Here is a 55,636-nt window from a genome sequence, read left to right as displayed (position 1 = left end):
ATCTGGTCGTCGGGCTGCAATCGCAGACGCAGCAGCCGGAGCTGAACCGGCGTTATCGGTGGACGTATACGTTTGATGTTCGCTATGTTCCGGACACGACGGTGGGCGGCGATACGGCCGCCGATCGGCTGACGGAGGCTCTTAAGCGGATTGCGCCGGAGCCCGGCAGCCCGTTTCGGGGAGGCGGCATACGCCACGAATGGAAGGAAGGCGTCCTGCACGTGGCGGTCGACTATACGTTTCGCGTCGTGGCAGCAAGAACCGAGGAGACGTTCATGCAGCAGCTTGTGCAGGAAGGAGGGCTTAAGCTATGAACCCGGATAGGCAAGGAAAGGCGGAAGAGGCGGCTCGTTATTCGAAGCGGCAGTTTCTCCATTGCGCCCGTTTCCGTCCGCAGCAGAAGGACGTGCTGTCCGCTCTGCTGCTCGACGACGAGCGGTATACGCTCGAGCAAGCGGAGCGCATGTTGATCGATTTTTACCGGCAGCCGGTCCCTTGACGATTCCGTCAGCAAGAGGCGAGGCTGCTTTTTCAAACAAGAAGAGGAGATGATCTGGCATGAGCGGTGGCAATTGGGTGGCGCAAAATAAAGTGCGTCCGGGCGTGTATATCAATTTCGAAGGCAAATCGAACCTGGGAACGGTGAGCGAGCGGGGTATCGTGACGATGCCGCTGACTCTCGGCTGGGGCGCATCCCGTACGGTGCTGGTCATCGAAGCGGGCGACAATCTGAAGAGCGTGCTCGGCTACGATCTCGCGGCTCCGCAGCTTCTTCTTGTCCGGGAGGCGCTGAAGCGAGCGAAGACGCTGCTGCTGTACCGGCTGAACGCGGGCACGAAAGCGACGGGCACCCACGGCGGTTTGACCGTCACCGCCAAATACGGCGGCGTACGCGGGAACGATATCGGCATCGTCGTGCAGCAGAATATGGACGACGAGGAGCAATTCGACGTAATTACGCTGGTGGCCGGAACGGAGGCGGACCGGCAGACGGTATCGGCCATCGCGGGCCTGAGCGGCAACGATTGGGTCGATTTCTCCGGAACCGGAGCTTTGACGGCAACGGCCGGCGTGCCGCTTGCGGGCGGTGCGGACGGTACGGTGACGAATGCGGACCATACCGACTATTTGGCAGCGATCGAGCTCCGCGATTTCCAGACGATGGCGCTGCCGGTCAGCGATCCGACGCTGAAATCGGTCTACATCTCGTTTGCCAAACGTCTGCGCGACAGCGAAGGCCGCAAAATCCAGCTTGTGGTGGAAAATTACCCTACCGCCGACTACGAGGGCGTGATCAGCGTGAAGAACGGCGTCGTCCTGGCGGACGGCACGACACTGACGGCCGCGCAGGCGACCGTATGGGCCGCGGCGGCGACGGCCGGAGCGAATATGAACGAGTCTTTGACTTACCAGGCATACGACGATGCGGTCGACGCCTCTCCCCGCTATACCAACTCCCAGATCGAAGCGGCGCTTAAGGCGGGCGAGTTCGTATTCGTACCGAACAACGGCCGTGCTGTCGTCGAGCAGGATATTAACACGTTGACCGGATTTACGCCGGCCAAAGGCAAAGCGTTCGCCAAAAACCGAGTGATGCGGGTGCTGGACGGCATCAACAACGCGTTCAAGCAAACGTTCGAGTCGTATTATATCGGCAAAGTCGACAACAACGACGACGGCCGGGGGCTGTTCCAGAGCGAATGCAGCACGTATCTGAACGCGCTGCAGGGCATCCGCGCGATTCAAAATTTCAACCCGCAGACGGATATCGTCGTCACCGCCGGTCAGGATACGGACACCGTATACGCCGAGGTCAGCGTACAGCCGGTCGATGCGATCGAGAAAATTTACATGAAAGTGAGCGTGAAGTAATATGCCGTACTTCAAGGCGAGCGATACGATTTCCGGACAAGAGGGCCGGGCCTATGCGACGATTCAATCGCAGAACGTGGAAATGTTTTATCTGAAAAACATCGAGGCGACGGTCGAGAAGCAAAAGGCGGAAATGAAGGCGATCGGCCGCCGTGGCGTGCAGCATAAGGCGACCGGCTGGAAGGGCAGCGGCACGATGACGATCTATTACGCCACGTCGCGTTTCCGCGAGCTGATGCTCGATTATATGAGCACCGGCAGGGATACGTATTTCAGCATTACCATCGTGAACGAGGACCCGAATTCGCAGACCGGCAAGCAGGAAGTGACGCTGAAAAACGTCAACCTGGACAAGGTCATCATGGCCAAGCTCGATACGGAGAGCGATATGCTGGACGAAGAAGTCGGCTTCACCTTCGAGGACGTGGAGATCAAAAATTCGTTTAGGGACCCGAAATTGGGTTAACCATCGAAAAGGAGTGCGACGCACATGAGCGATTTGAGTATGTTTTTCGCGCAAAGCGCGGTGGCGGATACGACCGAGGAGGTCGTCGTTTCCGAACGATTCAAGGACAAGGACGGCCAGCCGGCGGCGTGGAAGCTGCGCAGCATGACGCAGGCCGAGAGCGAGGAGTGCCGCAAAGCCGCGACCAAGTACGGCAAAGGGAAAAACGGCGTGCGTCTGCCGGAAGTAGATCCGGATGAATATATGGCCAAGCTGGCCGTATCGAGCGTCATCTTCCCGGATCTGCGCAATGCGGAGCTTCAGAAATCGTACGGGACCTTGGGCGCCGAGAGTCTGCTGCGCCATATGCTGCTGCCCGGCGAATACGCGGTGCTGCTGGAGAAGGTGCAGGAGCTGAACGGCTTTGACAAAAGCCTCGACGAGCTTGTCGACGAAGCAAAAAACTGATCAAGGAGGGCGACGGGGAGGCGAACTATGCCTACTACGCCCTCCACGAGCTTCACATTTTACCGCACGAGCTGATGGCGATGTCGCGACGCGAGAAGGCGGTCATCTACGCGATGATCGCCGTTCGCATCGAGCAGGAGAAGCGACGAGCGGACAAAAGGGGGTGAACGTATGGCAACGATCCTTGACAGCCTGCGTCTCATCGAACAGTTGTACAGGCCTCTCCAGCAGGTACGGAACGCGGCAAGGCAAACGGAGCAGACGATGGGCCAACTGCGCAAAGAGCTGAATCGACCGATGGCGCTGAATCTGGATACGTCCAGAGTGGCCGCTCAGACGAGCAAGATGCGTGAGCGAATCGAGGCTCAGCTGAAGGGGATGGTTGTTCGAGTCGACATCCGCCTTCCGACGCAGTTGCACAGCCATTTCCGTCAGGCGCGGGACATGGTGCTTGCCTTAAACGCGGAGATTGCGCGTCTCCGGGTGCCCAGGACATTTATCGCCTCCCTGCTGGACGCGCTTCATCAGGTGCGCAAGCTTAGGGAAGAGCTGAATAAGCCCATGGAGCCAACAATTAAGGTGAACCGTTTGAATGAACAAGTGCAATCGATACGCCAGAGGCTGGAAAATCAGTTGAAGGACATTCCGGTCCATCTGGATGTGCAGATTCCGAAGCAGCTCCAAAGCCTGCTGCAGAGTCTGTATATGCTGGTGGATCGCCTGCTGCGCGCCATCGGCCACCTGAACGGTTCGCTGAAGGCTGCAGGGGCTTTGCGCGGCGGGGCCGCAGGCGGCGACCCGGCATCCGGAGCGGGGGGTAAGAAAGGAGCCGGTTGGCTATCCGGCTTGGCCAACGGTTTGCGCCGAATCTGGGGTCTTGGAGCCCGCAACGCCCAAGTCATGAACCAGTTGAAGCTGCCCGATTCGCTGTTGACCGATGTAAGCCAGCTTGTCCAGCTTCAGCAGCAAAGCATCGGCGAGCAGCAGCAGATGGTGAAGCTGCTGAAGGAGATGGGCGATGGAGCCGGAAAGGCCGAAAAAGCGTCCGGAGGCTGGCTGGACAAGATGCGGGGCGTCGTCGGCCAGTATGCGACGTTGCAAAACGCGATGAAGCTGATCAATGCGACGATTGTCGGGGCGGCCAAGGATGACGGGATGAAGGCCCAGTTTGTCGCCCGTACGGGCAATAAAGACGTCGGTGGCGCGATGTACGACAAGTTCCGCAGCGAGGCGGTCAAAGCCGGGGCGGATGTGGAGCAGACGCTGAAGGGCTCGCTGTCCTTCTTCTCGGTTACGCAAAATTCGCGGCAAATCTCCGAGTTGAACCGGATGGCCCGTCAAATGGCGGCCTTCGATCTTAAAGGCGGAGGTATCGAGGAAGCAGCGGAAGCGCTCAGGGGAGCCATGACCGGGGATATGGACGGACTTACCGAGAAATATGCGATTCCCCCGTCCTCCGTGAATGGGGACGAACTGGAGAACTTGGGACGCTCCGGCAATATGGACGGATTTCTGCAGGCGTTCGACAAACTGCTGGAAGCGAGCCAGATGGGCAAGCAGGCGTTCGCTACGGTGCAGGAGACGGCCGGGAGGCAGTTCGACAAGCTATCCGGCCATTTGAAGAGCTCCTTCTCGAATGCGGGGCAAGCGGCTCTGCAGGCGCTGCTGCCGCTGTTAACGATGCTTAACGACGCTTTTGAATCGGGAAAATTCCAGCCGTTTTTCAATGCGCTGTCCTTGGGGCTAAGTTGGGTGGCTGAAGGGTTGAAGTTTGTATGGGAGGCGGCCAATGCCGCATTTACGGCAGTGGCGCAAGGATGGTCTTCTTTTCAGCCTTTCCTCATAGCTGCTGCTACCGTTCTAGTACCGTTTCTGATAGCCGGACTGTGGGCAATGGTCTCGCCCATATTGGCTCAGGCGGCGGCATGGCTTGCTGCGGCTTGGCCTGTTCTGCTGCTGATCGCCATATTCGGCGCGTTCTTGTTTGTGCTGCAATCTTGGGGAGTCACGACCGAGCAAATTGTCGGAACGATAATCGGCATCTTTTTCATGCTGGGCGCAAGAATCAACAATATCATTGCCTCGGCATGGAACGAATTCGCCATGTTCGCCGAGTTCCTTGTCAATCTGTTTATCGATCCGGTCTATGCGGTGCAAAAGCTGTTTTTCGATCTGAAGATGATGTTCCTGGACAGCCTGTACAACATGGCCAAAGGGGTTGAAGGATTTGCCGGCAGCTTCATCTCTAATATTGTAGGTGCGGTCAATATGGCTTTGGATGGACTAAATAACCTGTTGGAAATAATAGGTAAAGTTACGGGCAAGGATTTTGGAAAGATTGAGTTGCTGGATACAAGCAATCCCCGTGCCATGAGCGAGGGCCTTAAAAAGGCAATGGATCTTCTAGAGCAGCAGAAGCCGACCAGTACCAAGCAGACGCTCTCGATACCCCGGATGGAGCTGATCGATGCCAGCACGGCCTACAATTCCGGCTACAGCGCCGGCGGGAAGTTGCTCGGGGCGCTGGATAAGCTGAAGCTGCCGGCCATGCCGGGCAACGGCGACGCCCTTGCAGGCTGGGACGCGACGCACAACGGCATTCCGAATCTGAAGCAGATCGATAAGGTGGGGGAAATCGGCAAAATCGGCGATACGGTGGACATTTCCAGCGAAGACCTGAAGCTAATGCGGGATTTGGCGGACTTGAGCAGCATCCAGAATTTCGTGACGCTGACGCCAACGGTACAGGTAACGACCGGGGATATTCACCAGCCGACGGATGTCGATGCGGTCATCCGCGGGATCGAGATGGCGATGGTGCGGGAAATCTCCAATTCGGCGCAAGGGGTGTATGGATAATGGCAGGCATACCGGGACCGTATACCATCGAGCTGAGCTTTAACAATTTTGCCGAATCGTTCCGCATTCCGGTCAATCCGGAGACGATCGAATTCAGCCAGAGCGGCCAGGGCAAGACGTACGATATCGTGGGCAAAGGCGGCAGCGCCGCCGAAACCCGCGCCGGCGAAATCCAGGTCATTCAGAACCCAAAGCTGCAGGAAATTAGCTTCAACAGCCTGTTTCCGGCGGTTCATTCCCCTTTCGCGGTGGTGAGTCCGGATCAGCTGCGCAAGCCGCTCGCCTATATCAACTTGATTCAGGCCTGGATGGCCAGTCTTCGGCCGATCCGGTTCATCTACAACGGCGCCAACGTCTACATCAGCATCCCCGCTTCGATCGAGAAGTTTCAGTGGAAGGAGGCGGCCGGCTCGCCGGGAGATATCGAGTATTCACTATCGCTGAAGGAGTACGTATTTTACGCTCCGCGGAAGGCGGTCGTCGTCAAGGACGAATCCGGTATGGATGTGCTGGTGCCAGAGCCTCCGGAACGGCCCGACGAACGCAAACGGCCGAGCACGTATATCGTGCAGCCGGGCGATGACCTGGTCAAGATCGCCATGAAATTTTACAATCTGGACAGCTCGCGGGCGGCGGACATCCAGCGCATCAATCAATTGACCGATGCCCAAACCCGTCCTTTGGAGACCGGGCTCGAGCTGGAGCTTCCGGAGTCGTAGGAGGGGACGCCATGCTCGAAATCATTATCGATAACCGCGACGGGACGATGTGGGATATTTCCGGCATCGTCTCCGAGCTTACTTATAAAACCAGCCGCACCGGCAAGGCGTCGAGTCTGGACTTGACGTTCGTGCAGGACGGCATTTACCAGAGTAAGGCGTTCAAGTACAATTCCGGCGACGTCATTCGGGTAAGACAGGGCGGCGTCGGTATTTTTTACGGCTATATTTTTGAAATCGAGAGCGGCAAAGGAGAAGAGGTCAGCCTGACGGCGTACGACCAGCTGCGGTATTTGATGGCCAATGATTCGTACGTGTTCCGCGATGTAACCGTGGCCGATATCATCCGGCGCATCGCCGACGATTTCGGGATGAAGATCGGGACGCTCGAGAATACCGGCCACATCATTCCGCAGATGATCGAGGACAACCGCAAGCTGATGGACATCATCTGCAAAGGGCTCGATCTGACGCTGATCGCCACTTTGCGCAATTACGTGTTCTACGACGATTACGGCGAGCTGGCGCTCCGGGACATTCGCAACCGGACGCTGGACTTTACGCTTGGCGAAGCCAGCCTCTTGTACGACTACAAGCAGAAGCGGTCGATCGACAATTCCTACAACCGGATCAAGATCGTTCAAGATAATAAACAGGAAGGCCATCGCGACGTCTACATTCACCAGGACAGCGCCAATATCGCCAAGTGGGGCCGGCTGCAGCTGTATCAGGTCGCCGACGAGAAGCAAAACCCCGCCCAGATCGTCCAGTCGCTGGAAAACCAGCTGCGCTGGTACAACCGCGAGAGCAAATCGTTGAAGATCGATGCGATCGGGGATATTCGGGCGAGAGCCGGCTGCTACCTTCCTTTGCATGTGGAGCGGCTTGGTTTGAACCAATATTTCCTGATCAACGAGTGCACGCATAAATATTCCGGGGCTGACCATACGATGTCGCTGGATTTGGTAGATATAAGGATCGGGGATGAACGGATATGAGTTTGTTGGATGTTTTGAAGCAAGCCGGGGTAGGCGCCGTCGAAGCGACCAACCCGGTGGCGGTCCAGTACGCTGTCGTCACCGGCATCGGACCGTTGACCGTCCGGGTGGACCAGCGATTTACGCTGGATGAGGACTTTCTGGTCGTGCCCGAGCATTTGACCGAGTACAAGGTGACGCTAGAGCAGGGCGAGGTGTTGATCCGCCGCGGTTTGCAGGCGGGAGACAAGCTTATGCTGATGCGCGTTCAGGGCGGACAGCAGTTTGTCGTGCTCGGCCGGGTGTCGTCATGATACCGGCGGGTGGACTGTCTGCAGACGCGGTAGTCGAGGCACGCAGGCAGACGAGCCGGACGTACGCCTTGTCGGGAAATCGCGTGACCGGTACGGTCGACGGACTGGAGGCGGTACGGCAGGCGGTCGGGAAGCTGCTGCAAACCGACCGCTTCGCCTATTTCATCTATAGCGGCAACTACGGACACGAATGCACGTTGGCGCTTGGCCGCGACGCCAGCTTGGCGGAACCGGAGGTCGGCCGGCTGATCCGCGAGGCGCTGCTGCAGGACGATCGAGTCATCGCCGTCGAGCAGTTGAGCGTGCAATCGGAGGGCGATCGGCTGGTAGCTTCGTTTACCGTCGTGTCCTCGTTCGGCCGGTTTACCGCTCAGCAGGAGGTGGGGTAACTAGATGTACGAGCACCAGACATTTCGGAATATATTGCAACGCATGCTGGACCGCGTGCCCGGCGACGTGGACAAGCGCGAAGGGAGCATCGTGTACGACGCGCTTGCTCCAGCCGCTTTGGAGCTGGCTTCGGCTTACGCCGAGCTGGATGTTTTGGTCAATCTGTCCTTTGCGGATACGGCGAGCGGGACGTTTCTGGAACGGCGCACCGCAGAGTACGGTATCTCGCGTTTGCCGGCTACGGCTGCGAAGCGTCGGGGGCTGTTTTTCAATAGCAATCAAGCTCCTATCGATGTGCCGCTCGGCAGCCGGTTTTCCATTGCTTCTCTCACGTATGCTGCCGTACGCAAGCTTGCAGCGGGCCAATACGAGCTTGCTTGCGAGACGCCGGGCACCAGCGGCAACGCAGGTTATGGCGCTTTGCTGCCTGTCGATTACGTCGCCGGTCTCGCTCGCGCCGAGGTGGCCGAGGTACTGGTTCCCGGGGAGGACGAGGAGGCGGACGAGTCGCTTCGCCAACGGTATTTGCTGGCGATCAACGAGCAGCCGTTTGGCGGAAACGTGGCGGACTACAAGCGCAAGTTCGACGGCATTGCTGGCGTAGGCGGGGTGAAAGTGTTTCCGGCTTGGCAGGGCGGAGGCACGGTCAAATGCACGATTATTGCCAGCGACTTTACCGTTCCTAGCGCGCCGTTGCTCGCCGAAGTGCAAAGCTGGATCGACCCGGTCGCCAGCAGCGGCATGGGCATGGGACAAGCGCCGATCGGTCATCGCGTTACGATCGCCGGCGTTCAGGCCGATGCGGTGCAGGTGGAGACGACCGTAGTCTTGGCGGCCGGGATGACGCTCGGGCAAGTGCAGGAGGACATCGCGGGCGTCATCGCCGGTTATTTGCTCTCCTTGCGGCAAGCGTGGCCGGAGGAAGCTCAGCTGACGGTGAGGCTCAGCCAGATCGAAGCCCGCGTGCTCGGCGTGGAGGGCGTGGAAGATGTAACCGGGACGCGGCTGAACGGAGCCGCCGCCAACCTGACATTGGGCGTGGAACATATTCCGGTAGCGGGGACGGTGACGATTCATGTCGCGTAAGCCGTTAATGGAGTATTTGCCGGAACTTTATCGCGAAGTGCGGGAGTTTGAGGGGCTGACCGCGGCGGAGGATGCGGAGCTGGCATCGCTCGGCGAAGCGATCGGCAAGTGGCAGGACGATCAGTTCGTATGGACGTCCGGCGAAGCCGCCGTCAAACGGCGGGAGAAGCAGCTCGCCATTATGGCCGACCCGCAGAGCGAGACGCTGGAGTTTCGTAAAATCCGCATCATTAACCGCTACTCCACGAAGCCCCCGTTCACCGAACGTTACCTGCAGGACCGGCTCGACTTTCTGTTCGGACCGGGCAAGGCTCAAGTACAGGTGGACGTGCACTCTTGCGTGCTGACGATTGCGGTCAGTATCCCGGATGCTTCCTTCTTCAAGGAGATGGAGTATACGATCAAGGCGGTCAAGCCGGCCCATCTCGTTTACAACCAGTCGACCGCGCTTGGCGCGCAGATCGGTCTGCGCGAGAGCGTCTACAAAATACCGCTCGCCCGCCGGACGACGCTCGGCACGAGCTGGAAGCTCGGGCAGACGCCGTTTGCGGAGCGCGGGCAGGAGGTGCAGGTGAAATGATCGAGCCGAACTACTTGGCGGAGCTGACCGCCTATACGAACGCCAAGATCGCCAAAGTGGTGCTGAACGGTGGCGCCTATACGATCGAGCAGTTCGACCTCAAGCAGGTGGCGGCCAACCTGCTCACGATGGAATACCGGGTTCCCGCCGGAGCCGTCACCGATATTACCCGTATCGAGCTGATGAGCGCGAACGGCCAGCTTATTAGCGCCAACAACGTCTACGTGCCGATTACGACCGAGACGATTCTGAAGCATACCGTCAAGGTGCTGGAGGTGTAGCCTAGCATGACCTATGATGCCAAAACCGACTGGCAGTACGGCCAGAAGGTCACTGAAACCGATGCCAACCGCTGGGAGCGGGGCATCGCTGACGCGCACAAGCAGCTTGATCCAGCCCCCTCCGTCCCCATCACCCTCACCCCTGGCGTCTCCATCGTCCATTCCGACCGCACGTCGCAACTCCGCGATATGCGGATCGAAGGGCGGACGCTGGTGAATTTGTTGGGGCGGGATGGGAATTTTGAGGATATAAGCAGGTGGCAGAAATCCCCGGACACTTCAGTGGCTGCGTCACCTAGCACGGCAAAATATGGGATGCAGGCTATAGGTGTACAGGCAAACACGACTTCTATGAACGCCTTTGTGTACCGAGCAATTACACTGGATACATCAAAAAAATATGTTCTTGTAGGTGAAGGCCGATCCAGTTTGAATCTGGTCTTTACGGTAGGAACGAGTGCGGCAAGCGGGGTTGGTGGAGGGGCGACACCTGTCTTTACCAGTCCTGTCGGCGACAACTCCAAATACGGAATGGCATATGTCAAATTTCAGCCGACAGCAGCAAACCTATATGTTTCGGCCTTTATTTATGGGACATCAACGACAGCAGCCGCAGCTGGGTTTGACGGCATTCGTCTCTATGAAATCACCCAAGCCGAATACAACGCCTTGGACACGATGACCACTGATCAAGTCGCGGCCAAGTACCCATACGTCGACGACATGAAGCATGTTAATGCTGTATATGTGCAGAATCCGGGGAAGAACCTGCTTCCGCCGTTATCTGAATGGGCGCTTTTCAGCAGTTCTACAATTATTGAGAACTATAAAATTGAACAGTCAAAGAATACAAGCGGATTTCACTTTAACTCTTGCATTATAAAAGCTGTTGCTGGGCAGACATACACACTCAGTACACTTGTAAGCAACATTGGGGGAAGTGGTACAGGTGCTTATATTGAGGCTTTCAGGGCAGATGCATCGGGTAATGTAGGTAATGTAATCGGTGGTTCACAAACAGCCCTCAGTGGGTTTTTGAAATATACCTTTACAGTACCTGCGGATTCATACGGTGTGCAAATAAGGTTGACCCTCAATGACGATGCAAGAGGCACCTTCACATTTTTGAATCCTATGCTCAACATAGGCCCCGCAGCCCTGCCATTCGAGCCGCCGCAGCCATCCTACATGTACATGCCGGACTGCAACCTGCGATCAAACGTTGACGGTAGCGTAAAGGACCAGCTTTACACGGACGGTGAAGGGAAGCCGCGAGCGGTGCGGCGTTTTCGGGAAATTCCTCTCGATGGTTCAAGGTCGTGGGGGGTCGACGCTCTTGCTACTGTCCCCGGCGGAAAGCAAGTCTACTTCCGGGATGGAACCATTAATTCCCCTGATTTTAATGGAACATGCATCAAATACGATGGCAGTATTCTTGTTACAAGGAAGTCCCTAAGTGACCCACTTCCATCCGATTCTTTTACGATGTACCTGAATGGTGGCGTGCACATTGCAATAGCCAATGCAAATTCCGGATGGGGTCCGAACTACTCGCCGACAACAGGCGAGATTCAGGCGTATTTCAATGGGTGGGTAATGGTCGATCAAACGACTTGGAATACCAACTTGCAGCCATATAACGGAACCGGAACAAGAGGGTGGGTTAAACGATGGGTTGGGGTTGGTACAAAAAGCACGCTACCATCGTCAATAGGCGTGCTCCAAGACGGAACGGGCATCGCAACTTTACCTACTGATGTTATCAACTCTGGATGGACGCCCTATCGCCTCATGTACCAGCTCGCCCAATCTGTAGACGAGCCTGTGACCTACGAGGGATCGCTCGTGCTTCACGATGGGCCGAACCAGATCGAGGTGGGAACGGGCATCGTGGTTCGGGAAGCTGCGAAACCAGCAATGGATACAAATAGCAACTGGTATGAGGTGAACAGGACCGACGCAGGGTATGAGGGTAGCAAGCTGTCAAAACGGGTCAATAAAATCCAAAAAGCCTATAAAAATCAACAGGCAATCAGCGTAACCATAGTTTCAAAAGGTTCCTACGCTACGGAGAACGGAGAAAGGTTTTACACTAGAGATATTGATTCAACAACCGCCTACTCCGTAACTTACCTAGCCCTTGACACCTACGCTCTCGGCACCGCCCCACAATCGATAACCGGCACTCTGACGCCCAACATCAAGGAGACGGTAGACGATGCGGTGACGGCAATCAGCGGACTTTGCAGGGACGTCAGCGTGCTGCAAAACACGAAGGCGCCGCAGCCGCAATGGATCGCGCCGACGCTCGTAAATAGTTGGGTGGCTTACAGTGGACTGTTAATTGGTTATGTCAAGGACATCTTCGGGTTTGTCCACCTTCGGGGCATAATCGCAGGTGGAGCAACCACGTTCGGATCGGTAATCTTCACCTTGCCAGTTGGTTATCGCCCAGCACAAATTACTGGCGTTACCACATTGGCTTATAACGGAAGCGATTGGAGTCTCGCAAAATTAACGATCGGTACGGCAGGGAATGTTTTCATCGATAGCGCCGCGGGGAACACTCAATTAATTTTGGACGGAATCTCATTCCGCGCCGAACAGTAAAGGAGGCCAATATGCAAAAGGAAGAAATCCGCATCGACCTTGATGGCTTTTACGTGGAACCGGAGTTGGTCCCGCTCGACACATACGGCGTCATGCCGATCTATGGGATGCCCGAGCCGGAACCGGAGGAAGAAGAACAGCCCGAATCGGTGCTCGTTGGCTACCGCGTGGCCGTGCCGGTTCCTTCGGGGCTATACAAGCCACGCTACGACCTGGACGGATGGCAGGCGGCGCTTGCGGCTTACGACGACGCTATGGACGCTTACCGCGAAGCGCTGGCCGCCCACGATCCGGAATCGGAGGACGAGCAGCCGCAGCCGCCCGCGCCGGTGGACCTGCAAGCTTTCTGGATCGAGGGGCTGACGCAGCAGGAGATTGACGACATTCGCAACGCGCCTCGGCCTGAGACGATCCATGATCAGGTGGCCCGGCTGCAAACTGAAAGCGTGGATACCATGCTGGCGCTAACGGAAGTCTACGAGACGACCGGAACGCAGGCCGCTGCGTTGGAGCAGGAGAGCGTCGACACCATGCTGGCGCTTACCGAGGCGTACGAGCTGATTATGGCCTTGGAAGCCCGCATTGCGGCGCTGGAAGGCGGTGACGACTGATGGCGCAAGTATACGCGAACCTGATCCGCAAGGGATTGAAGACGATCGATGATGTGCCCGAGAACAAGCGGGCCGAAGTCGAAGCTTTGTTGGAAGCCGCCCAATAATGCGCAGGCATGAGAGGGCTGTTTTCTTAGCTTGAATAAAAATGACTACAAATATATTCATCAGGTGGGATATAAGACTCTTGCAAAGAATCTTGTAGGGGGAGATCTTACCGCGGTCTCCCGGTCTCCACCCTTCAACTGTCTACTTCTCGTCACCAGATCTTTGCTCGTCAACCTCAACCAGATCGATAATTTCCCGTATGTCGCGAATGGAGAGCGCGTCGGCAATTTTTTCGATATGGGAAAAGTTAATGTTGGCTCGCTTACCGTTAGCTAATTCGCTGAGTGCGGCATGCCGCACATCGGCCAGGCGAGATAGCTCCCGTAAGGAGAGGCTATGCTGTTTCAACAGCTTCGGTATTTGGACAACTACCTTATACGCCAATCGTACCCCTCCAATTTCATTTGACTATACGCGATAACGTACCATATACTTAAAACGAGACTGGTACGCAAAGGCGTAATGACAATGAAATTGTTCTCAGAACGGGGGAAGAACATGCGGGATTTTATTACCGAGGTAGTAGCTGAACGGTTTGACATTTTAACAAACCAGGCTAATAAGCTAGATACGGTCAAACACCTGAGGGAAATGGCACATGAAATGGAGAGTCAAGCGAAGGGTCTCTTGGATGATCAGGTTCATCCATATTTTCAGGAATTCAGCAGGGCTCACGATGAGTTAGCATGCACTTTGTCTCACTGGTTTTATGTAAAAGGGGTACAGGATGGCATGCAACTCTTGATGTTCATACTGCTTGACGAAGGAAAACCTCGCGGAAATTCATGATGCTATACCATCTCGCGCCTGTTCTCCAAGGCTGTCCTTAACCCAATTCATAACGAAACGGTGCAGCCAGAGATATTCGAGATTCATAGCTTCACTACAAAATGGAATAACCAGCGTTTTAGATCTGATTAATTGATCTGCCTTGTTTTCTCTTATCCCCTTACCTTCCAGACAAAATAGACAAACTCTACACAATTAGGGGAACATAAGTTCTTGTTGTATAATCAAATCAGGAACACGAAGCGAAACACAATCGAATCCAGGACATTCCGGACTGCCTACCAGGCGGTCCTTTTTTGGTTGTCCGGCAGCCTGAAAGGAGGTGAACACCAACAATGAGAGCAGGGTGGAGCCAACCACAAGCTGACAACAGAGCAATGGATTTCGTGAACCATATGATGAGGCAACCGCCTCTCGCGTATCCCCGGAACGTGACGAAACGTTCCAGTTGGGTCAACGCATGAGGGCCGCGATCAAAGCCAGGCTGGCCGCCGAACTGACCGCATTATCGGGCCGCTGTTACGATGCCTATGAACCGACGGGCACAACAGCGAAGCCGTTTGCGACCGTCAACTTGGCAGGGCTAGCACGAGGCGCGGATTGGCTCGGCCTCCGTCACCAGTACGATGTTTCCTTGTACGGGGCAAAGGATGAGGCAGCCGCATTGGATGAGCTGGCCGGTCGGGCTGTTAAGGCTTTGAACGGCATCAGGCTCTCTCCGGGAGGAGGGGGGGCTGCATTCACATGCCGCTTTGACGGCATGCCCGAACCAGCGCGATTGGACACTACTCTAGATGCCATCGAGTACCGGTTGGTCTTTGAGGTCAGTGCCGTCGGAGCCGAAGCCGTTACCTTGTCGGAAGACTGCCTGAACGCCTTGTGCGACTGGAGCGCCTTGGTAGCCGGACCCGACTGGACTGTATACCGGCAGCATTGGCCGCAGGATTACGCATCTCCCGCGATTTTGTGGAGACTGGAGCAGGCGGAAGCCAGCAGTCGGGGAGCCGCCGGGACGGACCTGAGCCAGAAGACGGTCGGTCACGTTGTAGGGCGAACCGAAGCGGAGCAGATAAGCATGGTACGATCCTTGACCGCAGCATTAGGCGGTTCGGTTCGGATACAGGTCGAGCCAGTCGCGAATCAGTATGCCGCTGTCGGGCCGGTTGCAGCTACGTATACTGCTGACGCCTTAACCGTGGGACAGTTGAACGTGGCCCTCAGGCAGATCGTACCTGTGGCGCAGTCGGCAGGGCCCACAATCGCACAGGTTCACTATGAGGGTGGCACCGGCTAGGACAGTTTAGCAACAATAAGAGCTCCGACTCTGCATAAGCCCCGTCACCAATATTTCCAAGAACAAAGGAGGAATTCTTCAAATGGCTGGCAAAAAAGACGCGCCGCGTCAGCCGGAGCAGGAGTCTCAAGCGCTTCTGCCCGCTTATTCCCGTGAAGAACTTCTGGAGCATGCCGAAGTTTTGTTCGCGATCAAGCCCGAAGTCCTCGCGGGCGCGCTGTACGGCAGCGACCAGGGGACATATACGATTGAAGAAACGGAGCGGTATATCCGCCAATTCCAACAAAGGAAGGTGTATCTGTAATGGCAGCAGGAACATGGAGCAAGAGCGAAATGCCGGTATTGCCCGGCATGTATATGAATTTTCAGGCGGCGGCGATCGCTGCGGTTCAACCCGGCGCCAGAGGGATTGTAGCGTTGCCGGTCAAAGCGCATTGGGGACCGGTCAAGCAGTTTGTGGAGGTCAACAGCCTGACGGCGGCGGATGAGACGTACACGAGTGCGGAGAGCGCTGGCGCTACCGCTTATTCGTCTTTGAAGCTGGCGCTGCTTGGCGGCGCCAAGACGGTTCTCGCCTATCGCCTTGCAGATAGCGACGCTGCGGCGGCGGTTTGCACGCTGCAGGATGCCGACGCTACGCCGGCGAGCGTGCTTAAGCTGGAAGCCAAGTACCCGGGAGAGCGGGGGAACGAATTCAAGGTAACCGTTCAGCCAAACCCGATCGATGCGACGAAGAAAGATATTCGTTTGCTCGAAGGCACAACGCTGCTCAAAACATTCACGTTCACCGGCAATTCGGTGCAGGCTGCCGTGGACGCGATCAACCACGATACGGCCAACAAATGGGTGACGGCCACAAAGCTGGTTGAAGGAAACGGTCAGTTGAAGGACGGCAGCGGCTTCTCGTTCGCGGGAGGACACTCCGGCATTTCCGGCATTACCGCCGCAGATTACACGAACGCGTTGTCGGCTTGCGAGACGCAGGAATTCAACCTGTTGGCGCTGGACGGCGTGACCGATCCGGCGATTCAGACGAGCGTCGTATCTTGGATCGGCCGCGTCCGCTCGGAAGGCAAGACGGTTATCGCCGTGCTCGGCGGTTCCACTGCCAACGACGTATCCGCGACGGCAGTCAGCGGCTCCATCGCTCGTAGCGCTGCGTTTAACCATGAAGCGGTTGTCAACGTCGGTACGGGAGCGATTTTGAACGGAGTCACCTACAGCTCGGCGCAGCTCTCCGGCTATGTAGCGGGTCTGATTGCCGGCCAGAAGCTGAGCGAATCGACGACGTATGCCGGGACTCCTTTCGAGGACGTAACGCGGCGCTGGACACGCGGCGAGCAGGAGCAGGCGGCAGCAGGCGGCGTGTTTCTGCTTGTTCATGACGGCAAGAAGGTCAAGGCGCTTCGCGGCATCAACTCCTTGACGAGCCTGCGCCAGGGCCAGAGCAACGCTTGGAAAAAAATCCGCACGATCCGTGTCATCGATGCCATCCAGGCCGATCTGATCGCTTCGGCCGAGAACGGGTATATCGGCAAAGTGAACAATACGGCGGAAGGCCGTCTTGCCTTGATCGGCGCTGCCCGCCAATACATGCTTTCCCTGGCGCAGTCCGGCGTCATTGAGGCGGAAGGTTGGGACGTTTACCTGAACCCGCAATATTACGGTCCGAATGCAGTATCCACACCGGAACCGGATCAAGTGTATTTGAATTGGGAAGCGCGTTTGACCGATGCGATGGAACAAATTTTCGGCACGTTTATCGTGCTCTAAGGGGGATAACGAACGATGGATGCTAATCGCGTATTTTTGGGGACTTATGGGAAAATTTTTATCGGCGGTGTATGGCAAAGCAACTTCAACCACTTGGAAGCTAACGTCGAAATCCAGAAGCGGGAGCTGAACTTGGCCGGCGATCCGTGGGTTCGTCACAAGAAAGGGCCAATGAAGGGGACCGGTACCGTAAGCGGATTTAAAGTGACGAGCGATATGATTACCCGCGGCTTCGACAAATTCGAGCTGATCAGCAAGCTGGAGGATCCGGAAGCGTTCGGCTTCGAGTCGATTACGCTGAAGAACGTCATGCTGGACAAGCTGCAGCTGGCCAACTGGACCGCAGGAGAAGAAGTGAAAGAAGAAGTGTCCTTCACCTTCGAGGAATACACGCTGAACGACCGCGTAGTCGCGGTATAACGAACACACATACGGGAGGATTACGACGATGATGGACGATCAAATTTTGCAAAAACTGCTCGATGCCGACAAGCTTCCGGAAAAAACCGTGACGCTTGCGCGCCTTGGCATTCCGGTTACGCTCCGCGGATTGACCGGCAAACAGGTATACCTGCTGCGCGAACGGTGCACCGAGCGTTCCGACCGCCGCGGACAAAAGGCGGAAAGACTGGACGAAGAGCAGTTTAACGTCGCCCTCATCGCCGCGGCCACCGTCTCCCCGAACTGGGGGGACTCCCGGCTGTTGGCGAAATACGAGGCAAGCGGCGGTGAAGAGGTCATCAAGCGCATTTTGCTGGCCGGGGAGCTGTCTGTCCTTGGCGACGAGGTGCTGGATCTTAGCGGATTTAATACGACACTCGAAGAAGTAAAAAACTGATCGACTCCGGGGGGCTGGCAGGCATGCTGCACATCATCTGGGTAAGACACCACCTGCGCCCCGGAGCTTTCTGGCAGCTGCCGCGCGGCGAGCAGCTGTTCCTGCTGGCCAGCACGGAGCTGGAGCTGGAGGCAGAAGCGATGCAACTGCGGCAGCACATGGCAAAGTCGGAGAGGCGGTGAGGAGATGACCGAAAGAGCGGCTTTGGACAGCATGGACCGATTGACCCGGTCCCACGACCGATTAAGGGAGTCGGTCGACCGGACCGTGGTAGCTTTTTATCGGGTCGAGCAGTATGCCCGACGTATGGCCAAAGCTTTTGAAAGCATGGGCAACAAACAGCAGGCAACACAGCCAAAGGCCGGCAGCGACGCAGGGAAGAGCGTCGTTAAGGTAGCGGTGGCGATTCAAAACGTAGCAGTCAAAGTAGAGGCTGCCAATGAGCCTAAAAAGGGCATAATGGACGGCTTCAAAACGTTCGCCGAAGCTGTAAAGACGCTTGCTGAAGCTTTTAAAATTTTTACTGAAGGCGTTAAGAACATCGCGGATGCGATCCTCAAATTTATTGATATTCCCAAATCATTCGCTAAAGCGATCGACACGCTGAGAGAGTCCGTGGAGAAATGGGCGGAGCTTCCCGGCAAGTTTGCGGAATCCATTGGCAAGTTTACCGATTCCCTAGGAAAACTGGCTGAGATTCCTGCAAAGTTCGGGGATTCGATAAGCAAATTTGCAGAGTCTCTAGGGAAGCTGGCGGAGGTTCCAGCGAAGTTCGCGGAGTCGATAGGCAAGTTTGCTGAGATCCCGGCCAAATTTGCGGAGTCGCTAGGGAAGCTGGCGGAAGTTCCGGCGAAGTTCGCGGAGTCGATAAGCAAGTTTGCGGAGATCCCGGCCAAATTTGCGGAGTCGTTAGGGAAGCTGGCAGAGGTTCCGGCAAAGTTTGTAGAATCATTTGGCAAGTTTGCGGAGATCCCGGCCAAATTTGCGGAGTCGTTAGGGAAGCTGGCGGAGGTTCCGGCGAAGTTTGCAGAATCATTTAGCAAGTTTGCGGAGATCCCAGCCAAATTTGCGGAATCGCTAGGGAAGCTCGCGGAAGTTCCTGCGAAATTCGCGGAGTCGATAGGCAAGTTTACGGAGATCCCAGCCAAATTTGCGGAGTCGCTAGGGAAGCTGGCAGAGGTTCCTGCGAAATTCGCGGAGTCCATAGGCAAGTTTGCGGAAATCCCGGCCAAATTTGCGGAGTCGCTAGGGAAGCTCGCGGAAGTTCCTGCGAAATTCGCGGAGTCGATAGGCAAGTTTGCTGAGATCCCAGCCAAATTTGCGGAGTCGCTAGGGAAGCTGGCAGAGGTTCCTGCGAAATTCGCGGAGTCCATAGGCAAGTTTGCGGAAATCCCGGCCAAATTTGCGGAGTCGCTAGGGAAGCTGGCAGAGGTTCCGGCGAAGTTTGCGGAATCATTTGGCAAGTTTGCGGAGATTCCGGCCAAATTTGCGGAGTCTCTAGGGAAGTTGGCAGAGGTTCCGGCGAAGTTTGCAGAATCATTTGGCAAGTTTGCGGAAATTCCGGCCAAATTTGCAGAGTCGCTAGGGAAGCTAGCAGAGGTTCCGGCGAAGTTCGCGGAGTCGATAGGCAAGTTTGCAGATATTCCAGGGCAATTTGCGGAATCGCTAGGGAAGCTGGCAGAGGTCCCTGCTAAGTTCGCGGACTCCATTGGCAAGCTAGCGGATATCCCGGGCAGATTTTCAGATTCTCTCGGCAAGTTAGCCGATCTTCCAGCCAAGTTTTCGGCTTCTATTGGCACGTTCGCCGAGCTTCCAAACAAGTTTTCGCAGTCGCTCGGCAATTTGGCTGACCTTCCGGCACGTTTCTCGCAATCCATCGGCACATTTGCCGAACTTCCTGAAAAATTCGCAAAATCGCTTGGATCATTTGCCGACATACCGGAACGTTTTTCCAAATCGATTAGTTCCTTCGCTAAAATCCCGGACGAATTTGCGAAATCGATTGAGTCCTTTTCGAAAGCCATCAATACGCTTGCCGATGCCATTAAAAATATTGTCGGCATTTTTGCAGGGGGAGGAAGGGGCGGCGGACAAACCGGATCCGACGTTATTTTGCCGGAAGGCGAAAGCCGCAAAGGCAAAAAGCCGGGAGTAAAGGGCCCGAAAGGCGGTAAGGGCGCGGGTATATCTGCAAGGCGAGGCTCGGTGGCCACTCTTGTCAGTTCTGTCGCTGCCGAGGCCCCTCTAGTAGAGGCCGGTAAAGGATTGAAGCCGCCTAGTGGAGCTTCCTTGAAGAATATAGCTAGCGGTGCCGGGAAGCTTCTGAAAATCGGAGGAAAAGCGGCTGCCCCTCTCCAACTCGTTTCAGGCGCCTTAGAAATCGCGACATCCGATAACAAAGCCCAAGCTGCTACGGCAGTAGCATTTGGTGCCGGCGGAGCGGCATTAGGCGCTGCGCTTGGGAGCGCGATTTTACCGGGAATCGGAACGGTTGCGGGAGGAATGATTGGCGGTATGCTGGGCGATAAGCTCGGCAATTTTGTCGGAGGCAAGCTCTTCGGCAAAGGAAAGTCCGCTGATGATTCGAAGCAAGCCAGCAAGACCGCTTCTTCTTCTGCAATGACGGATATGGCGGCCTCCATGTCTCAATTGGACCTGTATCCCGCAGCTGCAGGTAAAGGAGGCAAGAGCTCCAAACGTTTCAAGCAAAACGCAAACGTAAGCGCATCCTCACGTGGCTCGCATACACCAAATGCAGTCTCCGGCGATACCATCTACCAGATTACGGTCGAAGGCGTTCAGATCGTCATGCCAAAAGAAGAAATCGACGAGGAGAGCTTGGCGAGGCGCATTGGCTGGGAGATCGTGACCAAAATGAGGGCATCCTTGGATAACCGGGTGGTGACGCCATGAGCGCAGTCTATTCCGATCTTATGAGTCAGTTCGATATCCGGCTGACCGATTCCACCGGAGACGAGCTGTGGTTTCCGGTCAATCCGACGGAAATTAGCATTCGGCGGGATCGCAGCCTGGAGACGTTCCAGATTATGAATTTGGGCGAGGTAGACTTTCCTTATGGCGAGAAGATCAAGGAAATCTCGTTCTCTACTTTTTTTCCTGCCGTGTCCGACCCCAGCTTCTGCCGCTACCCGGATATCCCCAACCCGCAGCTGACAATGAATAAGCTCAATACGTGGATGTCCGACCGGCAGCCGCTGCGCTTGATGATTACGCCTTCCGAGGTCAACGTGCTCGTGATCATTTCCTCCCACAACAGCACTTTCAAGGCCAATGAGCCCGGCGACGTGTATTTCGATATTTCCTTCCGGACCTGGAGAGAATACCGGGTCCGCACGCTGGACGAAATGAACGGCGGGAGTCTGGCGGAGGCCCGACCGGACTTGAAGCCGGTTCCCAAAACCTACACCGTCCAGTCCGGGGATTCGCTATGGGCGATCGCAAAGCTGAATCTGGGAGCGGGCAGCCGCTGGTCTGAGATCTATGAGCTGAACGCCGGGCAGATCGGCCCGAATCCGGATCTGATCCGGCCCGGACAGGAGCTGGTGATGCCGTCATGATGGAAACGGAATATCGTTCCTATGAAGTCGTGCTGGACAACCGCTATTTGCTGGGCGATCTGGTGGAAAGTATTTCACTGGAAGAATCGCTGGAAGAGATTGCTTACCGGGCGACCATCAATCTAATGGTTTCCGCCGATATGCCGGCCATACGTCCCGGACAGGAAATTCGCGTATCCGGCATCCCGCACAGGGGGGCGGAATTGGCGTATTTGCTTCATCCCGGAGTAGTCTGGGATTGCGAGAACAGCTACCGGGGGGCTGATCGGCTGACCGTTACCGCGTACGATCGGACCATTTATTTGGCCAAGTCGGACGACGAATATGTCTTTCCTGCGGGGCAAACCGCCTCGCAGCGGCTGCAGAAGTATGCCGCAGATTGGAACATTTCTCTGGGTTCCATACCGGACACGGTTTATACGCTGAGCAAAAAAGTATATCGCTCTCAGCCGATCTACGCCATGCTGATCTCCGATCTGAAGGAGTCGGTCAAAAAAGGCGGATGGATGTACCGACCGCGTATGACCCCTAACGGGCTCGAGTTGTTCCCGATTGGCGGCAACGAAACGGTATGGGCGCTGGACTCGGGCGGCAATCTGGACTCCATTACCCAGCGTCAGACGCTGGAAGGCGCCGTGACGAAGGTTAAAGTATTGGGACGGGAAGACAATCCGGAGAGCGCCACGGAAATTCTTGCGGTGGAGGCCGGGGAAACAGACCGCTATGGCACTTTGCAGAAGGTGATCATGGACAACGACATTACGACGGTAAGCGAAGCAGTTACGGCCGCTAAAGCCAGGCTGACGGGCATTCAGGAAACGCTCAGCGTATCAGCGATCGATATTAACACCATTCGCGCAGGGGATAAGGTCGAGCTGGTCGGCAGCGGTATGGAATTGATCGCGACTTCCGTGCGTCACGAGCTGGGGCGGCCAGGCAAGATGACGTTGGAGCTCGCTTCCCCGGATTACGTCAAAAGGAGGTATTTCCTCGATGGATCCGTATAAAAAGCTGGCCGCGGCTCTAGAGTCGCATATGGCGGGCCATGCATCCAGCGCGCTGGCCGGCGTGCCCGCCGAGCTGGGTACGGTAACCGGCAGCGGGCTGAAGCTCGATTCGTTCAAGCATGAATTAACAGACTATTTGGTGGCCGACTGGGAAATGAAGCTGAAGCTTCCGGCGTTTACGTTGTCCGGAACGGTGACCGGCTTACGGGACAACTTGGGAGGCGCTGTGGCCGGCAGCGGAACGTTTCAGTTCGAGGAGGCGGAGATCGAGCCGGTGGAGCTCATGCTCCGAGACAGTCTGAAGCCCGGGGACCGCGTTCTTGCCGTACCTGTAGCCGGCGGCTCCGAGGCTGTCGTCATATGCAAGGTGGTGAGATAGATGGCGAACTTATTTCCATTGACTGACGGCACAACTCCTCCCGGTACTACGGGGCGGATGGCGGACGGAGGACAGGTCAAGTTCGGGCGAAGCTGGCGCTTCGATTACGACAAAGGCGACTTCGTGACGACTCCGACCGGCGCCGTCGCGCCCAGCACCGATGCGGAGGCTTGGCTCGAATGGTGCAAAAAAGCGCTGCATACGGAAAGATACACGTACTTGGCCTATTCCCGCAGCTACGGGCAGGAATTTGACGAGCTGATCCCGCGAAACTTGACGCGTCCCGCGGCGGAGTCGGAGATTGTACGTATGACGACTGAAGCGTTGAAGCTGGACCCGCGGACGAGCCGGGTGGGCGGCTTCGCCTTCCAGTGGGAGGGCGAACGCTGCTTTTTCCAATGCGACGTGTCCAATGTGCGCGGTCAGAAATCCAGGATTGAAGGAAGCGTGGTGACCTACTGATGGCGATACTGCCAGCCTATTTAAAAGACCAAACCGAAGAAACGATCCGGCAGCGGATGCTGGACAGCCTGCCCTCCGATCTGGACAAGTCGGAGGGTTCTTTTCTCTGGGACGCTTTGGCTCCGGCTTCGATCGAGCTTGCCCAGGCGGCGATTTGGGCGCAGGAGGTGCTGCGCCGCGGCTTTGCCAGCACGACGTTCGGCAGCTACTTGGACTTGCGCTGCGAGGAACACGGCTTGACCCGGCGTCCCGCGGTGAAGGCGCGGGGGCAGGTGAAGTTTACCGGCACGGCAGGCGCGTCCGTACCGGCAGGAACGAGGGTGGCCACGCCGGCGGACCGTGTGACGGGCGCGTCTTCTGTAGAATTTTTAACCAAAGCCTCCGCCGTTTTGGACGGGGCAGGGACAGCAACCGTATATATTGAAGCGGTGGAGGCCGGCGCTTCGGGCAATGTTTCCTCCCGTGCGATCAGCTTGCTGATGACCCCCGTTTCGGGCGTTACTACAGTGACCAATCTGACGGTTACGGAGGGCGGGGCAGATACGGAAAGCGACGAGTCGCTGCGTTCTCGCTATTTGCAAAAAGTACGTAGTCCGTCTGCCGGTGGCAACAAAGCCGATTATATCAATTGGGCGCTTGAAGTGGCTGGTGTGGGCGGTGTTTCGGTCGTACCGGTTCGAGACGGCCCTGGGACGGTGAGCGTCAGTATTATTAATACCGACGGCGAGCTTGCCTCGCAATCGCTGGTCGACCAAGTACAGAATTATATAGCTCCGCCTTTGAAGATTACAGCGGAAGCCGAAGAGCAAAGCCTCGGAGGGCAGGGAGCGTCGATTGACGGGGACAGTGTTAAGATGGTTTACGATGCCTCTGAATCCGGTGTTATCTACCAAACCCTGACGAATGTTTTGCCTAAGCCGGGATTATGGACGGTTCGAGTGCGTCTAAAAGCGGACAATACACAACAAACCTCCAATGTGCTGCAAGTCAGCGTGTATAACGCTACGACTTCGGAGTGGGCTAAGACAAGCCAGAACGGCAGCCAAAATGCTTTATATGTGTTCGGGGCAAATCAACTCAGCGAGATTTACACAGAAGTTGTCTTACCCTTTTACTGGAATGGCTCCGACAATATTCAGCTACGGGTGCTCCGTTTGCTTGATGATACGTCGACAACCTTATGGATCGACCGGTTCGAATACCGTTCTGCTTTTTCGAAGGATACTGGCGAAGGGAAGGCGCCTATCGGGGCCAAAGTTCAGGTGGAATCGGCTGCTCCCGTATGGATTCATGTAACGGCAGGACTGGTGGTGGCCGAAGGCTATGATGCCGCTTCGGTAAAAACAGAGGTTCGGCAGAATATAGCCCACTACATTCGTTCGCTTGCTTTTACTGAAGATAATGACGTTCGGAATGTTCGGATCGGGCAAGCCATTCTGGATACGACAGGGGTCCAGGACTATACGGGCCTACTCGTAAATGGAGGGACTGGCAACGTTGTCGTCGGCTTACAAGAAGTAGCGGTATTGGGGACGGTGACGTTGACTTGAGCACCCATACTTTGACAAGTCCCAAAGGGAAAGAAATGCTTTCGTTTCTGCCGCGCTATTACGAATTTTCTCGCGTCATCCATTCCGTTATGCAGAGTGAGGGCTGCGAATTCGATCAGCTCTACGCCTTGCTAACGGGCTTATTGGACCAACAGTACGTTCGAACGGCAGATTGGGGGTTAGACAAGTGGGAGCGAGAGCTTGGTCTATCGCCTGATGAAGGGAAAACCGTTCAAGCTAGGCGAGATCGAATCGTTTCACGGCTGCGCGGTTTTGGCACCGCCACGCTGAAGGCTGTGAGAGAGGTAGCGGAGGCCTATGACGGCGGTAGTATTGAGATTATTGAAAATTTTGCTGAAAGCCGAGTTATTATCAAATTCATTGATACGCGCGGAATTCCTCCTAACCTGAAGGACTGTCAGGAGGCGCTCCGGGCCGTGCTTCCGGCTCATCTCGATTTGGCGTATGAATTCAGATATTTTGTTTGGGATGATTTGAACGGGAAGCAGTGGACGTGGGACCAATTGGATGGACTGCATCTGACGTGGGACCAATTGGAGGTGTACGAATAATGCCGGAAACGACGCCCAAGCTCGGATTGAAGAAGCCGTTAGGGAATGAAACTGTCAGCCTTGAGGCTCATAACGAAAATTTGGATTTGATTGATCGGAACGTTGCAGCACAAACAGAGTTTGATGCGCATAGGACAGCTCCCGTGCTGGATCATCCAGATGGCAGTGTGACGGATACCAAGATAGGTAGCCGTACAATTAGCGATGACGCTGCGCCGACCGGAAATACAGCGCTACCGACCACGTTATGGAGTGGGCTTGGATATATGATTAAGTCTATCACAGGCGGATCCAGTTGGCGCGACTTACCGGGTATGACGATTGCAGCTATCAAGACGATCCTGGATGCGGCGACCAATCTCGCGACCGGGTCCACGCTCGTCAAGCGCGACGCTAACGGGCGGTTTAAAGCGGCGGCTCCGAGTGCGGCGGATGATGTGGCGCGGAAGGCGGAGGTTGATGCGGTTTCGGTTACGGCGACTAATGCGGTTCCTAAGACGCGTTTTATTAACGACGGAACGGACTTTAACACGGTTGTTGACTCCGGGTTTTATCGATTCGGCACCGGACATCCGAATCGCCCTGCCGCTGTGGATTTCGGCCAATTACTCGTTATTCACGGCGGCGGGGATACGATTATTCAATTAGCGGCCGGAGTAAATGACAGCCGTTTCTATATGCGTCACGGTAACCCGCCTAACGTCGGAGGAAACGGGGCGTGGACGCCGTGGGTGGAACTTTTTAACTCGACCGCAGGTGGTACGCTTATTAATGATGCAGCTATCTCCGGTAAAACAACGTCCGGAGTTGCCAAAAAGTTATTAGCTATGGGGACAGATAACGTTGTTTACGTCGGTGATACGGCCCATTATCTACGGTTACGTTCGTCGTATACTCCACTATATAATAACGGTGCCGGCGAGTACGAACTTATCCACAGCGGTGGCGGGCAGAATATTTACGGCTCGCTAGGCATAAATAGCCCCGGCTTTGCGAACAACGGACAAGGGTTAGTGATGGGAACTTGGCAGAGTAATCTTGCGTTGTTTGAGGTAAATCACGATGGTACGACGAATGCAGTTTCAGGGTTTCTGTTCCAGCGTTACGGTGGCGGTCAACTCGCAGTTATTAGCGAGACTGGGTTTACGTATAAAGGTAGTGACGTTATGCGCAGTAATAGTGCGTACTTAAATAACGCTACAGGTCTAGGCGCTAAAGAGAATAATGGAACTACACGCCACGTGGTTTCGATGGGGCCGGATAACGTTCTTTATTTTGGTAACGGAGCTAACACTTTGAACTTGGACGGACCTTCCGTGCGTGTTAGAGGAAACGAAATTATACATGCCGGTGGAGGAGCGATGCATGGTTCTCTGTCTCTGACGGCCGGAGCAGCGTTGTATGCTCCTCCAACTAGCGGAAGCATCGCCGCAAACACTTCGGGCGCGGCTGCTCTAGAGGTTCGCTCTAACGGCGCTGCTGGTGACGCGGCTTTTATGACGTTCCATCGCTCCGGCCAATTCGCGGCACATTTCGGCTTGGATACGGACAATTATTTAAGGATCGGTGGATGGAGTACTGGGGCAAACTCATATAAGGTTTGGGATGAACGTAGCATGCGTGTAAACAATGGCGTTCTTGAGGTCACCACCGATGGGGGAGCGACGTGGTTTTCTACTAACCCGGCATCCTTATCGTACTCTGAATTGCGTGGCCCGGGTGGAGATGCTGGCGTTTCTAACGCATCATGGGCGACGTTGGTAAATCTTTCGATGCGTGGGCGTTTGGAGTACGCGAGTTTTTCGGCGCGCGGTCTTGAAGACGACGAAAGTGGATCTTTTACAATCCGATACCGTGTTATCGTTGATGACAATATCGTATGGCAGCCGGATATTTACTGCGACACGCATACCGGATCAAGTCTAACGTATTTAAACAACGATATCCTTTACTTTAAACGTAATTTTAAAATCGAGGCCATTGTCGTGCAAAACGGAACCGGACGTCCGAGCAGAACGGCCGGCTACGGCCTTAGATACCGTCAAGCAGTATAAGAGGGGGTAACATAAAATGAATACGGTATTTTTTGTCGAGAACGGCAACGTGTACAAAATTGAGGTGTACGCGCAGATGGCGCTAGGAACAGAAAAGCAGGCGTTCTTCACGAAGCCTGGTCCATTGGAAGTCACGGTAGGGGACTCTGTAGAGATTGGCGTAGAGTGGCGAGTTTTCTCTGGGGCAGCGGGTAGCTTTGTATATGACGGACAAAATACAAGCCCGATCAAAGTCTACGACGGTGGCGCTGTCCGAACGGTAACGCCAGTAGATGGCCGGGCAAAGTTGACGTTGACATCCAGTGAGCCCGGAGAATTGACGCTATCTATTATCAATACGACTCAAACGCTAATCCTTAATGTAGTAGAGGCTTAACATTATCCGAGCAATCGGGGCTATTTTTATGCTAACCTGAAGGACTGTCAGGAAGCGCTACGAGCAGTGCTTTCGGTTCACTTTGAGTTGGGGTATGAATTCCGATATTTTGTTTGGGATGATTTTGAACGGGGAACATCGAACTTGTGACCAATTGGATGCACTGCATCTGACGTGGGGTCAACTGGAGGTGTATGGATAATGCCTGAAACGACACCTAGGCTCGGGTTGAAGAAGCCGTTAGGAAATGAAACGGTGAGCCGTGAAGCTCATAACGCAAATTTGGATTCGATTGACCAGAACTCTGCGACACAAGCGGAATTCGATGCACATAGGACTGCTCCTGTGCTGGATCATTCGGATGGTAGTGTGACGGATGAGAAGATAGGAAATCGCACGATCAGTGATGTGAGCGCCCCCACGGGAAACACAGCCGCACCATCAACGCTCTTGGGATGGCTTGCCTACATGATCAGATCGATCACAGGTGGATCAAGCTGGCGGGAACTGCCAGGAATGACGATCTCGGCGATTAAGAGTGTGTTAGACACGGCGACTAATCTGGCTAGCGGCAATACGCTCGTCAAGCGCGATGGGGGAGGGCGGTTTAAGGCAGCTGCCCCTGTTTCTGGAGATGATGTGGCGAGGAAAGCGGAGGTAGATGCAGTGAGAACAGATGGTGGGAAGCCGTTTATATTGGAGGTTCGAACAAGTGATCCTAGCAATCCCGAACTAGGGCGTATATGGATACGCAGTGACTTGTAAGTGGAAGAGGTGAAGTAACATGCCACAGTCAACGATAAACTTCATTACATCTCCGACATTGTATAGATTGCTCGGCGTTGTTGTGTTAGATAACGGCTGGATTGTTGCTCTTCATGAGGAAAGATGGTGGGGTGAACAATACTACGACCAGGAATCTGGACAATGGTATTGGACGAAAGGAAACTACAATGACGTTTCCCACATATTTAGAGTGTCGAAGGACAATGGAAACACGTGGTCACAGCTTTGCTACGCCAATGAAACTACACATTGGGGTGCTACAAAAGGTGGTATTCATGCTGTAGGCAACCAAATCGCCGCTTGGTGGTCCGACGACTTTGGTAATGGACGTTGCACATGGTTCGACGGATCTTCAATTGGTAACGTGCACGTAGGAGTCAACATTATGAATACCGGTGATGTGGTCACCGGGGCAAGTTCTGTTTTGTCGGATAATGGGAGATTAATAATCTTCAAAGTTTATGAGCAATATGATGAAGAAAAAACTATTTTCAAACATAATGTTTCTTTTGTTGATCCATGGTCAGGAGCGACATCAGGCATTGCTGCTTTTGAGAGTGATGTTGACTATGGACGCGGAAATAACTTATTGAAATTTGTTCAACGGGCCGACGGTTGGATAACAGGAGTGGTTCCTACAGGTAATTCAGTTTATATAGCAACAATGAATCCTAGTATCGGAGCAAACATCTCCATTGAACATCCGGTCATGTCTGAATCGGGCGTAAACAGTGCAAGTATATTGAAAAACCCTAGTGGGAACGACTTGTTCATTATTTATACCAATACTACAGGGCTTGGGATATGGAGATCGTCTGATGGTGCTAGTTGGGATATGCAGAATAAAGTTAGAACTGTGATTTCCGGTATCCAGGATGCTATTATTACTGCGGAAGTATATAACAGTGTAATAACCGTGTACTACAGACGTTACGATGGTGGAACGTATGGTCTCTATACGGTTGACATTACCTGGAACGGTGGGAATTCATACTCTGTTGGCAATATCACGCAGATCGATTCAGGGGTAAACGGCGAGATCTGCTCAACCTATCAAAAGAGCGCTGGGCGTGGTAAAAACAAAGGTGTCGCCTATCGAAAATATAGTAATTCTGAGGCGACTTTCAAGTATTACGGCATTCAGTTAAACCAACCGCCTACTGCGCCTACGCCTACGGGGCCGGCTCATGGCGGTGTATACAATTATACGCCGGCGGTTACCTGGATTTTTAACGACCCTGATCCCGGTGATTATCAAGGCTGGTGGGCCGGTCATATTCTCGATGCGAACGGGAGCATCATCCGTGATTCTGGCAGGCAGGCAGGGCAAGCGACTTCTTGGGTCCCATCCCCCCCATTGCCCAGCGGTTCATACCGCTATAGAATTATTACCCAGGATCAACACGGGGCACATAGCCCTTATTCCTGGGAACCAGTCTTTTATGTGGATATTGACCCTCCCTTTACTTCAGGACATTACTTCGGTACGGCTAGCCCGACAAATGCAAGCAGCGGTTATTTACGGTATGGATGGACTTATTCCGACAATATGTACGGGCAAACAGCTTTTCAAGTTGTGGGATCGTATGATGGTTGGCAGAATTGGCATTACAATTCAGACGAAGTATGGACTAGCAACTGGTATGTAGACATTCCTTTTGTATCTTTAGCTGAAGGAAACTGGCAATTTGCGGTTAGAGTACGTGATGGTGCAGGAAATTGGCAGGTTTGGCAGGGGTTCAACTCTTTTGCTATTGATAGGACTCCCCCGACGATTTCAAGTGTTCAGAATTATAGCTATATTAACCAGACAACAGGAACGAAGCGCGTGTGGGTATATGGGGCTTACGATGCAAACTCCGGTATTCAAATGGTTTATTGCAATTACACAGTTCCAGGGCAAGCTGCTACAAATAGCGTTCAATGTGGGCAAACCGGTTCAGATTGGTATATAGATATTCCGCTTTCGGTACAAGGGGAGTATCGGGCAGATTTCTACTGCATAGATAAAGCCGGAAATTGGATGATCGGAACGAAAACGGCTTACTTTTTTGTGGATTCCCAAAGACCAAATGACCCGCATCCTTCGGCTGTATGGAGTACGACAACTGTAGAATTAACATGGAGTACCTTTTCAGACCCGGCTCCATCTTCTGGACGTCAATCGACGGATTTATATTTTGGAGAATGGGACGGCAGTAACTGGATTGGAGCACCGATGTATTATGGGACGGATATAGGGGATATAACTAGCAAAACGATCACCGGGCTAACGCCTGGAAAACGTTATAGATATACCGTTACGTATCATGATAAATCGGGGAACGAAAGCGCCTACACGTATTTCGAATTCGTAACCAAGAAACAGATTGGAGCGTACTCTATATCTACACGTACTGGTAGGGTGACACTGCCTCTCTACGATCCCTTATCGGGGGTAGTCGGACCTACACCTATTCGCGCTTGCAATAGCGCTGGTGCAGTTGGCGTTTTTGAACTAGTCAGTACTACTGAGGCTACGGCTAGCCCGGTACGAGTGGGCACGCCATCTGGCATTCGAGCGATATCAAAATAATGGTTCTCGAATCGATCAGCGGGGAAACTCTTTTTCAAGAGAATCCAGCTGCTTCTCAGCTATAGACTAGCTATCTCCCAAGAGCGGCCACCACCGCTCTTTTTCTTTTCCAAAATATCCAGCAGATGGGATGGGGGGTCAAATATGGGCGAACACGATATCTGCCAGGTGCAAATTGACACATTAAGGGAAGATATGATGGAGTTCAAACGCGATGTATGGGAGCATCTGAAGGAAGTGCGGGAAAGCCACAAAATTTACGCCGAGACCATTACCGTATTACGCGAAAACGTGGTCCGGTTAACCGGAATCGCAGAACGGCAGGACGACAAGCTGGAGGCGATCAACCACGAGCTGGGCCGGCTGATGGCGAATACGAAGGAGCCGCTCGGCCATGACGATCGGGTCTGGTATCAAGAGTTTATCGAGCACAAAGAAAAGTTTTTCGTGTATTTGCTTATGGTGCTGCTCGCCTTCTCGCTCGGCATCCGCTTCGAGGATATCGTGAAAGTGTTCGGGGGGATGCAGCCATGATCGACATGACTTATTTAACCAATGAAGTTTTGATGCTGGCCGCTGTGGTGACTGCTTATGTCGGCATTTTGAAAGCTTACGGCGTGCCGAGCAAGCACAATCATCTGTTCTGTCTGGCGATTGCGGCTATCTTCGTCTTGGTCCCGGATAAAATCCAGCAGACGTTGTTGACCGTATCGCTTGTCGGCTTGACCGCCAGCGGAGCCTACCACTACGCCAAAGGGCAGACGGATAAGGAGGAACGCGAAGACGATGCAGACTCGAAATAAAGCCAACTCCCCCGGAATCGACGTTTCGAAATGGCAGGGAGAGATCGACTGGCAAGCCGTTCGACGGGACGTTATCCGCTTCGCCCAAATCAAGGCGACCGAAGGGACAAGCTTAGTCGATGCCCGGTTGGTCCAAAATGCGGAAGGCGCAAGGGATGCCGGCATTCCGATCGGCTTTTACCATTTTGCCCATCTGTCCAACGATCCGGTTCATGAAGCCGAGCACTATTTGGCCCAAGTGAAGAGGTGGGTGCCGGAATTGTGGCATGTGCTCGATCTGGAGCAGGGATCGTTGGACGGTCGTCCTTTTACGAAGGCGCAGGTTAGCGCTTGGGCCCGAGCGTGGCTAGAGAACGTACAAGCGGCTACCGGACAAGTTCCCATGCTTTACACCGGAGCCTCTTTTGCGAAAACGTACATGGAGCCGGATTTGGCGGTATATCCGCTATGGGTGGCGCATTACGGAACGGACAAACCGATGGGCAATCCGGTATGGAGCGAGTGGACGTTATTCCAATACAGCGAAACGGGGCGGGTTGACGGTATAAACGGTCATGTGGATTTGAACGAATACGCAGGGAATATCGAGGACCGGCTGCAGCGGGGGAAGAGAGGGGAGGAAAAGCAGGTGAATTTTTCGGACGATTGGCAGTGGGAGACGCTGACGAAGGCGCTTCACGGACTGTATGAAAAAAGCGTTACCGGCGAGCTGGACCATCCGCTCGTAACGGACTACAAATGGGCGACTCAAGCCAATAACAAGGAAATGAAGCTGGACGACCTGGCCTGGCTTGCGATCGTACTGATTGCCAAGGATAAGGGGATAAAGGTATAGATTCTAAGAGCCAAATATCCCAGAAACGCCTGTCAAAAGTGTCGGTCCCGCAGAGCTTTGAAAGCGGCATTGAAGAGACGGCACCCGTCTTCATCAATTTTTAATATAATAAACGATTCGCGTTAACAGTCGGTGGGTAAGCTAACCTTAGGTACAACTTTCTGGGGGGTAGCGGTCATGATGGATTCGATTCGAATATGGCTGGCACCGATGTTGACGTTTGCCTTGTTGCTTACCTATGATGCTGTTCACAGACAAGTCGATTATGCGGCCGCAGCCGAAGCGGAGAACGCACGCTCCGAGTCCAGCGTTGTCGCTGAGTCGCAAGGATGGCTGCCGGTGCTCTCCATTTTGGAAGCCGGGGATATGTTGGGAAGCGCGGTTACCGTGGAAGGAAAAGTGTTGGCCGATTCGCAAAAGAAGGCGGACGGCAAGGTCCTCGTCCAGCTCGAAGACCAAACAGGCTCGGTTCCGGTTTGCTTTGAGGCGGGTTCGTTTCGTAAAGGCGATGTGCTGCGCGTAACCGGCAAAATGGGCGATGGCTGCGGGATGACGGGCCTGTCGGCCAAGGTTGCAGATGTTCAGCGAATCCGGTAACGTCTAGCTTCGGTGCGCCTGAATGCCAATGAGTCTCGATTGGCTGACATGACCTCATTTACGCTGAGAAGATAGCGCTGGTTCACCTAACTTATCTATGCTCTTGAGCAGCCGGGCGACGTGTCCGGCTTTTTTTGAACGTTCCAGAAAGTTTAACTTTGCAAAAGCGGTAAGCGAACTGCGATTCCCTTTACCAAGAAAAGTAACCTCGTAAGCTTGGATGTCCCCCCAACGAAAAGGCTTCGATCCGAAGTAATTCTTATTTACCGGCCTATTAGTGGCGATAGTCTGTCTTTGCTCTCCCCCGCATCCTGCCTTCAGCACTTTTCTAATTGATCGGGACATCTGTACGCCCCCTCTATCCAGAACCGAGTATCTCACGCCGCATATAATGTACGGTCATCGTAATCTGCATGGTTTTGCATAAGGAGGTGCCCGATGGACAAGAAGAAAGCCGCAAATGTACCCGGCCCCACGAATCCCCTTATACCGGAATCTGCAGAATGCGATTCGGCAGCAGATCGTCCACAAACATCGCAACCGATTCCGGATTCGCTCTATATTCCGCCTGCTGTCTCTTCTTCGGCCGCCGAGAAAACGGAGCAACCGTCCATTCCTCACAACCTTCAGTCGCCCCGCGATCCGATCGAGCAAATCGAATGTTACGGTGCCCGCAATTACAACCCGCTGCCCGTCGTGCTTATACGGGGCCAAGGAGTATGGGTGGAGGATGCGGAAGGCAAACAGTACCTCGATATGCTGAGCAGCTACTCGGCGCTCAACCACGGACATCGTCATCCGAAAATTATGGCGGCTCTCCAAGAGCAAGCCAACCGAATTACGCTGACGTCGCGTGCGTTCCATAACGCGCCGCTCGGGTTGTTTTACGAGAAGCTGGCCGAGCTAACCGGCAAAACGATGATCTTGCCCATGAACACCGGAGCCGAGGCTGTTGAGACGGCTATTAAGGCAGCCCGTCGCTGGGCTTGCGACAAGAAGGGCGTTCCTGACGGAAATGCTGAGATTATTGTATGCGAGGGCAATTTCCACGGCAGAACCTTGACGGTTACGTCGTTTTCGACTTCGCCGGAATACAAACGCGGATTTGGCCCGTTCACTCCGGGCTTTCGAGTCGTTCCGTTCGGAGATATACAGGCGTTGGAGCAAGCCATCACCCCGAATACAGCCGCCTTTCTCATCGAGCCGATCCAGGGCGAAGCGGGTATCCGGGTACCGCCAATGGGATTTTTGACGGAGGCGGCGGAACTGTGCAAACGCCATCAAGTTCTGCTGATGGCTGATGAAATTCAGACGGGCTTTGGCCGAACGGGAAAACCGTTTGCATGCGACCATGAGCAGGTTGTGCCGGACGTATACATTCTCGGCAAAGCGCTGGGCGGGGGCGTCTACCCCATCTCTGCGGTGGCGGCTGACCGGGAGGTGCTGGGGGTGTTTGAGCCCGGCTCGCACGGTTCCACTTTCGGTGGCAATCCGCTGGCCTGCACCTGTGCGGTGGCGGCCATGGAGGTTTTTTGGGAGGAAGCTTTGTCCGAGAGATCCCGGGTGTTGGGCGATTATGCATTAGGCCGCCTGCGGACCCTGAATAGCCCCATCGTCAAAGAGGTTCGCGGAAGGGGCTTGTTTATTGGCATAGAGCTGACAGAGCCCGCACGACCGTATTGCGAGCGGCTTATGACCCTCGGCCTGCTATGCAAGGAAACGCACGAGACGACGATTCGTCTCGCTCCCCCGCTGACGATTGCGCGCAGAGAGCTGGACTGGGCTCTGGAACGTATCGAGCAGGTGTTGGTCTGAGGAAGGAGTGGCGTATTCATGAATCCTCATCTGGGCAAGCATGTGTCCGTCATCGGGGTGCCGATGGATTTGGGTGCCGACCGGCGCGGCGTGGATATGGGGCCGAGCGCGATTCGCTGCGCCGGCTTGGAGCAGCGTTTGGAGCATTTGGGCTATACCGTGAGGGACGAGGGGGATCTGATCGTTCGTCGGGCCAAATCGTACGGGGCGGCGCCAGAGTCGAACCTGAAATATTTATATGAAATTGTCCGGGTCAATTCCGAGCTGGCCGAGGCGGTTGCCGGCATGGTCGATCAAGGACGGTTCCCGCTTGTGCTGGGCGGCGACCACAGTATTGCGATCGGCACGCTGGCAGGCGTGCTGCGCCGCAAGCCGAGCGTGGGCGTCATCTGGTACGATTCGCACGGCGATGTGAATACGGCGGATACGTCGCCTTCGGGCAATATTCACGGCATGGCGCTGGCTGCCGCAATGGGGTACGGGCATCCGGCGCTGGTGGGCATCGGCGGAGGCTGTCCGAGCGTGCAGCCGGAGCATGTCGCTATTATCGGGGCCCGTTCGTTGGATCCTGGAGAGCAGCGCTTTTTAAAGGAGAAAGGGATGGCTGTCTACACGATGCATGAGGTCGACAAGCTCGGAATTGTCCGGGTGATGGAGTTGGCGCTCGAGAGAGTGACCCGGGGGACGAGCGGGGTGCACGTCAGCGTGGATCTGGACGGCCTTGATCCAGCGGACGCTCCGGGCGTCGGCACGCCGGTAGCGGCAGGCATCAGCCTGCGGGAGAGCTTGCTGGCCATGGAGATGCTGTCCGATGCGGGTGTGGTGACCAGTGCGGAGTTTGTGGAAGTAAACCCGGCTTTGGACATCCGTAACCGCACGGCCCTTGCTGCGGTGGAGCTGATCACGTCTTTGTTTGGGGAAAAAATCTTATAGGGATACAAAAGGTGTTACCCGAGTCTGCGGTGCTTTTAGCCGTAGGCTCGGTATTTTTTTATATGTCGTTCGTTAGGCCTTAGTGGAGCGGGGGCTGTTCTTCGTTGCATGGTTTTTAGAATTCTTATCGTTAAACCAATCCAGTACTTGCCTGATAGAGGCAAGTGAAAGAGTGGTTTACCAAGAAAAACAACCGCTAAAACGCGGTCGCCCATCCTCGAGTTTGCCTCGATGGACGTTTGTTCTTTTAGAGTCCGAATGGAAACCCGAAAGGAGTTTCCACATCGGGCTCACAAGAATTCCAACCGCTAAACCGCGGCTGTACTTCGTCGAACGGCTTCGTTAAAAAGGAATTCTTAACGTTAAACCAATCCAGTACTTGCCTGATAGAGGCAAGTGAAGGAGTGGTTTACCAAGAAAAACAACCGCTAAGTCGCGGTCGCTCATCCCCGAATTTCTTCGATGGACGTTTATTCTTATATTTTCCCCAAATTTTGTGTATGATAGAGAGATAAGCTGACATCCATACGACAGGAGAAAGGGGAGCGGACGAGGGATGGAGACGAAGACGGCATCATCATCCAACTTCATCAAAACAATTATCGCGGAAGATCTGAAAGAGGGACGCGTGCATCAGGTCGTCACCCGCTTTCCACCGGAGCCGAACGGCTATTTGCACATCGGACATGCCAAGGCGATTTGCCTTAATTTCGAGCTGGCGGCCGAGTTTGGCGGCCGGACGAATTTGCGGTTTGACGATACGAACCCGGTCAAGGAAGACACGGAATACGTCGAAGGCATTCTGAATGATATTCGCTGGCTCGGCTTTGAGTGGAGCGAGCTGCACTTCGCTTCGGATTATTTCGAGCAAAACTACGAGCTGGCGGTCAAGCTCATCCGTAAAGGGCTCGCCTACGTGGACGACCAGACGGCGGAAGAAATGCGGTCCAACCGCGGCAGCTTGACCGAACCGGGGAAGGAAAGCCCGTACCGCAACCGCTCGGTGGAAGAAAACCTGGATTTGTTCGCGCGGATGCGCGCCGGCGAGTTTCCGAACGGAGCCAGAGTGCTTCGCGCCAAAATCGATATGGCATCGCCTAACATCAATATGCGCGACCCGGCCTTGTACCGTATCCTCAATACACATCATCATAAAACCGGAGATGCTTGGTGCATTTACCCAATGTACGACTATTCGCACCCGATCGGGGACGCGCTCGAAGGCGTGACGCACTCGTTGTGCTCGCTGGAATACGAAGACCATCGTCCGCTGTACGATTGGGTCATACGCGAATGCGAGATGGAGCACGTCTCCCGCCAGTACGAATTCGCCCGCTACAACATGACGAACACGATCATGAGCAAGCGTTATTTGAAGCTGCTGGTCGATTCCAAAGCTGTGGACGGCTGGAGCGATCCGCGTATGCCGACGTTGGCGGGCATGCGCCGCAGAGGATACACGCCGGAGGCGATCCGCAACTTCCTTCGCGAGGTGGGCGTCGCCAAGGCGATATCGACGGTCGATTCGCAGTTCCTCGATCATTTCGTCCGGGAGGATTTGAAGCTGAAGGCGCCGAGAACGATGGCGGTGCTCGACCCGCTGAAGGTCGTCATCACGAACTACCCGGAAGGGCAAGTGGAAATGCTGGATGCCGAAAACAATCCGGAGAACGAGGAAATGGGCAACCGGCTCATACCGTTTTCGCGGGAAATCTGGATCGAGCGCGACGATTTTACGGAAAATCCGCCGCCCAAATACCACCGATTGTTCCCGGGCAACGAAGTCCGGCTGAAGCATGCTTATTTTATCAAATGCGAGGAAGTTATCAAGGACGAGAACGGCGAAGTTCTGGAAATCCGCTGTACATACGACGTGGAAACGAAAAGCGGCAGCGGGTTTACCGGACGGAAGGTGAAGGGCACGATCCATTGGGTCGATGCGACCCAGGGCATTCCGGCGGAATTCCGGTTGTTCGAGCCGCTGGTGTTGGACGAGAAGGTCGACTCGGATACGTTCCTGGAACGGCTCAATCCGAGTTCGCTTTCGATTCAGGAAGGATTCGTCGAGCCGAACATGGCCGATGTGCAGCCTCAAGAGAAGTTCCAGTTTTTCCGGCACGGTTATTTCAATGTCGATTCGCACTATTCGACGGCCGCCAAGCCGGTGTTTAACCGGATCGTGTCGCTGAAAAGCTCGTACGACCCGGGTGCGAAATAAGCCATCCGCACGTTGAGAAAGGCACAAACATAGTCCAAAAAAGTCCCGGAGCTGCGTGAAAAGCGGCGAAGGGGCTTTTTCGGCATACCAGGGGGGCTCAGGGTGAACCGTCCAGCTGTTCATTTGTGGAAACAACCCTCCCTTTCTCCCCAGAATACCCGTTAGGAGAAACCGTTCCATGGTATAATGTTGTCGATAAGAATGGGCAATGACGGGAGAGAGACAAGAGGATGCTGTTTGTGTTGATCGCGTTGTGGGGAGTCGGCATCGTGCTGCTCGTATCGGATGCGCGCAAAAGCTCGATCCGCTGGCTGAGCGCAGTCGCCTTCTGCGGCGGCTCGGGGGCACTGTCTGCGGTCATCGGAGATATGCTGATACCGCTTGCCCTGCAACGGCAAGCCGGCGAAGGGCTGGTCGAGCTGTTGGAGGGGCTGCGCGTGTTATCCTCCCTCATGCAATATTACGGACTGCCGTTCACGTTCGTCCTGTTCGCGATCAGCTTCAATCCGGCACGGATTACGCCGAGGCGCAAAGCGGCCATTGCTTTGCTGACGCTCGTTCCGATCGCGGCTACGCTGCTGTTTGTCAAACCGATCCACCCGATACCGTTCCGGCTGACGGCGGCGTGGGCGGTTCCGATGGTCGGGCTCGCTTCCTTGTGGATCATTTTTAAGAAGGAAACCCAAGCGACCTTGCGTATGAACGATCGGCTCACCGGACTGGCGGTCGTGCCGGCGGTTTTGTTATGCTCGGTGATGAACTACGTGCTGCCCAGCCTGGGGTTCGTCGAAATGTGGCGCTACAATACGTGGATTATCGCTTTCGCCGTGCTTGTGTTTATCGTCGCCATCTTCAACTACGGGTTTCTCGGCATACGGGTGCTGATCCAGACCCGCAAGCTGGACGTCTCCATCCGGGCCGTTACGTCAGGCACCGCGGTGCTGAACCATGCGATCAAGAACGATGTGGGCAAAACAAAGCTGTTCGGCGAGAAAATTCGCGCCTACGCGGAGCGTACGGACCAGCCGGAGCTGGCGGCCGACATCGCGGTCGTCCTCGCGGCAACCCGGCACATTCAGGAGATGATCGCCCGCGTGCAGGACCAGACGCAAGAGCTGGCCTACAAGCCGGAATGGAACGATCCGGCGGCGATGCTGGAGGGGCTGCGGGACCAATTGGCCGCGGATACGGATAAGGTTCGCATTCATTTGCATATCCCGGACCATCTTGAGCTGTATTGTGACCGGGCGCAGACAACGGAGATGTGGAATAACGTGTTGTCCAACGCGATCGAAGCGATGCCGGACGGAGGGAACATCGCGGTTCGGCTGTACGAGACGAAGCGGGGCATCTTAGCGGAAGTGAAGGACTCGGGGCCGGGCATGAACAAGAAGCTGCTCAAGCAAGTGATGGAGCCGTTTTTTACGACAAAAGGAGACCGCCGGATGAACTTCGGGCTGGGTCTGTCCTACTGCTACCAGGTCATGCGGAAGCATGGGGGCAGCTTCGACCTGTACAGCGAGCCGGGCCGGGGCACGACCGCCGTGATGCGGTTTCCGCAGCAGAAGAGAAGGAGCGGGAACATATGAACGACATTCGGGTGCTGCTCGTCGAAGATGACGCCGATTGGCGGCGGGGGCTGAGCGATTATTTGTCGGCGGAGCCCGGCATTTGCGTCATCGCCGTGGCCGGTACGAAAGAGGAAGCGGCCCAAGCGATCCAGGAGCAGGAATATGACGTCGTCCTAATGGACATTATGCTGGCGGACGAGGTGGCCGGCATTGGTCTGGCGCAGGAGGTGCTGCTGCGCGGCGGCGCGAAGGTGCTGATGCTGACGTCCATGGAGCTCAAGGAGCTGATGTTCGATTCGTTCCGGGCCGGAGCGGCGGATTATTTGATCAAATCGGACTTCGAGCGCATACCGGCGGCCATCCGCGACGCGCACCGCAACGAGTCGCCGATCAGCGCGGCGGCGGCGGCCCAGATGCGCGAGGAATTTCGCAGGCTCAAGCAGGTCGAGCAGACGTACAAGAAGAAGGAGCTGCAGAGCAAAATTACGCCCTCGGAGCTGCAGGTGCTGGAAATGATCGACAAAGGCATGACGCAGACGGCGATTGCCGACAAACTGGTCGTTTCGATCCGTACGATCAAGGTGCATGTCGGCAATATTTTAAAGAAGCTGGGCGGCGGAAGCAGCAAAGAGGCGGCTTACAAAGCTCGGGAGATGGGCTTGTTCGAAGGAGAGGACCCGGAACGGGACCGATAGGCGGCGGTCCTGTTCCATAGCTTTCCTGTTCTATATCCCGGCCTCTCGATAGAGCCCGGCGGCCATGGCTAGTCAAACGTCCGTCGTTTCCGATTTCTTGCCGGCGTCCCGGGCTGCGGTCAGCGCCCGAATTTCCTCCAGACTGTCCTTGACCTCGTCCAGCGGCAGCCGGCCCGCCTCTAGCACTTCTTCGTCCAGCGTCAATAACCTTTCGTAAAAGCTGTCCGCGTCAGCCAGCAGCCGATCGAGCTGCGATTGCTCCTCCGCGGTCTGCGGCGTTTCCTGAAGCAGCTGGAACAAATAGTCCTCGGCATCGGCAAAGCGACCGACGGAGGCATAGTACGCCCACAGCAGACGCCGCGTTTCGGCCGGCAGCCCGTACGGGCGAAGACGGTCGAGGAGCTCGTCGACTTGTCCGCCTATGTCGAGCCAAGGGACATCCGAGCTTTCCTGGGCGGCCGTTAGCGTAATATGCAGCGCCTTCCGGTTCAGCCTGTGGCTTTCGTCGACGCGATCCAACGTCGAGTACAGCTCCGCTTCTTCCTTCATCAGACGGGCGACGACGAGCATTTTCTCTGCGGTCGCTTCCCCTTGCCGGTTCAACAAATCGGTCAAATCCCGCTCGGACAAAGCCCGGATCAGATTCGGATTGAGTCCAAACAGCCGTTTGTACGTTTCCTCAAGCAGCTGCAAAGCTTCTTCGGGCTTCAACTGGCGTTTTAAACCGAGTATGACGCCCATGGCGCTGCTCAACTGCTCGATCATGCGCATGACGTAATCGTTGCGGAACATAGTCGGGTCCTCCTATGGCTTATGGTCCTACGTTCTACTACGTATGACTATACCATACGTTTCCCTGCGGGCGAATTTCGGGTACACTTAGGGCAACGGCAAGCACACAGGCTTGCGGTCGGAATGGCCCCGGAGAAAAGGTTCGACCGGATGGAGCCGTACGAGGAAGGAAAGGTGCAGCGCATGATCATTGATTTGTTTCAGGACAATGTCTGTCCGTGGTGCCGGATCGGCAAGGCGCACTTGTTCCGGGCGCTTGCCCAATACGGGGGAGAACCGCCGGAGATCCGTTGGCGGGCGTTCATGCTCGACCCGAACGTTCCGAAGCGCGGGCTGCCATTCATGAGCACCATGACCGCGAAGTACGGCGAGCAATTTTCCAAAGAGGGCATGCTTGGTCGCGTTATGGAAGCGGGGGCGGCGACCGGCTTGCATTTTGATTTCGATAAGGTGGAGTACATGCCCAATACGCGGCTCAGCCATCGGCTGATCGCCATAGCTCCCCAAGAGGCCAAAGCCGGGCTGGTCGATGCCCTGCATCGCGGTTACTTCGAGCAAGGCCGCAATATTGGAGATCCGGCGGTCCTGCTGACGATCGCCGACGAATGCGGGCTGGACGGGGCGGAGCTGGGTCGACGGCTGGACAAGGGCGAAGGCGAATCGCAGATCGAAACGGATTTGGCCATGGCAAGACGGGCCGGCATCTCCGGCGTGCCGTTTTTTATTATCGGCAACAAGTTCGCTTTGTCCGGAGCCCAGCCTCCGGAGTCGTTTCTTAAAGTGTTCGGACGGCTGGCGGAGCAGGCATAAGTAGTGCTCCTGCAGGGGTAGTCCTCGCCGAACGTTTGCGAGCAGTCAAAAGGTCATGCCAAGTAACACCTGGCATGACCTTTTTCGTCATGGAACAAAAGTTGTTGTCGTTTTATGTTGCAAGAAGTAGAGTGACGAAGGTAGCGACAAGTCCGGAAGCTTATAGCGAAAAGGATTGTCTTTCGAATTGCTGCAAAAGCTCGGCTGCACGTTCCGCGTCGTCCTGATGAACGTCCAGCTTGACGGTCGAACGCACTCGCGCGTTCGGGTCCGCTTGGGCGATTCCCATTCCGGCGGACGCTTCCGTTCGGATCCGGCATTTGACGTTGTTCGATTTCAGGTACGCGTACTTGGCCTCAAGCTCCTCCGCATTGTCGCCGGTGCCCACCAGCAGCGTCTTCCAGCCTTTGCTGCGCAATACGGCCCAAGCGATCAGAAGGAGAATAGCCAACGACATAATCATCCATCCCATGATCCAACACCACCTTCCCTTTGGATTGTCGGTCGGTACTGAGGTCTCTGGCTAGCGATTACGGGCTGCATTATAGCATTCGGAAGTCTTCTGCGATTTGGGTGGGTCTTCCAATCTGTGGTACAATAGGGGGCAAAAAAAGGGTGCGCCCTTTACCGGGGAGAGGGAAATGATGATCCGCATCGGGTTGACGGGCTGGGGAGACCACGACGCGCTGTACAAGCCGGGGACGGGAGCGCCGGACAAATTGCGGCAGTATGCCAAAACGTTCCCCATCGTGGAAATCGACAGCTCGTTCTATGCGATTCAACCGGAACGCAATTATGAGAAATGGGCTCAGGAGACGCCTGCTGCTTTCGGATTCGTGGTGAAGGCGTACCAAGGGTTGACGGGGCATCAGCGGGGCAAGCCGGTGAGCGAGTCGATGGAAGCGACATTCGCTGCATTCGCGGCTTCGATTCGGCCGCTGCGCGAGGCGGGAAAGCTGGCGGCGGTCTTGTTCCAATACCCGCCCTGGTTCGATTGCACGCGCAAGCACGTCGAGGAGCTGAGAACCGCCAAGGAGCGGATGGGCGATGTGCCGCTTGCACTGGAGTTTCGCCACCAGAGCTGGTTTGAAGGGGATATGCGAGAGCGGACGCTCGGCTACATGGAGCGGGAAGGCTGGGCGCACAGCATCTGCGACGAGCCGCAGGCCGGCCCCGGCTCGGTGCCGATCGTGGCCGTGCCGACGCATCCGGAGCTGACGATCGTCCGCTTTCACGGGCGCAACGCCGAAGGGTGGCACAGCAGCGGTCAGCCGAATTGGCGCGAGGTGCGTTATTTGTACCGCTACAACCGCGAGGAGCTGGCCGAATGGGCCGACCGGCTGCGCCAGTTGGAAAGCCAGACGAAGCAGGTGTTTGTCGTATTCAACAACAATTCGGGCGGGGATGCCGCCGCCAACGCCTTGCAGCTGGCAGAGCTGCTGGGGCTGGGCTATCCGGAGCTGCCGTCGCCTCCGGTTCAGCTCGATTTATTCGATTTGTAGCAGAAAGCAGGGCCTTGTGAATACATATGCGGGTAGATTCCCGCCCGTCAGTATTCGCGTCTGTGCGCCGATTGCGTCCACAGCTCGAACGGACTGGCGGAGCCGGGGGCGGGCTCCAGTCGCACCATCGGCAGCAGGCGGTCTTGGAGCGGCTTGCCGATTTCTTCGTAGATTAGACTATCGTCGAAGCCGGCCGCTGCCGCATCGTCGCGGTCGAAGCCGAAATAAACGGTCCGTACCCGCGCCCAATAGAGCGCCCCCAAGCACATCGGGCAAGGCTCGCAGCTGGTGTAGACGTCGCAGCCGGCGAGTTGGAAGCTATCCAAGTTGCGGCAGGCGTCCCGGATCGCCTGGACCTCCGCATGGGCGGTCGGGTCGTTGGCCGAGGTGACCTCGTTGACGCCTCGTCCGACGATGCGGCCGTCTTTGACCACGATAGCTCCGAACGGTCCCCCTTTGGTTCCTTTCGTATTGTCGCAAGCGAGCGATACCGCTTCTTTCATAAATGTTTGTTCGTCCATTAAGGCTCCCTCCGCTTCTTCTCTTCCTTGTAAACATCATCTTGCTGACATGTACCAGTAGCATGGACGTAAAGAACGGCGCTTTATGCGGCCAACCCTCTTGCTGCGGATGAAAAAAGCCTTCCCCTGGCGATGGAGAAGGCGGATTCCGCGTCGGCTGGCTTGGCATGACCGGTTTTTAACGTCGGCTTTGCTTGTAACGCCGGCTTTTGACGAGTGCGGACATTTTTGCGATTGAATACTTTGAAGTTCTGTCATGGAGTACGTTTGCCGATTGCGAGTTTGTTACGCTTGCGCGGACTGTACCGTGTGCTCCATGGACCCGGTCTTTCCGGCTCAGGCGGTCAAGCTTTCATTTTGGCGAAAGCGTCCCGGGGATGAAGAAATACCGTCGGCACCGACGCTACTTTCCGGAACACAACGTCGCCCTTCAGCACGGACGGACCGTTGGTGAACAGCGTGGCCCCTTCTTCGGGTCTGCGCTCGGCGCTTGCCGCCTTTTGCTTCTCGGATTGTCGTTTGGCCATCGGATTCACACCCTTTCCAAATATAAAGCCAGAATGCCGAACAGCACCCGGTTGGCAGTCGTAATCTCGTCGAGCACGATTCGCGAGTTAAACGCGCCTCTCGCCGGCTTCTCCAAAAAGCAGTGAAGCGTGACGACGAATTGCTTGGAAATTGGAACACAACTAATATATTCACGGAACCCGAGTTTCTCCACCTCGAACAGCTCGGTTTTCCCGCTTAAATATGTTTGCGATACATAACTGGTCGCATCGTCCACGTGAAACGACTCCCGGCCGCCCACATTTCCCGCGCTGCCCAGCTTGACCAGCCGCTGCCCGTCGGCCGACAGCTTGTACAACGTCGCGCCGGTTACTTGGCTGAGCTGGATCTGGACGAGATGATTGCGGATTTCTCCGGTTTCCAGCTCCTGGATAAAGACGGATAAAATCCGCGCATAGTCCGGGCTGGCATGCTCGCTGTTCTCGAGCAGCGATACGAACAGCCTGTTGGCGCTTTCGTATACCTTGCTTGTCCTTAGTATATCATGAACCTCCGTCGGTTTCAGTCCCGTGCGGATATAATTTTTCAATAAAATCGACAATTGTGCGCGAATGTAGGCGAATGCGTCGTCCGGACCGTCGAACGGCTTGACGTTGCGGGCAAAATTGCTCGATACCTCATCGATAAAATGCTTCAGCTCCGGCTCGAGCGTCGGCGAATCGTCCTGGTACAAGATCCAGATCCGGTTCATCACGATGACCAGAACCGGCTTGCCGGCCGCCAGGGCGTGCCGGTATTCGGCATGGGTTATGCTGATGCCCCATTCCGAAACCATGCTTCCGTAGCGTTCCCCGATGACCAGCAGGTACACATCGGATTTATCGATTTCCTCCAGACAGCTTTCCACAATATTGCCCGAGCCCGTAAAGTTGAACTCGATCGATTCGGACGCGACCGCGCGATGACCCAGGTCCGATTCGATCTGAGCCGCAAGGCTCGACCGGACGAAGTGCAGATCGCGTATCGTCGAACTGATAAAAACGCGCAGCAAGGCAACCCCTCCCAACCTGTTACATGTATTTGACAAACGTGCTGGATTTTCCTTCCTGCGAAAGCCCGGCGTATAAAAATGTCTCCCGCTCGTTATAGTAAAACGTGATCCGGACAGTTCCCACATCAAACAGGCAAGGGGAGAATCGACGCATGACGAACCGAAAAGATTCCAGTCTTCAATCGCAGAACCCGATCTCGCAAGCGCAAAATTCGGTAGAAAACGCCCATCTGGCCGTTACCCAGGCCGAGACGCATCCTACGGCGCAGACCATCGACCAGGCGGAACGCGCTCTCGCCAAAGCCGAGCGGGCCTTGGACCAGGCCGGCACGAGCCATAACGACAATGCGGTCGAACTTGCGGAAGAGATGCTGGCGGAAGAACAGCGCCACTTGCGGAAGTTGAATGATCGCGAGTAGCGGTTTCTCAAGATAGCTTTGATGAATGAAGCCAAAAGAGCGAGTGACGAGGGTGGCAGCCTCGAAACTCGTTCTTTTCGTTGACCGGGGTCGCTTAAAGCGATCCTTTTTCCATTGCTCCGTTGGAAAATCCCCTTTAAGTCCTTTTTTTCGAGCCAGGGGATAACGAAAGGACATTATTGGTAACCTAAATGCGGACAAACTTTACCGTTTTTGGGGAGGGCGAGCATGCGACGGGCCGGGAAACGCACTTCGGCGAAGGAACCGATGCACGAAGAGCTGTATATCGATAATTTGAAAAAAGTACCGATCCGGGGAAACGTTGTCGATGACGAGCGGATGCTGAGCGACATTATGGCGGAGTGCTCGGATTTCGTCATCCGCCATTTCCGGATGGAGGATAGCGGCGTCCGGGCGCTCGTCTGCTACGTAGACGGCCTCGCCAATACGGAGCTGGTCGACCGCGTCATCGCCAGTCTGATGATCCGCAAAGGAGACCGTTCGCTGTTGGAGGAAGTGAGCGAGCGGACTTTGCCGGTATCGCAAATCGCCGAAGCCGACAATTATGGCGATATGCTGCAGAAGGCGCTGTCCGGGGATGCCGTGCTGCTGGTAGACGGGAATGACCGGGCGATCGTGATGGGGCTTCGCGGAGCGGAGCACCGGAACGTGACAGAGCCCGAAACCGAGTCGACGGTGCGCGGGCCCCGGGAAGGCTTTACGGAGCTGCTGAGAACCAATACCGCCTTGATCCGGCGTAAAATCAAGTCCCCACGGCTCAAAATGAAGCCGATGGTCGTCGGCAAAGAAACGAATACGGATATCGTCATTACTTACATAGAAGGGCTGGCCGACCCCAAGCTCGTTCAGGAGGTCGTAAGCCGAATCGAGCAGATCCAGATCGACGGCATACTGGAGTCCGGTTACTTGGAGGAAATGATCCAGGACCACGGGTATTCGCCTTTTCCGCAGATCATGTACACGGAGCGTCCGGATACGACGGCGGGCTCGCTGCTCGAGGGGCGGGTCGCGATCGTAACCGACGGCACGCCTTTCGTCCTGATCGTGCCGGTTACGTTCTGGTCGTTTCTGCAGGCCAACGAGGACTACTATGAGAGGTTTCAAATCTCGTCGCTGCTGCGACTCATTCGGATTATATTCATGTTTATCGCTTTGATGACGCCGGCGCTCTATATTGCGGTGACGACGTTTCATCAGGAGATGCTGCCAACTACCTTGCTGCTCAGCGTAGCCGCGGCCAGGGAAGCGATACCGTTTCCGGCGGTGGTGGAGGCGCTTATCATGGAGCTTTCCTTCGAGGCACTCCGCGAAGCAGGCGTTCGGCTGCCGAAGGCGGTCGGCCAGGCGGTGAGCATATTGGGAGCTCTCGTGGTCGGCCAGGCTGCCGTCGAAGCGGGTATCGTCTCCGCGCCGCTTGTCATCGTCGTGTCGATTACCGGCATCGCTTCGTTTGCGATACCGAAGTTCAATGCGGCCATCTCCGTACGGCTGCTGCGCTTCCCACTCATGCTCGTTGCCTCTGTATTCGGACTGTACGGGATTGTACTCGGCAGCATGCTCATAATCGGACACCTCACCCGGCTGCGTTCGTTCGGCATTCCTTATTTGGCGCCGATCAGTCCGATTACGCTGTCCGATCTGAAGGATACGTTGATACGCGCGCCATGGTGGCAGATGAAGCGGCGTCCGATGATGCTGGATGTCGTCAATACGAATCGGCTGGGCGAGCGAACGGGGGAAGGGCATGGAAATAAACGGATATCGGGTGACGGGAATGATAACAAAAAAGGAAAAGAAGATCAGGGCGGCAAGAGGAATCAGGATGGAAACGGAAACCGGGATGAAGATGGGACCAGTAACCGGGATGAAGGCGGAGACGGTAACCGGGCGGGCGAAGAAAACCCGGGCAGGAACGGTAATGAAGCTGGCGGCGGGAACGGCACCCAGGGCGAAAAGGAACGCCAGACCGGTTCTGAAGGTGAGAGTGTCAAGAGAAGCGAAGGCGAAAATACGAATGGTGGCGAAGGCGGGAAAGGAAACCAAGGCGGAAACGATGGCGAAGGCGGCGGACCGCCTCCAAGCGCCGATCAGGGAGGACATCCCGGTCAAGGGAAGCGATAGTGCCGGTCGCCTCAAGAACAGCCGCTTACCGTCGCCAGCCAAAGCGGTGGGGCTTGCCCGCCCAGCATTCCGCAAGGTGCTGCGTTGCGGATTGGGGACAGCCGTGCTGTTCGCAGCGATGCTGCTTGGAGGCTGCTGGGACCGGACCGAAGTAAACGATATTGCGATTGTGCTCGGTGCAGGGGTGGATAAATTCGAGAACGGTTTTCGGGTCAGCGTGCTGATCCCGCTGCCGGGCAATATGGGGGGAGCGACGGGAGGCAGCGGAGGCAGTGGGGGCAATCGTCCTTATACGGTGGACACCGAGACAGGCCGCACGATCCGGGAAGCGTTCGTCAAGCTGCAGGAGCGCAATTCCCGTCGGCTGTTTTCCGGACATCGCAAATTGTTCATCATCGGAGAGGCTGCCGCGAAGGACGGCTTGACCGATTTGATGGATATAACGGCGCGCGTGCCGGAAAACCGCCTGACCAGCTATATTGTCATCGCTAAAGGCCAGGCGGAGGACGTCTTGAACGCGGCGCCCAAGTTGGAGCGTTTCCCGGCCGAGGCGCTGCGCGAGATGCTTAAAGCCGACGCCGGTATTCAAGTAAAGGACGTTGCCACGGCTTTGAGCGGGGAAGGGCAGGATGCGGTGTTGCCCTATGTGGAGGTCGTGCCCGCCAAAATGAAAGACAAGCCGGGCACCGAGCTGCGGACCGGCTTGTTCGTTTTTACAAAGCAAAGCAAAATGATCGGAACGACGAAGCCCGGCGAAGCGAATGGGGTTCGTTGGCTGAAGGGGATCATCCAGCCGTATTTGGAGACCATCCGAACGGAGGCGGGTCTGGTGAGCGTTACCGTTCGTCGCGGTCAATGTGAAATTAAGCCCCGGGTGGAAGAGGGACGATTGCGTTTTGTCATTACAGCGAAAGGAGAGGCGACTATTACGGAGGCACAGGACGAGGGGGATTACGAGAACAAAGGAAACACGGAGAAGCTGGAGCGTCTGCTGGAACGGCGCATTCGCTCCGATATAACAGCCGTCGGCGAATTGATTAAGGAGCACAGCTCCGATATAGCCGGCTTCGGCGCCATTCTGAGCCGGACCTACCCCTCACGGTGGAAGAGCGAATGGCGGAACGACTGGCCTTCGCTGCTCACGCAGCTGGACTTGGACGTGCAGGTCGAAATGAATGTGAACCGTACCGGCATGTTCTCCAAAAATATCGGGTCGAAGGATCGCCGGCCATGAGCGAGCCCTTATTCATGATTCTGTTGCTGTCTGCCATCGCGGGAACCGTGGTGTTTCAATGGATGACGAAAAAGGACCAACCGCCTTCGCGGGCCGGAAACTGGTTATTCGGGTGCATGGCCGCCGCATGCCTCTGCATGTTCATCCTATATCGGTTTGATCTCGTCTGGCCGATGCCGGCCCGAATCGTATCCGATATACTGGCGCCTTACGTCGAACAATGGATCAAGGGGGGATAAGCATGCCGAAGGAGCGTATTAGCGGTTACCAGCTCGTTATGCTGAGCAGCGTTTTGTACATCGCCGGGATGATGTGCAGCATGTTCAAGACGCTGGCGGAAGTGTCGATGCAGGACGCCTGGCTCAACTTCTTCTTGGCCATGCTGTACGCCTGGCTGATCGCTTATTTGCTGTACTTGCTGGCGCGGGCGTATCCTGGCAAAAATATGTTCGAGATCTGCGAGTTCGCTTGCGGCAAATGGCTGGGCCGCTTCATCAACGTGATCGTCCTGCTGTATGTGATGCACCTGCTCGTCCGGGATCTGCGCATATTCGGCGACTTCGTCGGTACGGCCGTGCTCCAGCGAACCCCGACGGAATATATTTACCTGGCCGCGATGATCGTGCTTATTTATTTTGCCACCGGCAATGTGGAGGAATTTACGCGCTCGGTCAATCTCCTGTACCCGATATTTTTCATCAATCTGCTGCTTCTTCCGCTGCTTCTGCTCAATGAAATGGACATGAGCTATATTCAGCCGATTCTGGCGACCGGAGCGGGGACCGTGATGAAGGGAGGAGCGCTCAGCGCGGGCTGGGGCGCTGATATTTTCGTTTTCGGGGCGTTTATGAGCTATATGGGCAACTCCCGGCAATTTTACGTATCGCTGAAATTCGGCATTATCGTCTCCACGGTGGTGCTGACCATCCTCATGATCCTATGCTTGTCTGTGCTGGGACCGGCCCTCACATGCAGGGCGATATACCCGGTTTACACGCTGACGCAGCAGATCAATATTACCGACTTCCTGGACCGGCTCGACGTTCTGCTGATCGGCTTCTGGATACCGGCATTTCTGTTTCGCATGATCATGCTGTACTTTTGCTTTTTGGCCGGACTTTCGTCCATGCTCGGAACGGGAAATTTGCGCGGGATCAACGTCATGAGCGGCTGGTTTGCGCTGCTGCTGACGCTCGTTTCGTTCAAGAGCGTGATGGAAGTATTCCGCTTCGGCAATTATGCCAGCTTCCCGCTCGCGCTTGTCGTCCAGCTGCTGTTTTTCGTCCCCGTCCTGATCGGCCTGTTCGTGAAGAGCTTCAAGAAGCCTCCCCGCAAGAAGCGGGCGGAGGGATCGAGGCGGCTGCGGATGGCCATTTGGGTTCTGCTTGCGGTAGCGATGACGGCTTTGTTCGCCGGCGGCTACAGCGGACACTTGTACAAAGGCTACGGCATAGCCGGAGGGGCCGTATACGGCGCCGCCTTGCTGGCTATAGCAGTTGTCGGCGCTATCGAATTTTGGCGCATGAACAGGATCGTGCGGCACCCCTCGGAACCGTAAAACAATTCATATTGCTTCCTCTCATTGCCATATGATAGATTCAGAGTACATGGCTTCATAAAGTGGAGAGAGAGAGGAAGCGTAAACCATGAATAGGAGAACAAGCGCGTTCCGGACGGCACTCATGCTGTTGATCGCCGCGATAGTTATCTCGGTTGCCGGGACGCCTGCGGTAAAAGCTGCCGGCACGAGCGACATCCCGGAGGTCGTCGGGCAGGTGGCGCCGTCCGTCGTCGCCATTATCGGCAAACCCGGGGAGGATACGAGCAAACCGTCCAACCGGTTCAATCTGGCCCACGGGACAGGGGTCGTTGTGCGTGCCAACGGATATATCGTCACGAATGCGCATGTGGTCAAGGACATGAGCAACATTGTCGTCGTAACGTCGGACGGCAAATCGTACCCCGGCAAGACGACCCATTTCGACGAAGAGAGCGATCTGGCGCTCGTCAAGATCGAGGCGTCCGGGCTGAAGCCCGCGGTATTCGCACCGGCTTCGGCTGCCAAGGTCGGCGAGACGGTGGTCGCTATCGGCACCCCGATCTCGTTTGCGCTGCGCAATTCGGTTACGGTCGGCATCGTCAGCGGCTTGGAACGGGCGGTCAACTCCAAGTACCAGCTGCTGCAAACCGACGCCGCCATCAATCCGGGAAACAGCGGCGGGGCGCTAGTGAATATGAAAGGGCAGGTCGTAGGCATCAATACGATGAAGTTCGTCGACAACACGATCGATAGCCTCGGCTTCGCCATACCAGTAGATACGGTGCAATACGTGCTGGACCATTTTTTTACATATGGCAAAGTCATGCGCCCTTATCTCGGGGTGGAGCTGGAGGAAAGCTGGGAAGCCGTCGTCGGCTTGCCCACCGAAGACGAGCTGCGCGTAGCCTACGTCGATCCGGACTCGCCAGCCGCGCTGGCCGGGATCAAGCAGGGGGATACACTGCTCCGTTTCGATCAAGCCTCGCTAAGAACCACCGTCGAGTACAACGAGCTAATGAAGCGTTATTTGCCCAAGCAGAAGGTGTCCGTTACGCTGAAATCGGGCGGGCAGACCGTGACCCGGGACGTCGTGCTCGGCGAGGACGATAGCGGAAACGCCAACTGGGTAAGAGCAACGGACGGATCGTATATCGATTCCGACCGCGGCAAGACGCGCATCGGCGACAGTCATTTCGGCTGGTCGCTGAAATACCCTGCCGGGTTGGTCAAAGCCCGGCAATCCGACGACGGCGGTTCGGTCATATTCGCCGATGCGAAGGGAGAATTCGCGCTCAACATTTCCGTGGAGGAGAAGCAGAGCGAGGACGTCTCTCCCGCCATTCTGCTCCGCAAGGCGGCCGCCAAGTCGGGCGACACGATTTTGCAGAAGCAAGTCGTGGAGCAGAGCGACCGTACGTACGCCAAGGTGGTCGGCAAGACGTCCACGGGCTCTTACTACGAGACGCGGGCTTTCTCCAAGGACGACCGCATCTACTATGCGCTGCTGTACGTACAGAGCGAAGAGCATTACAAGAACAGCTTCAAGCAGAAAACGTATCTCGATCTGCTGGACAGCTTCAGGCTGACGTTCGATGACAAGGACGACGCGCTCAAGGATATATCGGTTTACAAATCGGGCGACACGTCTTATACGAACGAGTATGGGCTGACGTTCGATCTGCCTTCGGACTGGAGCGCGAATCCGTACAGCGAGGAGCCGACCTACTGGAACAAGGAGGAGACGATCCAAGCGACGGTACGCGTCACCTCGGCCTCCTCGGGCGATACGCTGGATGCTTGGACTGAAAGGGAGCAGCGGCGGTTCGAGGACAGCTATGTGGAGAGCAGCCGCAAGACGGAGGGCTGGCGCGAGCTCGAGCTGTCCGGGGGCGTTCCGGCCAAGGAAAACCGCTTCTCCTTCTCGACGGGCGACGAATGGGAGCACCGGCATTCCATCTATTTGATCAAGGACAAGTACAAATACGAAATCGACGTTACGTTTACGGACAAGGAGGCCGGGGCGGTGCTGGACGGGCTGGTCGGCAAGCTTAAGGCGTCTCTCTCCGTATCGAGGGACAACGCCAACACGAGCCTCGGCATCATTCAGGACGAACGGGAGCTGCTCGATCCTTCGCGGACGGTCACGATGCGCAGCGGCAAATACAAGTACGCCGTCAGCGTGCCGGAGACGTGGGATTCGACCCACGGCAAATTCACCAAGGGCGACGAAGCCAACGTAGCGTATTATTTCACCGGCGGGATGTTCGAGATCGAGGCGGACGACCGCAGCAGCCTGGACGACGTCGTGCGCGACCTGGAGCAATCGTACAAGAAGAGCGCGGACAACGACGCGAAATTTGCGTACACCTCCTCAGACGAGACCGTGTTCGGACTGGAAGGCAAAAAGTTCGAGGTGGCCTACGGCAAAAAAAGCTCGCCTTACAAAGAAACGGTATACGTATTTGCCAAAGGAAGCATCGTCTACACGGTAACCCTGCAAATAGAGGACGCTTCGCATACGGAAGGCAACGCCAGCCGGCTGGACAAAGCGTTTCGTTCGATCAAGCTCGACTGATGCCGGTACGGGCAAGCGGAGGACGGGGCCGGAACTTGCCGGCCCTCTCGATCCGCTCGTGAAGAGGAAGACATGCGATAAAAAGCGAGGAGGAACGGAGATGGACTGGGATATTTTCGACGCGGAGATGACGTACAGCCCGGAAGAAGGGTATGCGGGGAAAGTGAGCTTTGCGCTGCATGGCCAGCGGTCCGGCTATGAAATTACGCTGCTTAGCAAGAAAGGCCTGGAATGGAGCTACAGCTTGAACTTTGCCCGGGAGTCCGGCAGCGAGGAGGAGATCGAGGCGACCGAGCAGCGGCTGGAGGAGGACGACGAGCTGTTCGACGCTTTGATCGAGGCAGCCAAGAGCAAACTGTAGCCTATCCGGCTCACCATGAAGAAGGCATTCGTTGTGCAGACGTTTCGGGCGTTGTTTAGTAGATCAGGCTGACGACCGCTGCTGGACCGAGGTTTGGGCAATCACGGAAAGGGATCCGCCGCCCGGCGGATACGAGCGGCTGCTTGCGTGCGAGGTCGGACTGGAGCAGGAGGCCGGCCCGCTGGAGGCGATCGTCCGCGGGCAGCTGTAAGGTCGCATGCTGATTAAGATTTCGCGGGAGTAGTGGCGGTTTATGTGGTAAAATAGGACTAGTATCCATCTGCGATAAGGGGATAAACGTCCTATGAAATTTCACGGATTTATTGGACCTTTGCTTGCCGTTGCGGTTCCGCTGCTGCTGTTCGAGTTTTTGCGGTCCTGGTCGGAGCTCGACCTCGAAATGAACCATCCCCGCGGCCATTTCTATGTGGTCAGCTCCGTTGCGCTGCTCGCTACTTTTATCGCTCTGCTCGCCGGGGTGGCGGGCAGCCGGCTGCGCAACATCGAAGTCAGCTGTCTCGCCTTGGCGTTCATTTCCCTGGCGGAGCTGTTCACGGTGCACGGCTTCTCAACGCCCGGACTTGTGATGAACCCCTCCTCTCTGACAGGCATTTCCGCCCAACTGAGCGTGATGCTGTGCGCGCTGTGGCTTGCCTTGTCCTCCCTGTCGTCCGATCATCCGGTTATCGTGCGTTTGTCGAGCTGGAAAAACTTCCTCGTCCCGGTTTGGACCGCTGTCCTGGGCTGCTTTGCCATCCTGGGCATTCTCGTCCCCGATGTCGTCAATCTGATCCCCTGGAACCGCAATCCGCTTAAAGCGCTCGTCACGGTAATTACGATCGCGCTCAACCTGATTGCGATGTATCGCTATTATCAATCATATCGGTATTCCCGATTTCCGCTGCAAGTATCCATCGTGTACAGCTCCGCCTTGCTGGTCGCCGCGCAAATCATCATGGTTTCCGGCAAAGCGTGGATGCTCAGCTGGTGGCTGTACCATTATTTGCTGCTCACGTCGATGCTTGTCATGCTAGTTGGACTGGTCCTGCAATATGCTTCGAAAAAATCGATTGCCGCGGCGATGAAGTCGCTGTTTACACAAGACCCTATCGAACGGATTACCAACAGCATTTCGCCAAGCGTCAAGGCGCTCGTGCTGGCCACGGAGACCAAAGATTCGTACACGGCCGGCCATAACTTCAGGGTGACGATGTACGCTTTGAGGCTGGCGGAAGCGATGCTGGCCAAGCCGGAGCAGCTGCGGGCATTGGCGCAGGGCGCGATCGTACACGATGTCGGGAAAATCAATGTGCCGGACTCCATCCTGAACAAGCCGGGCAGGCTGACCGAGGAGGAGCGGGC

Annotated in this window: 61 protein-coding genes (2 of these 61 cut by a window edge); 54 read left to right on the top strand and 7 right to left on the bottom strand. The window is 55.6% G+C overall.

Features of this window, described 5'->3' with window-relative positions; genetic code table 11:
- The 16 genes from ABD796_RS26940 to ABD796_RS26865 all read left to right on the top strand — a co-directional run.
- On the top strand, positions 1-314 hold the 3' portion of the coding sequence (locus ABD796_RS26940) for a phage tail terminator family protein (RefSeq protein ID WP_344914091.1). 112 nt of this gene lie to the left of the window's left edge; the window shows 314 of its 426 coding nt (coding positions 113-426); the start codon falls outside the window, past its left edge; its stop codon occupies positions 312-314.
- Positions 311-499 (top strand): hypothetical protein, encoded by a 189-nt coding sequence (locus ABD796_RS26935; protein ID WP_344914089.1) that lies wholly within the window; start codon positions 311-313, stop codon positions 497-499. The genes ABD796_RS26940 and ABD796_RS26935 overlap by 4 nt, the downstream gene beginning before the upstream one ends.
- Before the next feature lie 59 nt (positions 500-558).
- Positions 559-1,872, top strand: a complete 1,314-nt coding sequence (locus ABD796_RS26930; protein ID WP_344914086.1) for a phage tail sheath family protein — start codon at positions 559-561, stop codon at positions 1,870-1,872.
- Between the two features lies 1 nt (position 1,873).
- Entirely contained in the window at positions 1,874-2,338 is a 465-nt protein-coding gene (locus ABD796_RS26925; protein ID WP_344914083.1) for a phage tail tube protein, read from the top strand.
- A 24-nt stretch (positions 2,339-2,362) separates the two neighbouring features.
- Positions 2,363-2,785 carry a phage tail assembly chaperone gene (locus ABD796_RS26920; protein ID WP_344914080.1) on the top strand — a complete coding sequence of 141 codons (423 nt, stop codon included), beginning with the start codon at positions 2,363-2,365 and terminating at the stop codon, positions 2,783-2,785.
- Positions 2,786-2,956: 171 nt separating this feature from the next.
- The gene (locus ABD796_RS26915; RefSeq protein ID WP_344914078.1) at positions 2,957-5,644 is read left to right on the top strand and encodes an AAA family ATPase; all 2,688 of its coding nucleotides are present in this window, start codon (positions 2,957-2,959) and stop codon (positions 5,642-5,644) included.
- On the top strand, positions 5,644-6,363 hold the full coding sequence (locus ABD796_RS26910) for a LysM domain-containing protein (protein ID WP_344914075.1): 720 nt from the start codon (positions 5,644-5,646) through the stop codon (positions 6,361-6,363). Before ABD796_RS26915 ends, ABD796_RS26910 begins: the two co-directional genes overlap by 1 nt.
- Before the next feature lie 11 nt (positions 6,364-6,374).
- Positions 6,375-7,361, top strand: a complete 987-nt coding sequence (locus tag ABD796_RS26905) for an XkdQ/YqbQ family protein (protein ID WP_344914072.1) — start codon at positions 6,375-6,377, stop codon at positions 7,359-7,361.
- Positions 7,358-7,654, top strand: coding sequence for a DUF2577 domain-containing protein (locus ABD796_RS26900; RefSeq protein ID WP_344914069.1), 297 nt, complete (start codon positions 7,358-7,360; stop codon positions 7,652-7,654). The genes ABD796_RS26905 and ABD796_RS26900 overlap by 4 nt, the downstream gene beginning before the upstream one ends.
- Positions 7,651-8,043 carry a DUF2634 domain-containing protein gene (locus ABD796_RS26895; protein ID WP_344914066.1) on the top strand — a complete coding sequence of 131 codons (393 nt, stop codon included), beginning with the start codon at positions 7,651-7,653 and terminating at the stop codon, positions 8,041-8,043. The genes ABD796_RS26900 and ABD796_RS26895 overlap by 4 nt, the downstream gene beginning before the upstream one ends.
- Positions 8,044-8,047: 4 nt before the next feature.
- Positions 8,048-9,130, top strand: a complete 1,083-nt coding sequence (locus ABD796_RS26890) for a baseplate J/gp47 family protein (protein ID WP_344914063.1) — start codon at positions 8,048-8,050, stop codon at positions 9,128-9,130.
- Positions 9,120-9,710: a putative phage tail protein gene (locus ABD796_RS26885; protein ID WP_344914060.1), complete on the top strand. Its 591-nt coding sequence runs from the start codon at positions 9,120-9,122 to the stop codon at positions 9,708-9,710. The genes ABD796_RS26890 and ABD796_RS26885 overlap by 11 nt, the downstream gene beginning before the upstream one ends.
- On the top strand, positions 9,707-9,991 hold the full coding sequence (locus ABD796_RS26880; protein WP_344914057.1) for a ketopantoate hydroxymethyltransferase: 285 nt from the start codon (positions 9,707-9,709) through the stop codon (positions 9,989-9,991). Before ABD796_RS26885 ends, ABD796_RS26880 begins: the two co-directional genes overlap by 4 nt.
- Before the next feature lie 6 nt (positions 9,992-9,997).
- A complete protein-coding gene (locus ABD796_RS26875; protein ID WP_344914054.1) occupies positions 9,998-12,601 on the top strand; it encodes a hypothetical protein in 2,604 nt (867 codons plus the stop codon).
- A gap of 11 nt (positions 12,602-12,612) precedes the next feature.
- Positions 12,613-13,212 carry a hypothetical protein gene (locus tag ABD796_RS26870; protein ID WP_344914051.1) on the top strand — a complete coding sequence of 200 codons (600 nt, stop codon included), beginning with the start codon at positions 12,613-12,615 and terminating at the stop codon, positions 13,210-13,212.
- Positions 13,212-13,319, top strand: a complete 108-nt coding sequence (locus ABD796_RS26865) for a CD1375 family protein (protein ID WP_344914048.1) — start codon at positions 13,212-13,214, stop codon at positions 13,317-13,319. Before ABD796_RS26870 ends, ABD796_RS26865 begins: the two co-directional genes overlap by 1 nt.
- 142 nt (positions 13,320-13,461) lie before the next feature.
- Here the strand turns inward: ABD796_RS26865 and ABD796_RS26860 are convergent, their stop codons facing one another.
- Positions 13,462-13,704, bottom strand: coding sequence for a helix-turn-helix domain-containing protein (locus tag ABD796_RS26860; RefSeq protein ID WP_344914046.1), 243 nt, complete (start codon positions 13,702-13,704; stop codon positions 13,462-13,464).
- 114 nt (positions 13,705-13,818) lie between these two features.
- On the opposite strand from ABD796_RS26860, the gene ABD796_RS26855 reads away from it, so the two are divergent.
- The 22 genes from ABD796_RS26855 to ABD796_RS26750 all read left to right on the top strand — a co-directional run bounded on the left by ABD796_RS26855 (position 13,819) and on the right by ABD796_RS26750 (position 33,588).
- Positions 13,819-14,109, top strand: coding sequence for a hypothetical protein (locus ABD796_RS26855; RefSeq protein ID WP_344914043.1), 291 nt, complete (start codon positions 13,819-13,821; stop codon positions 14,107-14,109).
- Positions 14,110-14,557: 448 nt separating this feature from the next.
- Positions 14,558-15,403, top strand: a complete 846-nt coding sequence (locus tag ABD796_RS26850; protein ID WP_344914040.1) for a hypothetical protein — start codon at positions 14,558-14,560, stop codon at positions 15,401-15,403.
- 82 nt (positions 15,404-15,485) lie between these two features.
- Positions 15,486-15,707: a YqzN/YkzM domain-containing protein gene (locus ABD796_RS26845; protein WP_344914037.1), complete on the top strand. Its 222-nt coding sequence runs from the start codon at positions 15,486-15,488 to the stop codon at positions 15,705-15,707.
- On the top strand, positions 15,707-17,176 hold the full coding sequence (locus ABD796_RS26840; protein WP_344914034.1) for a phage tail sheath family protein: 1,470 nt from the start codon (positions 15,707-15,709) through the stop codon (positions 17,174-17,176). Before ABD796_RS26845 ends, ABD796_RS26840 begins: the two co-directional genes overlap by 1 nt.
- 15 nt (positions 17,177-17,191) lie before the next feature.
- A complete protein-coding gene (locus tag ABD796_RS26835; protein ID WP_344914031.1) occupies positions 17,192-17,596 on the top strand; it encodes a phage tail tube protein in 405 nt (134 codons plus the stop codon).
- A gap of 28 nt (positions 17,597-17,624) precedes the next feature.
- On the top strand, positions 17,625-18,014 hold the full coding sequence (locus ABD796_RS26830; RefSeq protein WP_344914029.1) for a phage tail assembly chaperone: 390 nt from the start codon (positions 17,625-17,627) through the stop codon (positions 18,012-18,014).
- Positions 18,015-18,037: 23 nt separating this feature from the next.
- Positions 18,038-18,196 (top strand): hypothetical protein, encoded by a 159-nt coding sequence (locus ABD796_RS26825; RefSeq protein ID WP_344914026.1) that lies wholly within the window; start codon positions 18,038-18,040, stop codon positions 18,194-18,196.
- 4 nt (positions 18,197-18,200) lie between these two features.
- On the top strand, positions 18,201-20,927 hold the full coding sequence (locus ABD796_RS26820; RefSeq protein ID WP_344914023.1) for a hypothetical protein: 2,727 nt from the start codon (positions 18,201-18,203) through the stop codon (positions 20,925-20,927).
- Positions 20,924-21,592 carry a LysM peptidoglycan-binding domain-containing protein gene (locus ABD796_RS26815; protein ID WP_344914020.1) on the top strand — a complete coding sequence of 223 codons (669 nt, stop codon included), beginning with the start codon at positions 20,924-20,926 and terminating at the stop codon, positions 21,590-21,592. Before ABD796_RS26820 ends, ABD796_RS26815 begins: the two co-directional genes overlap by 4 nt.
- Positions 21,589-22,599 (top strand): XkdQ/YqbQ family protein, encoded by a 1,011-nt coding sequence (locus ABD796_RS26810; protein WP_344914017.1) that lies wholly within the window; start codon positions 21,589-21,591, stop codon positions 22,597-22,599. The genes ABD796_RS26815 and ABD796_RS26810 overlap by 4 nt, the downstream gene beginning before the upstream one ends.
- Positions 22,586-22,978, top strand: a complete 393-nt coding sequence (locus tag ABD796_RS26805; protein ID WP_344914014.1) for a hypothetical protein — start codon at positions 22,586-22,588, stop codon at positions 22,976-22,978. The genes ABD796_RS26810 and ABD796_RS26805 overlap by 14 nt, the downstream gene beginning before the upstream one ends.
- A complete protein-coding gene (locus ABD796_RS26800) occupies positions 22,979-23,440 on the top strand; it encodes a DUF2634 domain-containing protein (protein ID WP_344914011.1) in 462 nt (153 codons plus the stop codon). It abuts the gene before it with no gap.
- The gene (locus tag ABD796_RS26795) at positions 23,440-24,990 is read left to right on the top strand and encodes a baseplate J/gp47 family protein (protein ID WP_344914008.1); all 1,551 of its coding nucleotides are present in this window, start codon (positions 23,440-23,442) and stop codon (positions 24,988-24,990) included. The genes ABD796_RS26800 and ABD796_RS26795 overlap by 1 nt, the downstream gene beginning before the upstream one ends.
- Positions 24,987-25,562 carry a putative phage tail protein gene (locus ABD796_RS26790; RefSeq protein WP_344914005.1) on the top strand — a complete coding sequence of 192 codons (576 nt, stop codon included), beginning with the start codon at positions 24,987-24,989 and terminating at the stop codon, positions 25,560-25,562. The genes ABD796_RS26795 and ABD796_RS26790 overlap by 4 nt, the downstream gene beginning before the upstream one ends.
- Positions 25,562-27,616: a pyocin knob domain-containing protein gene (locus tag ABD796_RS26785; protein ID WP_344914003.1), complete on the top strand. Its 2,055-nt coding sequence runs from the start codon at positions 25,562-25,564 to the stop codon at positions 27,614-27,616. The genes ABD796_RS26790 and ABD796_RS26785 overlap by 1 nt, the downstream gene beginning before the upstream one ends.
- Before the next feature lie 16 nt (positions 27,617-27,632).
- A complete protein-coding gene (locus ABD796_RS26780; protein WP_344914001.1) occupies positions 27,633-27,992 on the top strand; it encodes a hypothetical protein in 360 nt (119 codons plus the stop codon).
- Between the two features lie 201 nt (positions 27,993-28,193).
- On the top strand, positions 28,194-28,757 hold the full coding sequence (locus tag ABD796_RS26775) for a hypothetical protein (RefSeq protein WP_344913999.1): 564 nt from the start codon (positions 28,194-28,196) through the stop codon (positions 28,755-28,757).
- Positions 28,758-28,776: 19 nt separating this feature from the next.
- Positions 28,777-31,353: a fibronectin type III domain-containing protein gene (locus tag ABD796_RS26770; protein WP_344913995.1), complete on the top strand. Its 2,577-nt coding sequence runs from the start codon at positions 28,777-28,779 to the stop codon at positions 31,351-31,353.
- Positions 31,354-31,497: 144 nt separating this feature from the next.
- On the top strand, positions 31,498-31,887 hold the full coding sequence (locus ABD796_RS26765) for a hypothetical protein (protein ID WP_344913992.1): 390 nt from the start codon (positions 31,498-31,500) through the stop codon (positions 31,885-31,887).
- Positions 31,884-32,156: a hypothetical protein gene (locus tag ABD796_RS26760; RefSeq protein ID WP_344913989.1), complete on the top strand. Its 273-nt coding sequence runs from the start codon at positions 31,884-31,886 to the stop codon at positions 32,154-32,156. The genes ABD796_RS26765 and ABD796_RS26760 overlap by 4 nt, the downstream gene beginning before the upstream one ends.
- On the top strand, positions 32,140-32,991 hold the full coding sequence (locus tag ABD796_RS26755) for a glycoside hydrolase family 25 protein (RefSeq protein WP_344913986.1): 852 nt from the start codon (positions 32,140-32,142) through the stop codon (positions 32,989-32,991). The genes ABD796_RS26760 and ABD796_RS26755 overlap by 17 nt, the downstream gene beginning before the upstream one ends.
- A 177-nt stretch (positions 32,992-33,168) precedes the next feature.
- The gene (locus ABD796_RS26750; protein WP_344913983.1) at positions 33,169-33,588 is read left to right on the top strand and encodes an OB-fold nucleic acid binding domain-containing protein; all 420 of its coding nucleotides are present in this window, start codon (positions 33,169-33,171) and stop codon (positions 33,586-33,588) included.
- Positions 33,589-33,642: 54 nt separating this feature from the next.
- Here ABD796_RS26750 and ABD796_RS26745 read toward each other — a convergent pair whose 3' ends face one another.
- Positions 33,643-33,933: a hypothetical protein gene (locus ABD796_RS26745; protein ID WP_344913980.1), complete on the bottom strand. Its 291-nt coding sequence runs from the start codon at positions 33,931-33,933 to the stop codon at positions 33,643-33,645.
- Between the two features lie 93 nt (positions 33,934-34,026).
- On the opposite strand from ABD796_RS26745, the gene ABD796_RS26740 reads away from it, so the two are divergent.
- The 5 genes from ABD796_RS26740 (at position 34,027) to ABD796_RS26720 (ending at position 40,820) form a co-directional block, all read left to right on the top strand.
- Positions 34,027-35,403, top strand: a complete 1,377-nt coding sequence (locus ABD796_RS26740; RefSeq protein WP_344913978.1) for an ornithine--oxo-acid transaminase — start codon at positions 34,027-34,029, stop codon at positions 35,401-35,403.
- Positions 35,404-35,421: 18 nt separating this feature from the next.
- Positions 35,422-36,336, top strand: a complete 915-nt coding sequence (gene rocF, locus ABD796_RS26735) for an arginase (protein WP_344913975.1) — start codon at positions 35,422-35,424, stop codon at positions 36,334-36,336.
- Positions 36,337-36,892: 556 nt separating this feature from the next.
- Entirely contained in the window at positions 36,893-38,554 is a 1,662-nt protein-coding gene (locus tag ABD796_RS26730; RefSeq protein ID WP_344913972.1) for a glutamine--tRNA ligase/YqeY domain fusion protein, read from the top strand.
- A gap of 230 nt (positions 38,555-38,784) precedes the next feature.
- Entirely contained in the window at positions 38,785-40,143 is a 1,359-nt protein-coding gene (locus ABD796_RS26725; RefSeq protein ID WP_344913969.1) for a sensor histidine kinase, read from the top strand.
- Positions 40,140-40,820 (top strand): response regulator, encoded by a 681-nt coding sequence (locus ABD796_RS26720; protein WP_344913966.1) that lies wholly within the window; start codon positions 40,140-40,142, stop codon positions 40,818-40,820. The genes ABD796_RS26725 and ABD796_RS26720 overlap by 4 nt, the downstream gene beginning before the upstream one ends.
- Positions 40,821-40,892: 72 nt before the next feature.
- On the opposite strand, the gene ABD796_RS26715 is transcribed toward ABD796_RS26720, so the two are convergent.
- Positions 40,893-41,612: a DUF6483 family protein gene (locus tag ABD796_RS26715; protein ID WP_344913963.1), complete on the bottom strand. Its 720-nt coding sequence runs from the start codon at positions 41,610-41,612 to the stop codon at positions 40,893-40,895.
- Between the two features lie 123 nt (positions 41,613-41,735).
- Here ABD796_RS26715 and ABD796_RS26710 point away from each other — a divergent pair, with 123 nt between their 5' ends.
- Positions 41,736-42,422, top strand: a complete 687-nt coding sequence (locus ABD796_RS26710; protein ID WP_344913960.1) for a DsbA family oxidoreductase — start codon at positions 41,736-41,738, stop codon at positions 42,420-42,422.
- 160 nt (positions 42,423-42,582) lie between these two features.
- Here the strand turns inward: ABD796_RS26710 and ABD796_RS26705 are convergent, their stop codons facing one another.
- Positions 42,583-42,894, bottom strand: coding sequence for a hypothetical protein (locus ABD796_RS26705; RefSeq protein WP_344913957.1), 312 nt, complete (start codon positions 42,892-42,894; stop codon positions 42,583-42,585).
- Between the two features lie 172 nt (positions 42,895-43,066).
- On the opposite strand from ABD796_RS26705, the gene ABD796_RS26700 reads away from it, so the two are divergent.
- Positions 43,067-43,924, top strand: a complete 858-nt coding sequence (locus ABD796_RS26700; RefSeq protein WP_344914589.1) for a DUF72 domain-containing protein — start codon at positions 43,067-43,069, stop codon at positions 43,922-43,924.
- Between the two features lie 47 nt (positions 43,925-43,971).
- Here the strand turns inward: ABD796_RS26700 and ABD796_RS26695 are convergent, their stop codons facing one another.
- From ABD796_RS26695 to ABD796_RS26685, 3 genes are all read right to left on the bottom strand, one after another.
- Positions 43,972-44,445 carry a nucleoside deaminase gene (locus tag ABD796_RS26695; protein WP_344913954.1) on the bottom strand — a complete coding sequence of 158 codons (474 nt, stop codon included), beginning with the start codon at positions 44,443-44,445 and terminating at the stop codon, positions 43,972-43,974.
- Between the two features lie 344 nt (positions 44,446-44,789).
- On the bottom strand, positions 44,790-44,972 hold the full coding sequence (locus ABD796_RS26690; RefSeq protein WP_344913951.1) for a hypothetical protein: 183 nt from the start codon (positions 44,970-44,972) through the stop codon (positions 44,790-44,792).
- A 5-nt stretch (positions 44,973-44,977) separates the two neighbouring features.
- Positions 44,978-46,003: a DUF4062 domain-containing protein gene (locus tag ABD796_RS26685; protein WP_344913948.1), complete on the bottom strand. Its 1,026-nt coding sequence runs from the start codon at positions 46,001-46,003 to the stop codon at positions 44,978-44,980.
- Positions 46,004-46,155: 152 nt separating this feature from the next.
- On the opposite strand from ABD796_RS26685, the gene ABD796_RS26680 reads away from it, so the two are divergent.
- From ABD796_RS26680 to ABD796_RS26640, 9 genes are all read left to right on the top strand, one after another.
- On the top strand, positions 46,156-46,422 hold the full coding sequence (locus ABD796_RS26680) for a hypothetical protein (protein ID WP_344913945.1): 267 nt from the start codon (positions 46,156-46,158) through the stop codon (positions 46,420-46,422).
- A 228-nt stretch (positions 46,423-46,650) separates the two neighbouring features.
- Positions 46,651-48,564, top strand: a complete 1,914-nt coding sequence (locus ABD796_RS26675; RefSeq protein WP_344913942.1) for a spore germination protein — start codon at positions 46,651-46,653, stop codon at positions 48,562-48,564.
- A complete protein-coding gene (locus ABD796_RS26670; RefSeq protein WP_344913939.1) occupies positions 48,497-49,798 on the top strand; it encodes a Ger(x)C family spore germination protein in 1,302 nt (433 codons plus the stop codon). The genes ABD796_RS26675 and ABD796_RS26670 overlap by 68 nt, the downstream gene beginning before the upstream one ends.
- Positions 49,795-50,037 (top strand): hypothetical protein, encoded by a 243-nt coding sequence (locus ABD796_RS26665; protein ID WP_344913936.1) that lies wholly within the window; start codon positions 49,795-49,797, stop codon positions 50,035-50,037. The genes ABD796_RS26670 and ABD796_RS26665 overlap by 4 nt, the downstream gene beginning before the upstream one ends.
- 2 nt (positions 50,038-50,039) lie before the next feature.
- Positions 50,040-51,356: a GerAB/ArcD/ProY family transporter gene (locus ABD796_RS26660; RefSeq protein ID WP_344913933.1), complete on the top strand. Its 1,317-nt coding sequence runs from the start codon at positions 50,040-50,042 to the stop codon at positions 51,354-51,356.
- Between the two features lie 88 nt (positions 51,357-51,444).
- Positions 51,445-53,913 (top strand): S1C family serine protease, encoded by a 2,469-nt coding sequence (locus ABD796_RS26655; RefSeq protein ID WP_344913928.1) that lies wholly within the window; start codon positions 51,445-51,447, stop codon positions 53,911-53,913.
- 100 nt (positions 53,914-54,013) lie between these two features.
- Positions 54,014-54,274 (top strand): hypothetical protein, encoded by a 261-nt coding sequence (locus ABD796_RS26650; RefSeq protein WP_344913925.1) that lies wholly within the window; start codon positions 54,014-54,016, stop codon positions 54,272-54,274.
- A 31-nt stretch (positions 54,275-54,305) separates the two neighbouring features.
- Positions 54,306-54,485, top strand: coding sequence for a hypothetical protein (locus ABD796_RS26645; protein WP_344913922.1), 180 nt, complete (start codon positions 54,306-54,308; stop codon positions 54,483-54,485).
- A gap of 93 nt (positions 54,486-54,578) precedes the next feature.
- A protein-coding gene (locus ABD796_RS26640; protein ID WP_344913919.1) for an HD-GYP domain-containing protein crosses the window boundary here: on the top strand, positions 54,579-55,636 show its 5' portion. It continues 403 nt past the right edge of the window; 1,058 of the gene's 1,461 nt are visible here — the first part of the coding sequence; the start codon lies at positions 54,579-54,581; the stop codon falls past the right edge of the window.

Origin of the sequence: Paenibacillus hodogayensis (assembly GCF_039536325.1) — a bacterium.
GTDB classification, from domain to species: domain Bacteria; phylum Bacillota; class Bacilli; order Paenibacillales; family NBRC-103111; genus Paenibacillus_AB; species Paenibacillus_AB hodogayensis.
Note: the sequence above shows the minus strand (reverse complement) of the source record. Positions and strands in the feature narration are given on the sequence as shown.

Excerpts from the sequence above, each read along its gene's own strand:
- ABD796_RS26935 (WP_344914089.1), top strand. The coding sequence starts at position 311 with ATGAACCCGGATAGGCAAGGAAAGGCGGAAGAGGCGGCTCGTTATTCG.
- ABD796_RS26930 (WP_344914086.1), top strand. The coding sequence starts at position 559 with ATGAGCGGTGGCAATTGGGTGGCGCAAAATAAAGTGCGTCCGGGCGTG.
- ABD796_RS26925 (WP_344914083.1), top strand. The coding sequence starts at position 1,874 with ATGCCGTACTTCAAGGCGAGCGATACGATTTCCGGACAAGAGGGCCGG.
- ABD796_RS26920 (WP_344914080.1), top strand. The coding sequence starts at position 2,363 with ATGAGCGATTTGAGTATGTTTTTCGCGCAAAGCGCGGTGGCGGATACG.
- ABD796_RS26915 (WP_344914078.1), top strand. The coding sequence starts at position 2,957 with ATGGCAACGATCCTTGACAGCCTGCGTCTCATCGAACAGTTGTACAGG.
- ABD796_RS26910 (WP_344914075.1), top strand. The coding sequence starts at position 5,644 with ATGGCAGGCATACCGGGACCGTATACCATCGAGCTGAGCTTTAACAAT.
- ABD796_RS26905 (WP_344914072.1), top strand. The coding sequence starts at position 6,375 with ATGCTCGAAATCATTATCGATAACCGCGACGGGACGATGTGGGATATT.
- ABD796_RS26900 (WP_344914069.1), top strand. The coding sequence starts at position 7,358 with ATGAGTTTGTTGGATGTTTTGAAGCAAGCCGGGGTAGGCGCCGTCGAA.
- ABD796_RS26895 (WP_344914066.1), top strand. The coding sequence starts at position 7,651 with ATGATACCGGCGGGTGGACTGTCTGCAGACGCGGTAGTCGAGGCACGC.
- ABD796_RS26890 (WP_344914063.1), top strand. The coding sequence starts at position 8,048 with ATGTACGAGCACCAGACATTTCGGAATATATTGCAACGCATGCTGGAC.
- ABD796_RS26885 (WP_344914060.1), top strand. The coding sequence starts at position 9,120 with ATGTCGCGTAAGCCGTTAATGGAGTATTTGCCGGAACTTTATCGCGAA.
- ABD796_RS26880 (WP_344914057.1), top strand. The coding sequence starts at position 9,707 with ATGATCGAGCCGAACTACTTGGCGGAGCTGACCGCCTATACGAACGCC.
- ABD796_RS26875 (WP_344914054.1), top strand. The coding sequence starts at position 9,998 with ATGACCTATGATGCCAAAACCGACTGGCAGTACGGCCAGAAGGTCACT.
- ABD796_RS26870 (WP_344914051.1), top strand. The coding sequence starts at position 12,613 with ATGCAAAAGGAAGAAATCCGCATCGACCTTGATGGCTTTTACGTGGAA.
- ABD796_RS26865 (WP_344914048.1), top strand. The coding sequence starts at position 13,212 with ATGGCGCAAGTATACGCGAACCTGATCCGCAAGGGATTGAAGACGATC.
- ABD796_RS26855 (WP_344914043.1), top strand. The coding sequence starts at position 13,819 with ATGCGGGATTTTATTACCGAGGTAGTAGCTGAACGGTTTGACATTTTA.
- ABD796_RS26845 (WP_344914037.1), top strand. The coding sequence starts at position 15,486 with ATGGCTGGCAAAAAAGACGCGCCGCGTCAGCCGGAGCAGGAGTCTCAA.
- ABD796_RS26840 (WP_344914034.1), top strand. The coding sequence starts at position 15,707 with ATGGCAGCAGGAACATGGAGCAAGAGCGAAATGCCGGTATTGCCCGGC.
- ABD796_RS26835 (WP_344914031.1), top strand. The coding sequence starts at position 17,192 with ATGGATGCTAATCGCGTATTTTTGGGGACTTATGGGAAAATTTTTATC.
- ABD796_RS26830 (WP_344914029.1), top strand. The coding sequence starts at position 17,625 with ATGATGGACGATCAAATTTTGCAAAAACTGCTCGATGCCGACAAGCTT.
- ABD796_RS26825 (WP_344914026.1), top strand. The coding sequence starts at position 18,038 with ATGCTGCACATCATCTGGGTAAGACACCACCTGCGCCCCGGAGCTTTC.
- ABD796_RS26820 (WP_344914023.1), top strand. The coding sequence starts at position 18,201 with ATGACCGAAAGAGCGGCTTTGGACAGCATGGACCGATTGACCCGGTCC.
- ABD796_RS26815 (WP_344914020.1), top strand. The coding sequence starts at position 20,924 with ATGAGCGCAGTCTATTCCGATCTTATGAGTCAGTTCGATATCCGGCTG.
- ABD796_RS26810 (WP_344914017.1), top strand. The coding sequence starts at position 21,589 with ATGATGGAAACGGAATATCGTTCCTATGAAGTCGTGCTGGACAACCGC.
- ABD796_RS26805 (WP_344914014.1), top strand. The coding sequence starts at position 22,586 with ATGGATCCGTATAAAAAGCTGGCCGCGGCTCTAGAGTCGCATATGGCG.
- ABD796_RS26800 (WP_344914011.1), top strand. The coding sequence starts at position 22,979 with ATGGCGAACTTATTTCCATTGACTGACGGCACAACTCCTCCCGGTACT.
- ABD796_RS26795 (WP_344914008.1), top strand. The coding sequence starts at position 23,440 with ATGGCGATACTGCCAGCCTATTTAAAAGACCAAACCGAAGAAACGATC.
- ABD796_RS26785 (WP_344914003.1), top strand. The coding sequence starts at position 25,562 with ATGCCGGAAACGACGCCCAAGCTCGGATTGAAGAAGCCGTTAGGGAAT.
- ABD796_RS26780 (WP_344914001.1), top strand. The coding sequence starts at position 27,633 with ATGAATACGGTATTTTTTGTCGAGAACGGCAACGTGTACAAAATTGAG.
- ABD796_RS26775 (WP_344913999.1), top strand. The coding sequence starts at position 28,194 with ATGCCTGAAACGACACCTAGGCTCGGGTTGAAGAAGCCGTTAGGAAAT.
- ABD796_RS26770 (WP_344913995.1), top strand. The coding sequence starts at position 28,777 with ATGCCACAGTCAACGATAAACTTCATTACATCTCCGACATTGTATAGA.
- ABD796_RS26765 (WP_344913992.1), top strand. The coding sequence starts at position 31,498 with ATGGGCGAACACGATATCTGCCAGGTGCAAATTGACACATTAAGGGAA.
- ABD796_RS26760 (WP_344913989.1), top strand. The coding sequence starts at position 31,884 with ATGATCGACATGACTTATTTAACCAATGAAGTTTTGATGCTGGCCGCT.
- ABD796_RS26755 (WP_344913986.1), top strand. The coding sequence starts at position 32,140 with ATGCAGACTCGAAATAAAGCCAACTCCCCCGGAATCGACGTTTCGAAA.
- ABD796_RS26750 (WP_344913983.1), top strand. The coding sequence starts at position 33,169 with ATGATGGATTCGATTCGAATATGGCTGGCACCGATGTTGACGTTTGCC.
- ABD796_RS26745 (WP_344913980.1), bottom strand. The coding sequence starts at position 33,933 with ATGTCCCGATCAATTAGAAAAGTGCTGAAGGCAGGATGCGGGGGAGAG.
- ABD796_RS26740 (WP_344913978.1), top strand. The coding sequence starts at position 34,027 with ATGGACAAGAAGAAAGCCGCAAATGTACCCGGCCCCACGAATCCCCTT.
- rocF (WP_344913975.1), top strand. The coding sequence starts at position 35,422 with ATGAATCCTCATCTGGGCAAGCATGTGTCCGTCATCGGGGTGCCGATG.
- ABD796_RS26730 (WP_344913972.1), top strand. The coding sequence starts at position 36,893 with ATGGAGACGAAGACGGCATCATCATCCAACTTCATCAAAACAATTATC.
- ABD796_RS26725 (WP_344913969.1), top strand. The coding sequence starts at position 38,785 with ATGCTGTTTGTGTTGATCGCGTTGTGGGGAGTCGGCATCGTGCTGCTC.
- ABD796_RS26720 (WP_344913966.1), top strand. The coding sequence starts at position 40,140 with ATGAACGACATTCGGGTGCTGCTCGTCGAAGATGACGCCGATTGGCGG.
- ABD796_RS26715 (WP_344913963.1), bottom strand. The coding sequence starts at position 41,612 with ATGTTCCGCAACGATTACGTCATGCGCATGATCGAGCAGTTGAGCAGC.
- ABD796_RS26710 (WP_344913960.1), top strand. The coding sequence starts at position 41,736 with ATGGCCCCGGAGAAAAGGTTCGACCGGATGGAGCCGTACGAGGAAGGA.
- ABD796_RS26705 (WP_344913957.1), bottom strand. The coding sequence starts at position 42,894 with ATGGGATGGATGATTATGTCGTTGGCTATTCTCCTTCTGATCGCTTGG.
- ABD796_RS26700 (WP_344914589.1), top strand. The coding sequence starts at position 43,067 with ATGATCCGCATCGGGTTGACGGGCTGGGGAGACCACGACGCGCTGTAC.
- ABD796_RS26695 (WP_344913954.1), bottom strand. The coding sequence starts at position 44,445 with ATGGACGAACAAACATTTATGAAAGAAGCGGTATCGCTCGCTTGCGAC.
- ABD796_RS26690 (WP_344913951.1), bottom strand. The coding sequence starts at position 44,972 with ATGGCCAAACGACAATCCGAGAAGCAAAAGGCGGCAAGCGCCGAGCGC.
- ABD796_RS26680 (WP_344913945.1), top strand. The coding sequence starts at position 46,156 with ATGACGAACCGAAAAGATTCCAGTCTTCAATCGCAGAACCCGATCTCG.
- ABD796_RS26675 (WP_344913942.1), top strand. The coding sequence starts at position 46,651 with ATGCGACGGGCCGGGAAACGCACTTCGGCGAAGGAACCGATGCACGAA.
- ABD796_RS26670 (WP_344913939.1), top strand. The coding sequence starts at position 48,497 with ATGGCGAAGGCGGCGGACCGCCTCCAAGCGCCGATCAGGGAGGACATC.
- ABD796_RS26665 (WP_344913936.1), top strand. The coding sequence starts at position 49,795 with ATGAGCGAGCCCTTATTCATGATTCTGTTGCTGTCTGCCATCGCGGGA.
- ABD796_RS26660 (WP_344913933.1), top strand. The coding sequence starts at position 50,040 with ATGCCGAAGGAGCGTATTAGCGGTTACCAGCTCGTTATGCTGAGCAGC.
- ABD796_RS26655 (WP_344913928.1), top strand. The coding sequence starts at position 51,445 with ATGAATAGGAGAACAAGCGCGTTCCGGACGGCACTCATGCTGTTGATC.
- ABD796_RS26650 (WP_344913925.1), top strand. The coding sequence starts at position 54,014 with ATGGACTGGGATATTTTCGACGCGGAGATGACGTACAGCCCGGAAGAA.